At 68.5% G+C, this 57,671-nt stretch carries 38 protein-coding genes and 7 pseudogenes (2 of these 45 running past the window's edge); 28 read left to right on the forward strand and 17 right to left on the reverse strand.

Translation table 11 applies throughout. The annotated features are described in order from the left end of the window. The 7 genes and pseudogenes from ACSMXV_RS33390 to ACSMXV_RS33420 all read left to right on the forward strand — a co-directional run. Positions 1–3,062 carry the 3' portion of a glycoside hydrolase family 32 protein gene (locus ACSMXV_RS33390; RefSeq protein ID WP_473174856.1) on the forward strand. Its footprint begins 511 nt before the window's first position, so only the last 3,062 of its 3,573 coding nucleotides appear in the window; its start codon lies beyond the left edge, outside the window; its stop codon occupies positions 3,060–3,062. Between the two features lie 531 nt (positions 3,063–3,593). Then, complete coding sequence (locus ACSMXV_RS33395; protein WP_473174857.1) at positions 3,594–4,928, forward strand: extracellular solute-binding protein; 1,335 nt, start codon at positions 3,594–3,596, stop codon at positions 4,926–4,928. Between the two features lie 5 nt (positions 4,929–4,933). Further along, entirely contained in the window at positions 4,934–5,923 is a 990-nt protein-coding gene (locus tag ACSMXV_RS33400; RefSeq protein WP_473174858.1) for a carbohydrate ABC transporter permease, read from the forward strand. Continuing rightward, on the forward strand, positions 5,920–6,756 hold the full coding sequence (locus ACSMXV_RS33405) for a carbohydrate ABC transporter permease (RefSeq protein WP_473174859.1): 837 nt from the start codon (positions 5,920–5,922) through the stop codon (positions 6,754–6,756). Before ACSMXV_RS33400 ends, ACSMXV_RS33405 begins: the two co-directional genes overlap by 4 nt. 47 nt (positions 6,757–6,803) lie before the next feature. Continuing rightward, positions 6,804–9,026, forward strand: coding sequence for a beta-xylosidase/alpha-l-arabinosidase (locus ACSMXV_RS33410; protein WP_473174860.1), 2,223 nt, complete (start codon positions 6,804–6,806; stop codon positions 9,024–9,026). A 73-nt stretch (positions 9,027–9,099) separates the two neighbouring features. Beyond that, on the forward strand, positions 9,100–10,179 hold the full coding sequence (locus tag ACSMXV_RS33415) for an endo-1,4-beta-xylanase (protein WP_473174861.1): 1,080 nt from the start codon (positions 9,100–9,102) through the stop codon (positions 10,177–10,179). Between the two features lie 123 nt (positions 10,180–10,302). After that, a pseudogene (locus tag ACSMXV_RS33420) lies at positions 10,303–10,664 on the forward strand (endo-1,4-beta-xylanase); the annotation flags it as partial. Positions 10,665–11,273: 609 nt separating this feature from the next. Here ACSMXV_RS33420 and ACSMXV_RS33425 read toward each other — a convergent pair. Continuing rightward, entirely contained in the window at positions 11,274–12,740 is a 1,467-nt protein-coding gene (locus tag ACSMXV_RS33425; protein WP_473174862.1) for a non-reducing end alpha-L-arabinofuranosidase family hydrolase, read from the reverse strand. 1,659 nt (positions 12,741–14,399) lie between these two features. Between ACSMXV_RS33425 and ACSMXV_RS33430 the strand changes: the two genes are divergently transcribed. Next, on the forward strand, positions 14,400–15,830 hold the full coding sequence (locus ACSMXV_RS33430) for an endo-1,4-beta-xylanase (RefSeq protein WP_473174863.1): 1,431 nt from the start codon (positions 14,400–14,402) through the stop codon (positions 15,828–15,830). 100 nt (positions 15,831–15,930) lie between these two features. Continuing rightward, positions 15,931–17,232, forward strand: a complete 1,302-nt coding sequence (locus ACSMXV_RS33435; RefSeq protein ID WP_473179141.1) for an RICIN domain-containing protein — start codon at positions 15,931–15,933, stop codon at positions 17,230–17,232. Positions 17,233–17,804: 572 nt separating this feature from the next. On the opposite strand, the gene ACSMXV_RS33440 is transcribed toward ACSMXV_RS33435, so the two are convergent. The 3 genes from ACSMXV_RS33440 to ACSMXV_RS33450 all read right to left on the reverse strand — a co-directional run bounded on the left by ACSMXV_RS33440 (position 17,805) and on the right by ACSMXV_RS33450 (position 20,988). After that, positions 17,805–17,945, reverse strand: a complete 141-nt coding sequence (locus tag ACSMXV_RS33440) for a hypothetical protein (protein ID WP_473174864.1) — start codon at positions 17,943–17,945, stop codon at positions 17,805–17,807. A gap of 389 nt (positions 17,946–18,334) precedes the next feature. Next, on the reverse strand, positions 18,335–19,753 hold the full coding sequence (locus tag ACSMXV_RS33445; RefSeq protein WP_473174865.1) for an MFS transporter: 1,419 nt from the start codon (positions 19,751–19,753) through the stop codon (positions 18,335–18,337). Further along, positions 19,750–20,988 (reverse strand): M20 metallopeptidase family protein, encoded by a 1,239-nt coding sequence (locus tag ACSMXV_RS33450; RefSeq protein WP_473174866.1) that lies wholly within the window; start codon positions 20,986–20,988, stop codon positions 19,750–19,752. The genes ACSMXV_RS33445 and ACSMXV_RS33450 overlap by 4 nt, the downstream gene beginning before the upstream one ends. A gap of 122 nt (positions 20,989–21,110) precedes the next feature. Between ACSMXV_RS33450 and ACSMXV_RS33455 the strand changes: the two genes are divergently transcribed. Next, on the forward strand, positions 21,111–22,169 hold the full coding sequence (locus tag ACSMXV_RS33455) for an Lrp/AsnC family transcriptional regulator (RefSeq protein ID WP_473174867.1): 1,059 nt from the start codon (positions 21,111–21,113) through the stop codon (positions 22,167–22,169). Between the two features lie 278 nt (positions 22,170–22,447). Here the strand turns inward: ACSMXV_RS33455 and ACSMXV_RS33460 are convergent, their stop codons facing one another. The 3 genes from ACSMXV_RS33460 to ACSMXV_RS33470 all read right to left on the reverse strand — a co-directional run bounded on the left by ACSMXV_RS33460 (position 22,448) and on the right by ACSMXV_RS33470 (position 27,123). Next, a complete protein-coding gene (locus ACSMXV_RS33460; RefSeq protein ID WP_473174868.1) occupies positions 22,448–24,109 on the reverse strand; it encodes an N-acyl-D-amino-acid deacylase family protein in 1,662 nt (553 codons plus the stop codon). A gap of 63 nt (positions 24,110–24,172) precedes the next feature. After that, on the reverse strand, positions 24,173–25,609 hold the full coding sequence (locus ACSMXV_RS33465; protein ID WP_473174869.1) for a Na+/H+ antiporter NhaC family protein: 1,437 nt from the start codon (positions 25,607–25,609) through the stop codon (positions 24,173–24,175). A gap of 83 nt (positions 25,610–25,692) precedes the next feature. Beyond that, the gene (locus ACSMXV_RS33470) at positions 25,693–27,123 is read right to left on the reverse strand and encodes a type III PLP-dependent enzyme domain-containing protein (RefSeq protein WP_473174870.1); all 1,431 of its coding nucleotides are present in this window, start codon (positions 27,121–27,123) and stop codon (positions 25,693–25,695) included. A 141-nt stretch (positions 27,124–27,264) separates the two neighbouring features. Between ACSMXV_RS33470 and ACSMXV_RS33475 the strand changes: the two genes are divergently transcribed. Beyond that, on the forward strand, positions 27,265–28,314 hold the full coding sequence (locus tag ACSMXV_RS33475) for an Lrp/AsnC family transcriptional regulator (RefSeq protein ID WP_473174871.1): 1,050 nt from the start codon (positions 27,265–27,267) through the stop codon (positions 28,312–28,314). Positions 28,315–28,480: 166 nt separating this feature from the next. On the opposite strand, the gene ACSMXV_RS33480 is transcribed toward ACSMXV_RS33475, so the two are convergent. Then, a complete protein-coding gene (locus tag ACSMXV_RS33480; RefSeq protein WP_473174872.1) occupies positions 28,481–29,242 on the reverse strand; it encodes a Scr1 family TA system antitoxin-like transcriptional regulator in 762 nt (253 codons plus the stop codon). A gap of 127 nt (positions 29,243–29,369) precedes the next feature. On the opposite strand from ACSMXV_RS33480, the pseudogene ACSMXV_RS33485 reads away from it, so the two are divergent. Further along, positions 29,370–30,013: pseudogene (locus tag ACSMXV_RS33485) on the forward strand (transposase); the annotation flags it as partial. Positions 30,014–30,736: 723 nt separating this feature from the next. Here ACSMXV_RS33485 and ACSMXV_RS33490 read toward each other — a convergent pair. From ACSMXV_RS33490 to ACSMXV_RS33500, 3 genes and pseudogenes are all read right to left on the reverse strand, one after another. Beyond that, positions 30,737–31,471 (reverse strand): dienelactone hydrolase family protein, encoded by a 735-nt coding sequence (locus ACSMXV_RS33490; protein WP_473174873.1) that lies wholly within the window; start codon positions 31,469–31,471, stop codon positions 30,737–30,739. Between the two features lie 457 nt (positions 31,472–31,928). Then, positions 31,929–32,306 carry a nuclear transport factor 2 family protein gene (locus tag ACSMXV_RS33495; RefSeq protein ID WP_473179142.1) on the reverse strand — a complete coding sequence of 126 codons (378 nt, stop codon included), beginning with the start codon at positions 32,304–32,306 and terminating at the stop codon, positions 31,929–31,931. 87 nt (positions 32,307–32,393) lie between these two features. Next, positions 32,394–32,612: pseudogene (locus ACSMXV_RS33500) on the reverse strand (ATP-binding protein); the annotation flags it as partial. Here ACSMXV_RS33500 and ACSMXV_RS33505 point away from each other — a divergent pair. From ACSMXV_RS33505 to ACSMXV_RS33515, 3 genes and pseudogenes are all read left to right on the forward strand, one after another. Then, positions 32,611–32,843, forward strand: a pseudogene (locus ACSMXV_RS33505) (ATP-binding protein); the annotation flags it as partial. The pseudogenes ACSMXV_RS33500 and ACSMXV_RS33505 sit on opposite strands and share 2 nt — an antisense overlap. Positions 32,844–32,957: 114 nt before the next feature. Then, positions 32,958–33,119 carry a hypothetical protein gene (locus ACSMXV_RS33510; RefSeq protein WP_473179143.1) on the forward strand — a complete coding sequence of 54 codons (162 nt, stop codon included), beginning with the start codon at positions 32,958–32,960 and terminating at the stop codon, positions 33,117–33,119. Next, a pseudogene (locus ACSMXV_RS33515) lies at positions 33,073–33,402 on the forward strand (AIPR family protein); the annotation flags it as partial. The gene ACSMXV_RS33510 and the pseudogene ACSMXV_RS33515, both read left to right, overlap by 47 nt. 258 nt (positions 33,403–33,660) lie before the next feature. Here the strand turns inward: ACSMXV_RS33515 and ACSMXV_RS33520 are convergent. Together ACSMXV_RS33520 and ACSMXV_RS33525 are read right to left on the reverse strand one after the other, a co-directional pair. Then, a complete protein-coding gene (locus tag ACSMXV_RS33520; protein WP_473174874.1) occupies positions 33,661–34,134 on the reverse strand; it encodes a hypothetical protein in 474 nt (157 codons plus the stop codon). Positions 34,135–34,335: 201 nt separating this feature from the next. Then, positions 34,336–36,897 carry a GH32 C-terminal domain-containing protein gene (locus ACSMXV_RS33525; protein WP_473174875.1) on the reverse strand — a complete coding sequence of 854 codons (2,562 nt, stop codon included), beginning with the start codon at positions 36,895–36,897 and terminating at the stop codon, positions 34,336–34,338. A 558-nt stretch (positions 36,898–37,455) separates the two neighbouring features. Here ACSMXV_RS33525 and ACSMXV_RS33530 point away from each other — a divergent pair. From ACSMXV_RS33530 to ACSMXV_RS33565, 8 genes and pseudogenes are all read left to right on the forward strand, one after another. Further along, a complete protein-coding gene (locus ACSMXV_RS33530; protein ID WP_473174876.1) occupies positions 37,456–38,463 on the forward strand; it encodes a LacI family DNA-binding transcriptional regulator in 1,008 nt (335 codons plus the stop codon). 561 nt (positions 38,464–39,024) lie between these two features. Further along, positions 39,025–40,160: pseudogene (locus tag ACSMXV_RS33535) on the forward strand (extracellular solute-binding protein). A 34-nt stretch (positions 40,161–40,194) separates the two neighbouring features. Continuing rightward, the gene (locus ACSMXV_RS33540) at positions 40,195–41,181 is read left to right on the forward strand and encodes a carbohydrate ABC transporter permease (protein WP_473174877.1); all 987 of its coding nucleotides are present in this window, start codon (positions 40,195–40,197) and stop codon (positions 41,179–41,181) included. A 6-nt stretch (positions 41,182–41,187) separates the two neighbouring features. Beyond that, the gene (locus ACSMXV_RS33545; RefSeq protein ID WP_473174878.1) at positions 41,188–42,075 is read left to right on the forward strand and encodes a carbohydrate ABC transporter permease; all 888 of its coding nucleotides are present in this window, start codon (positions 41,188–41,190) and stop codon (positions 42,073–42,075) included. A 65-nt stretch (positions 42,076–42,140) separates the two neighbouring features. Next, positions 42,141–44,438: a glycoside hydrolase family 3 N-terminal domain-containing protein gene (locus ACSMXV_RS33550; RefSeq protein ID WP_473179144.1), complete on the forward strand. Its 2,298-nt coding sequence runs from the start codon at positions 42,141–42,143 to the stop codon at positions 44,436–44,438. 125 nt (positions 44,439–44,563) lie between these two features. After that, entirely contained in the window at positions 44,564–46,033 is a 1,470-nt protein-coding gene (locus tag ACSMXV_RS33555; RefSeq protein ID WP_473174879.1) for a glycoside hydrolase family 32 protein, read from the forward strand. A gap of 92 nt (positions 46,034–46,125) precedes the next feature. Continuing rightward, positions 46,126–49,062 (forward strand): discoidin domain-containing protein, encoded by a 2,937-nt coding sequence (locus tag ACSMXV_RS33560; RefSeq protein WP_473174880.1) that lies wholly within the window; start codon positions 46,126–46,128, stop codon positions 49,060–49,062. Positions 49,063–49,130: 68 nt separating this feature from the next. Continuing rightward, complete coding sequence (locus tag ACSMXV_RS33565) at positions 49,131–50,033, forward strand: IS3 family transposase (RefSeq protein ID WP_473174881.1); 903 nt, start codon at positions 49,131–49,133, stop codon at positions 50,031–50,033. Between the two features lie 178 nt (positions 50,034–50,211). On the opposite strand, the gene ACSMXV_RS33570 is transcribed toward ACSMXV_RS33565, so the two are convergent. Further along, the gene (locus ACSMXV_RS33570; RefSeq protein WP_181865526.1) at positions 50,212–50,577 is read right to left on the reverse strand and encodes a VOC family protein; all 366 of its coding nucleotides are present in this window, start codon (positions 50,575–50,577) and stop codon (positions 50,212–50,214) included. A 210-nt stretch (positions 50,578–50,787) separates the two neighbouring features. On the opposite strand from ACSMXV_RS33570, the gene ACSMXV_RS33575 reads away from it, so the two are divergent. Both ACSMXV_RS33575 and ACSMXV_RS33580 read left to right on the forward strand, forming a co-directional pair. Further along, entirely contained in the window at positions 50,788–51,993 is a 1,206-nt protein-coding gene (locus ACSMXV_RS33575; RefSeq protein ID WP_473174882.1) for an IS110 family RNA-guided transposase, read from the forward strand. Positions 51,994–52,094: 101 nt separating this feature from the next. Then, entirely contained in the window at positions 52,095–53,060 is a 966-nt protein-coding gene (locus ACSMXV_RS33580) for a helix-turn-helix transcriptional regulator (RefSeq protein WP_473174883.1), read from the forward strand. 29 nt (positions 53,061–53,089) lie between these two features. On the opposite strand, the gene ACSMXV_RS33585 is transcribed toward ACSMXV_RS33580, so the two are convergent. After that, the gene (locus tag ACSMXV_RS33585; protein ID WP_473174884.1) at positions 53,090–53,626 is read right to left on the reverse strand and encodes a dihydrofolate reductase family protein; all 537 of its coding nucleotides are present in this window, start codon (positions 53,624–53,626) and stop codon (positions 53,090–53,092) included. A gap of 46 nt (positions 53,627–53,672) precedes the next feature. On the opposite strand from ACSMXV_RS33585, the gene ACSMXV_RS33590 reads away from it, so the two are divergent. Both ACSMXV_RS33590 and ACSMXV_RS33595 read left to right on the forward strand, forming a co-directional pair. Further along, positions 53,673–54,170 (forward strand): hypothetical protein, encoded by a 498-nt coding sequence (locus ACSMXV_RS33590; RefSeq protein ID WP_473174885.1) that lies wholly within the window; start codon positions 53,673–53,675, stop codon positions 54,168–54,170. Between the two features lie 176 nt (positions 54,171–54,346). After that, positions 54,347–54,865: a transposase gene (locus tag ACSMXV_RS33595; RefSeq protein ID WP_473174886.1), complete on the forward strand. Its 519-nt coding sequence runs from the start codon at positions 54,347–54,349 to the stop codon at positions 54,863–54,865. On the opposite strand, the gene ACSMXV_RS33600 is transcribed toward ACSMXV_RS33595, so the two are convergent. Together ACSMXV_RS33600 and ACSMXV_RS33605 are read right to left on the reverse strand one after the other, a co-directional pair. Then, a complete protein-coding gene (locus tag ACSMXV_RS33600; protein ID WP_473174887.1) occupies positions 54,840–55,334 on the reverse strand; it encodes a hypothetical protein in 495 nt (164 codons plus the stop codon). The two genes, ACSMXV_RS33595 and ACSMXV_RS33600, sit on opposite strands and share 26 nt — an antisense overlap. Positions 55,335–55,452: 118 nt before the next feature. After that, entirely contained in the window at positions 55,453–56,643 is a 1,191-nt protein-coding gene (locus tag ACSMXV_RS33605; RefSeq protein ID WP_473174888.1) for a competence protein CoiA family protein, read from the reverse strand. A gap of 634 nt (positions 56,644–57,277) precedes the next feature. Here ACSMXV_RS33605 and ACSMXV_RS33610 point away from each other — a divergent pair. Then, a pseudogene (locus tag ACSMXV_RS33610) lies at positions 57,278–57,671 on the forward strand (IS110 family RNA-guided transposase) (it continues 706 nt past the right edge of the window).

A 57,671-nucleotide genomic window follows, 5' to 3' on the forward strand; every position in this document is an offset into this window, starting at 1 on the left:
TCCACGCCGAGGACCATCGCCACGACACCGGCTCGGTGGGTCTGCTCGCCCAGGGCGGCACGGTCACCTTCGGCCCGCCCTCCCTCTCCGCGGTCACCACCAACCTCACCGGCTGGACCACGAGCGGCGGCACTTGGACGGCGACCCCGCTCGGCTGGCACGCGGACCCGTCCCAGGGCGCCACCGCGCGCGCCGTCACCACGACCCGGGCGTACGACACCGCGTTGCAGGCCGACCTTCTCCTGCACAACGCCTCCGCGGTCGCCTCACTGCTGGTGCGTACCGACGCCAAGGCCACGCGCGGCTACAGCGTCCAAGTCGACCCGGGCCAGGGCAGGCTGCGGCTCTACCGCATCGACGGGAACGTCACCCTCGGCACGTACGCGACCACCATCACGGCCGACACGGTCTACCGTCTGCGCGTCGAAGCCGAGCACGACGAACTGCGCGTGCACTGGCAGACCGACTTCCTCTCACCCGACGGCTACAGCCCCGTCATCACCGCCCAGGACTCGACCCACACGACGGGCCGACTCGCTGTCACGGCATCGTCCGGCGCGGTGTCCTTCGAGAACATCGCCGCCGCCGACCTCGTCAACGGCGTCCAGGGCTGGACGGCCCGCTCCGGCACCTGGACCCCCGACCTGCGCGGCATCCGCGGCGAGAACGGCCTGCGGACGGTTCCCTTCACCGACGGTGACCTGGTGGCGAGGGCCGACATCACACCCGGCGGCGCCTCGTCCTCGGCGGGCCTCGTCCTGCGCGCGTCCGCGAACGGCTCCGGCGGCTACGAGGCGAGCCTGGAAGCCGGCCGCAACGCCGTCGTCCTGCTGGACCGCTCCTCCGGCACCCGCCTCGCATCCGCCTCCGGCCCGGCCCGGCGCATCGCGTCCGGCGGCACGTACCGCGTCGAGGCCCGCGCGACCGGCAGGACGATCGAGGTCTACGTGGACGGCATACGGGCGCTCAAAACCCGCGTGTCCCGCACAACGGGCGGGGCGGTCGGCACCACGGCCGCGCACGGGACGTCGTACTTCCAGAACGTCGAGGTCCACAGCACCACCGACTACTTCACCGAGCCCTACCGCCCCACGTACCACTACTCCCAGCTCAGCGGCTCCACCAGCGACCCCTGCGGCCTGCTCTACTACGACGGCGAATACCACCTCTTCCACCAGGACGAGGGCCGCTGGGCGCACGCGGTCAGCACCGACCTCGTCCACTGGCAGGCACTGCCGATCGCCCTGCCCTGGAACGCGTACGGCCACTGCTGGACCGGTTGCGCGGTCGTGGACGCAGACGACACCTCCGGTCTCTTCGACGGCGGCTCGGGCCTGATCGCGTACTACACGAGCTACCACCCGGACAAGCCGGGCGGGAACGCGAGCGTGCGCATCGCATGCAGCAAGGACAAGGGCCGCTCATGGCAGCTGCAGGGCGGTTCGACCCCGGCGGTGCAGAACCCGGGCGGCCCCGACGCGGGCTGGACCTTCCGGGATCCGAAGGTGATCCGCGACGAGGCCCACGACCAATGGCTGATGGTGGTCTCCGGCGGCGACAACGTCCGCTTCTTCACCTCCACCGACCTGCTCACCTGGACCCACGTCAGCTCCTTCGGCTACGGCGACTGGGTCACGCCGGGCGTCTGGGAGTGCCCCGACTTCTTCCCGCTCCCGGTCGACGGCGACAAGGACCGCGTCAAGTGGGTCCTCACCCTGAGCACGGGCGCCGTACGCGCCACCGACGGCTCGGCCGCCCAGTACTTCACCGGCGACTGGAACGGCACCGACTTCGTCCCTGACCAGACAGCCGGCACGGTCCTGCGCGCCGACTCCGGCCGCGACTACTACGCCGCCATGTCCTTCTACGGCCTGCCCGACGACCGCCGCGTCTGGCTCGGCTGGATGAGCAACTGGGACTACCCGTTCAGCGCCCCGACCGGCGCCTGGAAGGGGCAGCTGAGCACACCCCGCGAACTGACCCTCACGGACACCGCCGACGGCGTACGCCTGATGCAGCGCCCGGTCCCGGAGCTGACCGCCCTGCGCACGTCCACCACGACCCGCAAGGACCTCTCCGTCGGCCCCACCTCCGCTAACCCGCTCAGGGGCGTCACGGGCATCGCCTACGAGATCGAGGCCGAGGTCACCCTCGGCACCGCCACGGAGATCGGCTTCCGCCTCCGGACCGGCAACGACCAGCACACGACGGCCGGATACGACGCTGAGGCGAACCAGCTGTTCGTGGACCGGTCGTCCTCGGGCCTGAGCGACTTCACCCAGTACTTCGCGGGCCGCACGACCGCACCGATGAAGGCGACCGACGGCCGCGTGACCCTGCGCGTGTACGTCGACTCGTCGTCGGTCGAGGCCTTCGGCGCGGACGGCCGGGCCGCCGTGACAAGCCTGATCTTCCCCGACCCGGACGCCGACGGCATGGCCTTCTACGCCGAGGGCGGCACCGCACACATCGAGTCGCTCAAGGTGCACCGGCTGGACAGCGCCTACCGCCTGGTGGACCGGGTGAAGCCGCCGGTGGCCGCTCCGACCGGCGGTGAATTCCGCTCGGACCTCGGCAAGTTGACGATCCTCCCCGCCGGCCACTGGTCGACGGACAGCGCGGGCCGCGCCGGAACCTTCGACAAGGACTCCAACGCGATCTCGGCCCGCACGGCGACGGACCTGGACCTCACCACCCTGGTGCGGCTCGGCGGCCCCGACCCGGACCAGGGCGGGGCCCTCTCCCTCCTCTGGCGCGCCTCCTCCGACGGCACCGACGCCTACTGCCTCAACATCGACCCCGACCTGCGGGTGATCCGCCTGGTCGCCAAGGCCAACGGCCACTTCGACGACGGCGCCGCCCTCGCCCGCGTCCCGGCCCTGCTCCGCCGCGGCACGACATACCCCGTCCGCATCCTCACCGTGGGCGACCGCATCCAGGTCTTCCTCAACAGCACGCGGATCATCGACGTGACGGACACGACGTACACGAGCGGACACGTCGGCCTCAACGTGTTCGGAGGGAGGGCGGCGTACCAGGACACGTACGCGAAGGAGCTGTGACCGCCGGTCGGGGCCGACCCGCGCCATTGACCGCAGAGGTTCCGCCCCGATTCGCAGGGCGGAGCCTCTGAGAGCGGGAAGGGCAATCCGCTGCGGGTGAGTTCGGGACCCCTTCCCGACGGCCGCCCCCGACCTGGTCAGGTGGTACGTCACGGTGCGGCAGCGCAGGGCGGGTGTGCCCACGGTGGGGCGAGCCGTCAGCTCTGCATGAGTGCCGCCTGCTGACACGACGCGGTCCTCACCGAAGGTGGTCACGGCGAGGTCCACCACGCGGCATCGTGAGTGAGACGGTCGACGTAGGAGCGGCGCTCCGGTTCGCGCGGAACGTCGAGCCGACCTCACCGCGAGTGGAACTGGCGACCGAGCTGGTGGTCCGCGCGAGCACGGCGCCGCCGCGCCACGCATAACGGAACGTAACGCTCCGGGGTGTCAACGGCCTTTTCTGTCAAGGTCGTTGACACCCCCCTTTCATGCCCGTAACTTCCATGGCCGTCTCCTCGTAATTATCGGAAATTTTCCGGAAGGTACGCCATGTCAGCCTTCGCTCGAGCCGTCACCCCCGCATCCGGCGCCGCGTCCTCCTCTGTTTCCCGCCGCCGGTTCCTGGGGACCGCGTCGGCGGTGGGCCTAGGGGCGGCCGGCCTGTCCGCCTGCTCGGACTCAGGGTCCACCACCACCGACAGCCAGGGCCGGACCGTCGTGGAATGGTGGAACATCCAGACCACGGAGCCGTCGAAGAGCGTCTGGCCCGAGCGGGCCAAGGCGTTCGAGGCCGCGCACCCCGATGTGCACATCAAGCTCGTCACGATGGAGAACGATGCCTACAAGTCGAAGATGACAGCGCTGACCAGTTCCGGAAAGCTGCCGGACATCTACCACACGTGGGGCGGCGGCGTTCTCAAGCAGCAGATCGACGCAGGTCTGGTGGAGGACCTCACGTCCTCCACCAGCTCCTTGACCGACACCCTCGTGCCGGCGTCGGTCAAGGCGTACCAGTTCGACGGGAAGACGTACGCCGTGCCCTTCGACATCGGCGCCGTCGGGTTCTGGTACAACAAGGCGCTGTTCGCCAAGGCCGGTATCGAGGCACCGCCCGCCACCTGGGTCGACTACCTCGACGCGGTCAGGAAGCTGAAGAGCGCCGGGATCACCCCCATCGCCCTCGCCGGCAAGGAGAAATGGCCCGGCATGTACTACTGGGCGTACCTGGCCATGCGGATCGCCGGGATCGACGGCATGCAGGCGGCCGCCGACGCCAAGGACTTCACCGGCGACGACTTCGTCAAGGCGGGTGAGCTCCTCAAGGAACTCGTCGCGCTCCAGCCGTTCCAGAAGGGCTTCCTCGGCGCCGCGTACTCCACGCCCACCGGCGAGGCGGCCGCGATGGGCAACGGCAAGGCGGCGATGGAGCTGATGGGCCAGTGGGCGCCCGTCGTCCAGGCCGACGCGGGCAAGGGCATCGGCAAGGACCTCGGATTCTTCCCGTTCCCCGCCGTCGCCGGCGGCAAGGGCGCGCAGACCGACGTGTTCGGCGGAGGCGGCGGCTACGCCGTGCGCAAGGGCGCGCCGAAGGCTGCCGTGGACTTCCTGAAGTTCTTCATGTCGGCCGAGTCCGACCGCATTCTTGTGTCGAAGGCCTCGACGATCCCCGTCGTCGAGGACGCCGCTAGCGCCCTGACCGATCCCAACCTCAAGCTCGTCTCCGACGCCCTCGGTAAGGCGACCGGCTTCCAGCTCTACCTCGACCAGGCGTACCCGCCCGCCGTCGGACAGGAGATCAACGACTCGGTGGCCGCTCTGATCGCCGGATCCAAGTCGCCTGAGCAGGTGTGCCGTTCGGTCACCCAGGTCGCGAAGAGCCAGTGACCGCCATGGCTTCCACGTACGTGAAGGACCCCGCGGCCGCCGCTGCTCCACCGAAGCAGCCGGACTCCGGCGCGGGCCGGTCGCGGGCCCGTCGGATCGTCGACTGGCTGACCGCCTTCAGCTTCACCCTGCCCGCCCTGCTCCTGTTCGGCGTGCTCGTGCTCGCCCCGATCCTGTACGCCCTGTACGTCAGCCTGTTCAACTGGGGCGGCTTCGGCTCCCCTTCGGACTATGCCGGCCTCGACAACTACAGCCGGCTCCTGCGCGATCCGGTCTTCCTGGGCGACCTGTGGCGCGGGCTGCTGCTCGTGCTGTTCTCGGTGTGCGTGCAGCTGCCGTTCGCGCTCGGCATGGCCGTGCTGCTCAACCAGAAGCTGCGCGGCCGGGCCCTGTACCGGACCTTGTTCTTCGCCCCGTACGTCCTGTCCGAGGTCATCACCGGCGTCCTGTTCTCCATGATCTTCGCGCCGGAGGACGGGCTCGCCGACAACGTCCTCGGCGCGGTCGGTCTCGACGGCCTCGGCGGCCTCTGGTTCGCCGACCAGGACTATGTGCTGCCGACCCTGTTCCTCGTCATGACGTGGAAGTACTTCGGCTTCCACATGATGCTGTACCTGGCCGGACTGCAGGGCATTCCCGCCGAACTGCACGAGGCGGCCCGCATCGACGGGGCGGGCCCCTGGCAGCGCTTCCGCCACATCACGCTGCCGCTGCTCGGGCCGACGGTCCGCATCAGCGTGTTCCTCTCCGTGATCGGCGCCATCCAGCTCTTCGACCTGGTGTGGGTGATCACGCAGGGCGGCCCCGACCACCACTCCGAGACCATGGCCGTGACCATGTTCCAGTTCGGCTTCAAGCGCTTCGAGATCGGCTACGCCAGCGCGATCAGCATCGGCATGTTCCTCATCAGCCTCGTCTTCGCCCTCATCTACCAGCGCTCCGTGCTGCGTCGCGACACCGAAGGAGCCCTCACCGCCATGCGAGCCTCCCGATGAGCGCGGGCACGCGCAGAAGGCTGCGCTCCGCACCGCTGTACGTGATCGTGTGGCTGGTCGGCGTCGTCATGGTCACGCCGCTGCTGTACGCGTTCGTGTCCGGGTTCAAGTCCACCGATCAGCTCTCCCGCAACACCTTCGGCCTGCCCTCGCCGTGGGTGACGTCCAACTACACCGATGTGTTCGCCTCCGGCTCGTTCTGGCGCATGCTGGGTTCGTCCACACTGATCGCGGTCGGAACGACCGTACTGACCGTGGGCACCGCGGCCCTCGCCGCCTTCGCACTGGCCCGATTCGCCTTCCGTGGCCGGGAGTTGCTCTTCACCCTCTTCACCGCGGGGCTGATGTTCCCGTTCGCCGTGGCGATCCTGCCGCTGTTCGTCCTGTTGCGCACCTTCGGGCTGCTCGACAACCCATGGGGCGTGATCCTGCCGCAGGCGGCGTTCGGCCTGCCCATGACCATCGTCATCCTGCGCGGCTTCTTCCGGGAGATCCCCGGAGAGCTCGAGGAGGCGGCCACCCTCGACGGCTGCTCGGCGTTCGGCTTCTTCTGGCGGATCCTGCTGCCCATGGCGCGGCCCGCCCTCGGCACCGTGTCGATCCTCGCCATCGTCGGAAGCTGGAACAACTTCCTTCTCCCGCTGCTGGTGTTCAGTGAGCAGACCTGGTGGACGATCCCCATCGGCGTCCAGCAGTTCCAGGGCCAGTACGCCACCGACATCGCCCGCGTCTTCGCCTATCTCGTCCTCGCCATGGTGCCCGCCCTCGCCTTCTACGCCGTCGCCGAACGGCAGTTGATCGGCGGCATCACGATGGGCGCCACCAAGGGCTGAGGGCCGCGCAGGCCAACCCCTTACCAGCACCGCACCTGAGGAGTTCCATGGTCGAGCCATGGCAGGACACCACGCTGCCCGCCCACGTCCGGGCGGCGGACCTGCTCGCCCGGATGACCACCGAGGAGAAGACCGCCCAGCTGTCCAGCGTCTGGATCGGCGCCGACACCGAGGGCGCCGACGTCGCACCCGGCCAGCACACCTACGCGGCCCGCAGCGCCGCCCTCGATGCCCTCCTTCCCTACGGCCTGGGCCAGCTCACCCGGCCCTTCGGCACCGTCCCCGTCGACCCCGCCGAGGGCGCCGCCCGCCTCGCCGAACTGCAGCGCCTGATCCGCTCCGGCAACCGGTTCGCGCTGCCCGCGATCGCCCACGAGGAGTGCCTGACCGGGTTCACCGCCTGGCAGGCCACCGTCTTCCCCACGCCGCTCGCCTGGGGCGCCACCTTCGACCCCGACCTGATCACCGAGATGGCCCGGGCGATCGGTACGTCGATGCGCGTGGTCGGCGTCCACCAGGGCCTCGCCCCGGTCCTGGACGTCGTACGGGATCCGCGGTGGGGCCGCACCGAGGAGTGCATCGGCGAGGACCCGTACCTCGTCGGCACCATCGGCACCGCCTACGTGCGGGGCCTCGAGACCGCCGGGATCGTCGCCACGCTCAAGCACTTCGCCGGGTACTCGGCCTCGCGCGCCGCCCGTAACCACGCCCCCGCCTCGCTCGGCCCGCGCGAACTAGCCGACGTGATCCTGCCGCCGTTCGAGATGGCGGTGCGCGACGGTGGTGCCCGGTCCGTGATGCCCGCCTACAACGACATCGACGGCCTTCCCGCCCACGCCCACACCCAGCTGCTCACCCGGCTCCTGCGCGAACAGTGGGGGTTCACCGGCACCGTGGTCTCGGACTACTACGGCGTCTCGCTCCTGGAGGAAGCGCACCGGGTCGCCGACGGAGAGGACCAGGCCGCACGGATCGCTCTCGCGGCGGGGGTCGACGTGGAACTGCCGGCGGCCCGCTGCTTCAGCCCTGCGGACCCGCTCCCCGAGGACCTGCTCGACCGGGCCGCGCTGCGCGTCCTCACACAGAAGTGCGAACTGGGGCTGCTCGACCCCGACTGGGAGCCCGCCACGGGCGGCGCGCCCGTCGACCTCAACCCCCCGCACATGCGGGATCTGGCACAGAAGGTCGCCGAGGAGTCGGTCGTCCTGCTGGCCAACGACTCCGGCGTGCTGCCGCTGCGCGACGGCCTACGCATCGCGCTGCTCGGTCCGCTCGCCGACGAGCAGGCCGCGATGCTGGGCTGCTACACGTTCCCCCGGCACGTGGGCGTGCACCATCCCGAACTGCCGACCGGGGTCGAGGTGCCGACACTGGCCGAGGCGCTGCGTGCCGAGCTGCCGGGCGCGGTGTTCACCGACGATCCGGCGGCGGCCGACGTCTGCCTGGCCGTGGTCGGGGACCGGTCGGGTCTGTTCGGGCGCGGCTCGTCGGGCGAGGGATGCGACGCAGGGGACTTGCAACTGCCCTACGGTCAGGCGGAGTTGCTGGACGAGGCGCTGGCCTCCGGCGTGCCGGTCGTCATCGTCGTCCTCAGCGGAAGGCCCTACGCGCTCGGTCGCTGGGCCGACCGGGCCGCCGCCGTGGTCCAGGCGTTCTTCCCCGGGCAGGAAGGCGGCGGCGCCGTCGCGGGCGTCCTGTCCGGGCGCGTCGAGCCGTCCGGACGGCTGCCGCTCGGCGTGCCGCGCACCCCCGGAGGCCAGCCCGCGCCCTACCTCGCCCCGCCGCTCGGCCGGCACGGCTTCCCCAGCACCGTGGACCCGACGCCCCTCTACCCGTTCGGGCACGGCCTGTCCTACACGACGTTCGCCTGGGACACCCCCCAGTGCGACGCCCCCGAACTGCCCACCGACGGCGAGACCACGCTGCGCCTCACCGTCCGCAACACCGGAGAGCGGCCCGGCACCGAGGTCGTCCAGCTCTACCTCCACGACCCTGTCGGCACCATCGCCCGCCCCGAGGTCCGGCTCGTCGGCTACGTCCGCGTCACGCTCGAGGCCGGCGCGTCCGCCGAGGTCCACGCCACGTTCCCGGCCGACCTCGCCGCGTACACCGGCGCCGACGGCCGCCGCGTCGTCGAACCAGGCGCCCTCGAACTGCGCGTCGCCGCATCCAGCGAACACGTCCACCACACCGTGCCGCTCACCCTGACCGGCCCCCTGCGCAAGGTCGGCCACGAGCGCCGGATGCGCTGCGAGCTCCGCGTGAAGTGACCCCACTGACCCCACAGACCAGCTCCACGCACAGCTATCGCACCGCCCCATCCCACAGTTGAGGAGATGCACCATGCGCACACCCGCACGCCGTATCCGCGTCGGATCAGCCGCGCTCGCCGCGTCCGCGGCCCTGCTGCTCGGCCTCGCCGTGGCGCCCGCCGCCCAGGCCGGCACCGACGGCGCGAAGACGACGAAGACGCTGCACGAACTGGCCCGCGAGTCCGGCCGCTACTTCGGCTCCGCCGTCGACAACCCGGAGCTCGCCGACACCGAGTTCGCCGAACTGCTCGGCACCGAGTTCGGCCAGACCACCCCCGGCAACGGCATGAAGTGGTACGCCACCGAACCCCAGCGCGGTGTCTTCGACTTCACCGCGGGCGACGAGATCGTGAACTACGCCCGCGCCAACGGCATGAAGGTCCGCGGGCACACCCTGCTGTGGCACTCCCAGCTCCCGGACTGGCTCACCTCCGGCACCTGGACCGCCGACGAACTGCGCTCCATCCTGAAGAACCACATCACGAAGGTGGTGAAGCACTACAGAGGCAAGGTCTTCGCGTGGGACGTCGCCAACGAGATCATGAACGAGGACGGCACCTACCGCGAGAACATCTTCTACAAGACCCTCGGACCCGGCTACATCGCCGACTCCCTGCGCTGGGCCCGCGCCGCCGACCCCAACGTCAAGCTGTACCTCAACGACTACAACGTCGAGGCCCTCGGCCCGAAGTCAGATGCGTACTACACCCTGATCAAGCAGCTCAAGAAGGAGCGCGTCCCGATCGACGGGTTCGGACTGCAGGGCCATCTCGCCCTCCAGTACGGCTTCCCCGGCGGCCTGAAGGAGAACCTGCAGCGCTTCGCCGACCTCGGCGTCGACGTCGCCATCACCGAACTCGACATCCGCATGATCCTGCCCGCCGACGAGACCAAGCTCGCAGAACAGGCCGACTGGTACGGGCAGGTGACCGACGCCTGCCTGGCCGTACGGCGCTGTGTGGGCATCACACTGTGGGGCTACACCGACCGGCACTCGTGGATCCCCGCGGTCTTTCCCGGTGAGGGAGCGGCCCTGCCCTGGGACGAGAACCTGACGCACAAGCCCGCCTACGACGCGATCCACAACGCGCTCACGGCGGCCGGGTCGTAGGCGTCAGGGCTGCTTCGCCCGGCCCGCCCGAACGGCACACGGGGCCCGCACCGAGTCCGCGGCGACGCCTGACTGAACGCCTGCAGGCGTCGCCGCCGGAGGTCCACCCCTACGAAGAGAACCATGAACCCGCTGAAACGGCTAGGCAGGCGCCGGGCCTCCGTCTTAGGCCTGCTGACAGCGACCGTCCTGGTGACCCCGGGAACTGCGACCGGCTCACCCGACGCCGTCGTCCAGGCCTCCACCCTGGGCGCCCAAGCCGCCCAGTCGGGGCGGTACTTCGGAACCACTGTGGCCGCCGGGCGGCTCGGCGACGGCACGTACACCAGCATCTTGGCCGGGAGTTCAACTCGGTCACACCCGAGAACGAGATGAGGTGGGACACGACCAAGCCGTCCTGCGGCTCGTTCAACTTCGGCCCCGCCGACCAGATCGTCAACCGCGCGCAGGCCCACGGTCAGCGCCTGCGCGGCCACACTCCGGTCTCCATTCCTGCCTGCCGGCTGCAGTACCTGTACCAGGGCATGACCCCCGACGCTGGCGGCGACTACAACCTCCTCCCGTGGCGGCTCGGCCTGCTCACCCAGACCAACCCGACCTGGGGGCGGTGATCGACATCGAGGTGTTCCCGGCCACCGCGGCTGGGTACAGCGAACTGCTGGAATGGGCCAGGGGCTGGGCACGGTTCGACGGGCCGCAGTGGAGGGGACCGGTACGTTCGGGGCGGCCCTGTCGCGCTAGCTGCTGGATCAGGGCGTGGAAGTGTTCGACGTGAACCGGCCCGACCCGACCGACCCTCGCCGGCGCGGCAAGTCGGACCCGCTCGATGCCCAGAACGCGGCCCGGGCGGTGCTGAGCGGGAGGGCGCGCGCGCAGGCCAAGTCAGGCGATGGACCGGTGTAGATCCGCGGTACTGAAGGCCACCCGCATCACCCTGAGTCTGCTGGCCGCTTAGGCTGACCACCAGCGCAGGTGCATCAACGCGACGTTGCGCGGCCGCCGCGTCCCGACGTTGTCGCGTGGCCCGGCGGGCTCGGCCTTCCGCCGAGCCCGCCACGCCGGCTCCATGCCGGAGCCGGACCCGTCTCACGCCGTCAGCGCTGCAGTGTCAGCAGGCCCGGACGGTAGGGGAGGAGGCCGTAGTCACCCCCGGAGTCGGGGCTGCGTCCCTGGTAGAGCAACTGCAGATTGCAGGGATCGACGGTCATGGTCTGATCGGGGCTGGTGCGGATCAGTTCGCCGTGGCTGATGTCGTTGGTCCAGGTGGCGCCGCTGTTGGCCTTGCCGGCGAAGGGATTGCTCTCGGTCGCGGCCTGGGGTGTCCATGAGCCGTTCAGACTGGTGGCTGTGAACGAGCGGAAGTAGCGGCCCTGCGAGCCGATCGCCTCGACGATCATGAGGTAGCGGTTCTGGCCCTGGAGCTTGTAGACCTGCGGGGCTTCGAACAGGTTGTTCGTCGTATCGCTCATGACCACTGTCGAGTTCGTGCCGAAGCTGCCCGGGAAGTTCCCGATCGGCATACTGGCCCGGTAGATCTTGCCGTTGTCACCGGCGAAGAACAGGTACATGTTCGTCTCGTCAGCGATGAGCGTCTGGTCGATGGGCCCGGTTCCGGAGCCGGAGATGCTTCCGGAGAAGAGCACCTGCTCGGATGACCAGCCATTCGGGTTGGTGGGGTCGCTCGACGTCCGGTAGGAGAAGGAAGTCCCACCCCATTGGTAGGCGAGCACCCAGATGTTCTTCGGTGCGAAGTAGAAGAGCGTGGGCGCGACGGTGGAAGTTGACATCGTGTTCTGGCTGGCCGAGCCCATCTCCGACCAGTTGGTGAACAGGCCGAAGTTCATCGAACCCCACCGCGTCCCTGTGTCGTGCGTCGTCGCATAGACGAGTTGCCTGCCGTTGTAGGGGACGACGGTGAAGTCCTTGAGCGAGACCCACCCTGGCTTGGGCTGCGCCAGCGCGCCCGTTGATGTCCAGCGGTATGACGATGGAAGATCGCACGCGCCGGAGTTGCCGCCGCCGACCTTGACGAGCTGCCACTGCTGATTGGCGCCGCCCCAGTCGTCGTACTGGACGACGTTCGCGTTGTCCGCGGTGGAGGCACCTTGTACTTCGAGGGCCTTGTTGCTGTGGCGCGAAATCAACCTCACGTAGCCATCCGAGCTGTCGGCCAGACGCCACTGCTGGTTGGTGGCATTCAGGTCGGTCCACTGGACGATCGCACCGCCGTTCGCGGTGGACCAGTTGTGGACGTCCAGGACCTTGCCGGAGTGGCGGGACTTGATGCGGTAGTAGCCGCCTCCGGAGTCGACGAACTGCCACTGCTGCTGGTTCTGATCGTTCCTGGTCCACTGGGTGATGCGGGCGCCGTCGTCGGTCGCCAGGTTGTAGACGTCCAGGGCCTTGCCGCTGTTGCGGTTGACCAGCACATACGAGGCATTGGGGTCGACGGTCGCCGCGGCGGCGGGCTGGGCACCGAGGAAGGTAGCCACGAGCAGCAAGGGCGCAAGGACGGCGAGTAAGCGTCTCAGGCGGAGCGGGGACGGACGGCGAAACCACATCAGAGGGCCTCCCTTTCTGGGGGACGGGGGTGAGGTGACCCCGATGAACCGCAAAGCGGCCGCGCCGGGGGCAGGGACAGGAGAGGTGCGAAGGCGGCCACATGTGCCGCAGAGTTGGTGCTCTGGGCTCAAGCCGGAGCACTTCGCCGTGGACCGAGATGAGAGAGGTCTCCGGCCTTCACCGCCCCAGCTGACGGCCGGTTGTCACCGCCAGGGGGCCGTCACGCCAGCGGATCCACCGGGCGTCCGGGGGGTGCTGACCATGGAGACCTCCGGGTGGGGAATGTCGGTCCAGTCTCGGAAAACTTACGGAAACCTCTCGGACTCTTTGACGCCACAAGCTAGGAATGTGGGGCCTCCCGGTCAAGACCTGTCGCCGATCTGTCCATAAACAGCGCCTCCCCTCTGGGCTTGACGATCTGTCCTCCCGACCGGAAACCATCCGGAGGTTCGCAATACAGCTGGCCAGTCCAAGTGTCCGCGGGGAGTAGGGGAGTTGAGCAAGCAGCGTCCGACCCTGGCCGGTAATCCGCCTCGCGCGGCGGCCGGAACATGGCCCCCGTCACCTCGGGCCCGCGCGAGGCCGCTGGTCGAGCCTTTCGTCCGGGCCCCGGCCCTACGGCAACCGCCGACGGCGGTGGCTGGGAGGCCCGCGGTTCCCTGTCCGACTCGCCGGGAATCCGGAAAATTTTCGAGCGAGGAACGGAAACTTCTTCTGCGGGAGTATTGACGATCCACCGTCAATCCTTCAATCATCCCTGTCTGAGACAGCGGTCATAGTTCGAGATCTCGAACAATGTTGGCCCTGAGCAATCTGTGCTGCACGACAGATCCGCGCACCACAGCACCCGCGCCACCCCGTTTCCGTTCCGGTGAGGTTCGCGCCAGCGCATCGTGGCTCTTCGCGCAGTTGGAGAGGTACGCGACGCCGCGTGGCGGTCCCCCGGCTGAGCCGCGATGGAGTACCCCCATGCCTCTGTCGAAACACCGCCGCCGCCCGCGTCCGGTACCCGCGGCCGTGGTCGTCCTCCATGGCCTGGCGCCGGCGTCGCTCGCCGTCCCCGCCGAGTCCGCTCCCCTCCGCACGTCCATGGCCGACCCCGCTGTCCCCCTTCGGGCACGAGCTCAGCTGGACCAGCTTCACCTACCCGGAGTTCTCGGTGGATCAAGTCGCCGCGACGGACGGGCCCGTCGCCGTTTCGGTCACCGTCCGCAACGTCGGCGAGGTGGGCTGTGCGGAGGTCGTCCAGCCGTATGTCCCGGATCCCGGGGCGTTCGTCGTCCGGCCGCAGCGGTGGCCGGACGGGGCCGGCAGGGGCGCGCTGCAGCCGGGCGCGGCCGTCCGCCGGCCGGACCCCTGTCACCGGGCTCGACCTGCGCAGGGGGGTAGAACCCGGGGATACCGGCGTGGTCGTCGGACGGTCCAGCGGCGACCTGCCGCTCCAGGGCCCCTTCACTCTGGAGCGCCCCGTACCCCACCCGGAGGCCGACCGGGTGCTGTCCGTGCCGGTCGAGAGCGTCCCGGTTGCACGACCGCGATGTCCGGCGATCCCGTAATGCCCGGCTTCCGGCCCGCCTCGTCCGCCTGCCGAGTGGGAGCGGACGACGCATTCCGATGCACTTCAGTCCTTCCGTGATTTCTACCTTGGAGGCACAGTCATGGGCTCATATGCCATTCCCCCACCCGCCGTCCGCCGGAAGCTCCGCGGTCTGCTGATAGCGCTGTTCGTCGGCGTCCTCGGTGTGGTCGGTGCACTGGTCGCGCCGCAGAGAGCACACGCCGCCGAGAGCACGCTCGGCGCTGCGGCGGCGCAGAGCGGTCGTTACTTCGGCACCGCCATCGCCTCGGGCAGGCTGGGCGACTCGGCGTACACGACGATCGCGGCCCGCGAGTTCAACTCGGTGACGGCCGAGAACGAGATGAAGATCGACGCCACCGAACCCCAGCGAGGCCAGTTCAACTTCACCGCCGGTGACCGCGTCTACAACTGGGCGGTGCAGAACGGCAAGCAGGTGCGCGGCCACACCCTGGCCTGGCACTCCCAGCAGCCCGGCTGGATGCAGAGCCTCAGCGGCGGCGCGCTGCGCCAGGCGATGATCGACCACATCAACGGCGTGATGGGCCACTACAAGGGCAAGATCGTCCAGTGGGACGTCGTGAACGAGGCCTTCGAAGACGGCAGTTCGGGAGCCCGGCGCGACTCCAACCTGCAGCGCACCGGCAACGACTGGATCGAGGTCGCCTTCCGCACTGCGCGCGCCGCCGACCCGGCCGCCAAGCTCTGCTACAACGACTACAACATCGAGAACTGGACCTGGGCCAAAACACAGGCCGTGTACGCCATGGTCCGAGACTTCAAGCAGCGCGGCGTGCCGATCGACTGCGTCGGCTTCCAGTCGCACTTCAACAGCGGCAGCCCCTACAACAGCAACTTCCGCACCACCCTGCAGAGCTTCGCCGCCCTCGGTGTCGACGTGGCCATCACCGAACTCGACATCCAGGGCGCCTCGGCCACGACCTACGCCAACGTGACCAACGACTGCCTGGCCGTCCCGCGCTGCCTCGGCATCACCGTCTGGGGTGTGCGCGACACCGACTCCTGGCGATCGCAGGACACGCCGCTCCTGTTCAACGGCGACGGCAGCAAGAAGCCCGCCTACACCGCCGTCCTCAACGCACTCAACGGCGGCTCCACTACGCCCCCTGGGGATTCCGGACAGATCAAGGGCGTCGGATCGGGCCGCTGCCTGGACGTGCCGAACGCCGGCACCACCGACGGCACCCAGGTCCAGCTGTGGGACTGCAACAGCGGCACCAATCAGCAGTGGACGTACACCGCCGCGGGCGAGCTCAGGGTCTACGGCAACAAGTGCCTGGACGCCGCCGGCACCGGCAACGGCACCAAAGTCCAGATCTACAGCTGCTGGGGCGGCGACAACCAGAAATGGCGCCTCAACTCCGACGGATCCATCGTCGGCGTCCAATCCGGCCTCTGCCTCGACGCCGTCGGAGCCGGCACCGCCAACGGCACCCTGATCCAGCTCTACTCCTGCTCGAACGGCAGCAACCAACGCTGGACCCGCACCTGATGGGACCTGCCACAGACGAGAGGGTGAATCGATGAAGACCTACGGTGCGGTTTCTCCCGCTCCTCCATTAAGGCATCGCTGGTGGTCCCGGGTCGCCGCCGTGGTGGCGGCGACCCTCGCGATCGGCATGCTCGCCGCGGTGAATCCGGCGCCCGCCGAGGCGGCGACGGTGGACACCAATGCCTGGTACGTCCTGGTCAATCGCAACAGCGGCAAGGCGCTGGACGTCTCCGGCGCGTCCGCCGCCGACGGCGCGCGGGTCAGCCAGTGGACGCGCAGCGACGGAGCCAACCAGCAGTGGCAGTTCGTGGACTCCGGCGGCGGCTTCTACCGTCTCAAGGCCCGGCATTCGGGCAAGGTTCTCGACGTGGCCGGCGCCTCGACCGCAGACGGTGCCGCGATCCAGCAGTGGGCCGACGGTAACGGGGCCAACCAGCAGTTCCGCCTGGCCGACTCCGACGCGGGCCACGTCCGGCTGATCAACCGCAACAGCGGCAAGGCGGTGGAGGTGCAGGGCGGCTCCACCGCCGACGGCGGCAACGTCGTCCAGTACTCCGACTGGGGCGGCGCCAACCAGCAATGGCAGATGATCAAGCTGTCGTCCGGTGGCGGCGGCGGATGCGGCAGCGCCCCGACTCTGGCGAGCGGTACGCACACGATTCAAAGCGGCGGTAAGAGCCGCAGCTTCATCCTCAGGGTTCCCGCCAACTACGACAACAGCCGCCCCTACCGGCTGATCTTCGCGTTCCACTGGCGGGGCGGAACCGCCGGCGACGTCGCCTCGGGCGGCACGAGCGGGACCGCCTGGTCCTACTACGGCCAACAGGAACAATCGAACAACACCGCGATCCTCGTCGCCCCCCAGGGCCTCGGCAACGGCTGGGCCAATGCCGGCGGTGAAGACGTCACCTTCGTCGACGACATGATCCGGCGAATCGAGAGCGGCCTCTGCGTCAACACGGCACAGCGTTTCGCCACGGGCTTCAGCTGGGGCGGCGGCATGAGCTACGCACTCGCATGCTCCCGGGCGAACGTCTTCAGGGCCGTCGCGGTCATCTCCGGCGCCGAGATCAGCGGGTGCAGCGGCGGCACCCAGCCCATCGCCTACTTCGGAATCCACGGCATCAGCGACTCCGTCCTCAACATCACGCAAGGACGGTCCCTGCGCGACAGATTCGTCAGCAACAACGGCTGCACTCCGCAGAGCCCGCGCGAGCCCGCGCCCGGCAGCCGAACGCACATCACCACCACCTACTCGGGCTGCCGTGCCGGGTACCCGGTCCAATGGGCCGCGTTCGACGGAGACCACATACCCGGTCCGGTCGACGGCTCCCCCAACGAAAGCGGCGTCGCCACCTGGACCAAGGCAGAGATCTGGAAGTTCTTCGCACAGTTCCAGTGACACGCCCGCACCATGGAGTGGAGCCAGGAGGATCCTGGCTCCACTCCATGGACGTCTACCGCAGGTTGAAGGACGGAGCCGCCTTCATGTGAGGAACCCCGGTCGGCTTGCTCCGACGGGGGTACTGCGTAGACGGGGACCTGATACGACGACGGAACTCGGCTAAGGCGGCCGACGGGGCTCATTCCCGCAAGGGCTGCCATAGTGATCGACGTCGGGCGGGGCCTTCACTCCACCCTCGCATGCTCTGCGTTCGGTCCCGTGGCACTCTGAGGCAGTGACGACTGAAGGCGCAGCGCGCGGCGCGGCAGTGCACCGTTCGTGCAGTTCGGATCCGTTCGCGTGCGTGAATCCCAGTGTCGCGGGCCTGCTGCCATGGCTGCGACGCGGGGACCAACCCGGGCGGATCTACACGCCGCCGATCACCTCTGCCTGGGAGGGGACCACCGCACGCTGCTGGGCGAGGGTGGCGGGGAGGATCGCGGGCGCCGGCCAGCGTGGCGCGCTACAGCTTGGCGTACGCGACGTAGATCCGGGCCATCGCGGCGGTGCGTGACGCCCGGGTGCCGAGTTCAGACCTCGCTTGTCTTCTTACCCTTGGCGGGGCCTTGGCGTTTCTTCTTCTCCTGACGGTCCTGTTCGCGTGCTGCGGTCTTTCCGGCGAGCTCCTTGAAGTGCCCGATGGTGCGCAGTATCTGGGCGCGGCCGGGCACGGTGAGAGCGGCGAGGTGGGCGTCGGTGTTGGAATAGTGGGGGGTGCGGCGACATGGGTGCCGCGGCTGATCGCGGCCGGTGTGAGGTGGGCGAACGCCCGCCAACTCGGCTGCACAGAGCGGCATCGGCCACTGGAGATGATGTCCGGCCCCCCTGGCTCGAACCAAACTCGATGATCCTGGCCCCGCGATTGATCCGCATCGCCTCCCGCCACGACGGCGACCGCACCCCCACCTGCTTGAACCCGTCCGGCAGCGGCGACGACCCTCGCCGGGTGCTCGGTTCCCACTCCATGGTGCTTGGACCGATCTCGGCGAGGTGCCGTGCCGGACGGCGTGGGGGCGTGCCTCACTTCCCCGAGGCCGATCAGGGACCTCCTCGAGGCCGATCAGCGACTGCAGCCGGGGGTCTCCCGTCCGCCGCCCGTCTGGAGCGCCGCCGCCACGATGCAGGCGGCCAGGGCAAGCCCCCACAGGGTGAGGTAGGCAGTGAGCGAAGGGATGTCCGAGGCGCCGACGACCAGGGCGCCGAGGACGACGGAGGCGCCCGCGCCCGCCATGCCGCCGCCCAGCGTCTTGAGGGTGCTGAGGGCGGCGGTGGCGCTCGCGGCGCGGTCGTGGGCGCTGCCCTCGGCGATCACCGTGGGCAGTCCGCCCTGGGACAGGCCGATCCCGAAACCGGCCACGGAGTAGGCCGCGACGAACAGGCCCAGGTTGGCGTGAGCGAGAATGAGGCCCGCGTGGCCGATCGCCATGAGCGCAAAGGCCCACACCAGCATCCGGCGGTAGCCGGTGCGAGCACCGATCGCCGGGGCCAGCACGGAGGCGACCAGGCCGAGCAGACTGGGGATCAGGCTCCACAGGCCGATCTGCCAGACGGCCAGTCCGAAGCCGTAGCCGCCCTCGGTCGGCTCCGCGGCCAGGAACATCACGGCGACGGACTGCCCGGCCAGCAGGACCGCGCCCAGCACGAACCCGGCGGCGTAGTGCGGGGCGAGCGCGCGCCGGGCCATCGCGCGGACATCGACCAGGGCGTCGGGGCGGGCGAGCTGCACGCGCAGCCAGGCCCAGCCGAGCACGGCCGCCAGCAGCAGGGCGCCCGCCAGACGCGGCGACGCAACCCCCCAGGCATCGGCGCGGGACATGGCCCCGAGCAGCACCACGAGGGCGAGTCCCAGCAGGACCGCGCCCGCCCAGTCCATGCGCCCCGCGCCGCGGGGTCCGGACTCCGGTACGCACCACCAGGCCAGGGCTGTGCAGACCAGACCCAGCACCGCGAGGGCGGCGAACGCGCCCCGTACGCCACCGAAGATCCCCAGCAGCGCGCCCGAGAGGGCGTACCCGAGCAGAGAGCCAAGGGTGAGGGCCGCAACCAGCAGGCCGATTGCGCGGCGGGCGCCGGAAGCATCCAGCCGGCCGCGCACCAGGCCGATCTCCAGCGCGAGCAGGGAGCCGATCGCCCCCATCAGGGCGCGCCCGACGAGCGCCACCGTGTACGTGGGGGCGAGGAAGACCAGGAGCGTGCCCGCCGTGACGCACCCCAGCGCGATGCGCAGCAGACGCCGGTGCCCGTACAGGTCGCCGAGCCGCCCCAGGACCGGCACACTGACCGCCGCCGCGAGGAGGTGCACCGTCATGAACCACTGGGCGTCGGCCGCACTCACGCCCCACTCGTCCCGCACTGCGGGGAGCAGCGGCGCGTCCGTGCCCTGCACGAAACCGCTGAACAGGTCGAAGGCGACCAGGACCCCCACGACGGCGCGGACGCGGGTGGAGGGAGCCGCCCCCGCGTCCGGCGCCGTCGTCACGCGACCGCTCCGGCGGACGCGGAGGCCGATTCGGTCGACGCGCCCGTGGAGGCCAGGCGGCGCTCGGCCAGCTCGGCGAGCAGCGCCGCCTGCCGGTACAGCACCCGGTCGTCGAAGACGGCGCGCGGTGAGTGGTTCATCGGCGCGTTCTGCCAGTCGGCGTCCTCGGGGGCGGCGCCCACCATCAGCATCGCGCCGGGGACGCGCTGGAGGATGTACGAGAAGTCCTCGGAGCCGTTGCTCGGCTGCGGGGCCTCAAACACCTCGTGCGCCGCGAACAGCTCGCGGGCGGTGGTCAGGGCGAAGGCGGTCTCGTCGGCGTCGTTGACGGTGACCGGATAGCCCGTGATGTACTCCGCGTCCGCCTCCAGGCCGTGGGCGGCGGCGATCGATCGCACCAGCCGGGGCAGGCCCTCGGCGAGCCGCTGCTGGGCGTGGACCGAGTAACTGCGCACCGTCGCCTCGAACTCGGCCGTGTCGGGGATGACGTTGGCCTTGGTACCGGCATGGAAACGGCCGACGGTCACGACGACCGGGTCGAAGATGTCGAAGGCGCGGGTCACCCAGGTCTGCAGCGCGGTGACGATCTCGCAGGCCACCGCGATCGGGTCCTTGGCGTGGGCCGGGTTCGAGGCGTGGCCGCCCTTGCCCCGCACCGTCACGAACAGCTCGTCGGAGGCGGAGGTGATGGTGCCGGAGCGGGTGGCGACGAGGCCGCCGGGCACCCGGTTGGCCGCCACGTGCAGTGCGTACGCCGCGTCGAGCGGCTTGCCCGCCGCCTCCAGCACGCCCTCCTCGATCATGATGCCGGCGCCGTTGTGCCCCTCCTCGCCGGGCTGGAACATGAACACCACGTCGCCGTGCAGGTGCTCGCGGCGCTCGGCCAGCAGGGTGGCGGCGCCGACCAGGCCGGCGGTGTGCAGGTCGTGCCCGCAGGCGTGCATCCGACCGGGGACGACGGAGGCGTACTCCACCCCGCTCTCCTCGGTGATGGGCAGGGCGTCCATGTCGCCGCGCAGCAGGACCGCGCCGCCGTGCTGCCCGCCGCGCAGCACGGCCGTCACCGAGGTGAGGCTCTTGCCCGTGGTGATCTCCAGTGGCAGCCCCTCGAGTGCGGCGAGCACCTTCTCCTGGGTGCGGGGCAGGTCGAGACCCAGTTCCGGCTGCCTGTGCAGCTCCCGGCGCAGGCGCGCCATCTCGGGCTGGAGTTCCTTCGCGCGTTCCACTGCCGACATGCTCCGCCGACCTCCTCTTCCTCGCGGCCGCTGCTGGTACGGTTCCGGCCGTGCTGGGGCCAGACTGAGGCTCCCGCCGATCAGCGGCCCGAATCCGCCGGAAAAACGCAAGGAGGCAGTCCGTGGCACAGGATTCCGCGCGCCCCGAGGGGCTGGACGATGTGGACCAGGCCCTTGTGCACGCCCTGCAGATCGCTCCGCGCGCGAGCTGGACGAGGATCGGCGCCACGCTCGGGCTGGACGCGGTGACGGTGACGAGGCGCTGGCACCGCCTGACCGAGAGCGGTGCCGCCTGGATCAGCTGCCACCCCGCGCCGGCACTGGCCGAGTCCGGGCAGGGCTGCCTGGCCTTCGTCGAGGTCGGCTGCGCCCCGGGGCGGCTCCATCAGGTCGCCCGCGCCCTGGCCGCCGTACCGCGCGTCGCGGAGCTCGCCCACGTCAGCGGCGACCGCGACCTGTACCTGAACGTCATGGCCCGCAACCTGGCGGACCTGTCCCGGTGGGTGACCCGCGACCTCGCGGCCCTCGACGGCGTCGTGTCCACCCGCACCCATCCGGCGGGCCCCGTCCACACCGAGGGCAGCCGGTGGCGGCTGAGGGCACTGGACCACCGGCAGACCGCCCAGCTCGCCGCCGCCGCGCCCCGCCGTACGGACCTGCCCGCCTTCGACCTCACCGACCTCGACCAGCGCCTGATCACGGCCCTGTCGGTGGACGGCCGGGCCACCTACCGGGCGCTGGCCGAACAGTGTGGCGCGAGCCCCGACACCGTGCGCCGCCGCGTACGTCGCCTCTTCGATGCGAACATGCTGCACGCCCGCTGTGAAGTGGCGCGCGCCCTGTCGGAATGGCCGGTCTCGGTGATCCTCTGGGGCCGGGTCCCGGCCGCCCGGCTGCGCGAGGCCACCCGCCGGATCACCGGTATGCGCGAGGTCCGCCTGTGCGCCAGTGTCCTCAGCCGCCACAACCTGCACCTCGTCGCCTGGGTGCGCTCCGTCGACGACGCCCAGCGCTTCGAGGTCCGCCTCGCCGAAAGCGCCCCCGACCTCACCGTCACCGACCGCGCGATCACCCTCCTGCCCATGAAGCACAGCGGCCATCTCCTCGACGAGGCCGGCTACCGGGTGGGCGCGATACCGCTGGCGCTGTGGGAGGAGGCGGGCGCGTCGGACGGCGGTTGACCTGGCCCGCAGCCCGGCCCCCAGGCGGGACTGAAACGGCGCGGGTACTCCACCCGGCGCGCACTCCGGCTCGCACTGGTGCACAGCACTCAGTCGTGTCCCTCCGAGGGCACCGCCATGACTGGGGAGGACACCGGCCGGACGACCGGCGTCCCGCCTCGTCCGTGGTGGCTCGGGATCCGCCCGGGCAGGCCTTCCGCGAGCAGTTGCCCGGGGGCTGGAACGCCACCGGCGACGCACGCCCCGCCTGGCCCCGGATCGGCGCGGTGCTCCGCGAGTCAGCCGACCGCGACGACGCGCGAGCCCCCTCCACCCTGGCCTGCACCTGCGGAGGAGACTGCGGCTGGTGCCGGGTCCGTTCTGCGGAGCACTTTCCCCGGTCGGTTCGCCGTGAATGCTCCGTCGCGCAGCACGCAGCGGCCATTGACGACAACGTGGCGGGTGCCCACGGCATAGGAGAGTGGTGCCTCGTAGCGGGCGGTGTCGGCGATCGTCGCGGGGTCGAAGACGGTGATGTCGGCGACCCGGCGTTCGGCCAGTATGCCGCGGTCGGCGAGACCGAGGCGCCCGGCTGGGAGCGCGCTCATCTTGCGGACTGCCTCGGGCAGCGTGAGGAGTTGACGGGTGCGGGTGTACTCGGCGAGGACTCGGGCGAAGGAGCCGAAGTGGCGCGGGTGAGGGTGCCCGCCGCCGGCCGTGTCCAGTTCCCAGCCGTCGCTGACGACGGCACTGCCGGGATGGCGCAGCACGGCGTCGACGTCCGCCTCGGCCATGGCATGGTTGATGATCCAGACCTGTGCCTCGTGCGCGTGCAGCATGTCGAGGGCCGCTTCGGCCGGGTCGAGGCCGGTGGCGGTGGCGATGTCCTGGAGGGATGAGCCCACCCGGTCCGAATACTTGCCCGGCGGCAACGCGGCGATGACGGTCCCTTCTGGGAGGAAGGTGCGTCCGGTCTTGGCGCGGAGTTCCGCGGCGATCGCCGCGCGGGTCTCGGCATCCTCCAGCCGCGTCAGGAGCGCGTCGGGACCGCCGTCCATCGCCCAGTCGGGCAGGCGGGATGTGAGCCGGGTGGAGGAGGCGGCGTAGGGGTAGACGTCGCAGGCCACGTCCAGCCCCTCGGCGACTGCGGAGTCGATGGCGGCCAGTGCCTCGCGCACCTTGCCGTGGTTGGCCGGTCCCATCGCCTTGAGGTGCGAGATCTGGAGGCGTACGCCGCTGCGGCGGGCGGTTTCGATGGCCTCGGTCACCGCATCGATGAGGCGGTCGCCCTCGTCGCGCATGTGGGTGCTGTAGAGCAGCCCGGCCTGTCGGGCCTCGGTGGCGAGCGCCACGACCTCGTCGGTGTCGGCGAAGGAGCCGGGGGCGTAGATCAGTCCGGTGGACAGACCGAACACGCCCTGCTCGGCGGCCTTGGCGAGCAGGCGGCGCATGGTGGCGGTCTCTTCGGCCGTCGCGGGACGCAGTTCGTTGCCGATCGCGGCGGCGCGCAGGGCCCCGTGGCCGACGAGGGCCGCGAGATTGACGCACGGTTCGGCCTTCTCGATCGCGCGGGCGAAGGCGTCGAAGTCCGCCCAGGGCATCTCGCCGTTTCCGCCCTCTTCTTGGGCAAGCGTGCTGTCGTCCTGGCGCCCGCTGGGGTTGGTTGGGAAGGGCGAGGTTCCGCAGTTGCCCGTGACGACTGTGGTCACGCCCTGCCGTACACACGCATCGGCGGTCGGTGTGTCGCGCAGCGTGAAGTCGGCATGCGAGTGCAGGTCGATGAAGCCGGGCGTGACGACCTGGCCGGTGCAGTCGAGTACGTCCTGGGCGGTGGCGCTGGGCGGAGCCTCACCTAGGAACACGATCCGGTCGCCGCGGATGCCGACATCGGCGCGCCGGGCGGGGCCGCCGGTGCCGTCGACGACGGTTCCGCCGGTGATGAGCAGGTCAAAAGAGGTCACGGTGTCGGCTCCTGGTTCGTGCGGGGCGGGGCGGGGCGTGTGCGGCGGACGGGCCGGTGCGTCTCACAGCAGTACGGCGAGCAGCACGGCGTAGAGGGCGCATGCGGGGATGAGCACCGCCCATCCGGCGCCCAGCAAGTAAGGCAGCCGGGTGGCGCGCGCAAGCCCCATGGGACCGACCATGTTGGCGTTCGGCAGCGGTCCGTAGGTGTCGGCCTTCGAGGCCCACAGCAGAATGACCACCCAGGCGGCCGAACCGATCCCGAGGCTGTTCCCCAGTGGTCCGAAGACCTCGCTGAGCAGGACGACCTGGGCGGCGGTGGCGCCGGGGACACCGACCCAGCCGAGCGAGGCGACGGCGAGCGCGAACGGCAGCGGGGACATCTCCCGCAGCCCCGGGCCGAACTGATCCATCACCACGTCGTACGGGTGCAGTGAGTCGATGAAGGCGAAGAGCGCCGCGAGCATCCAGAACAGCAGCAGCATGGGCAGCAGTCGGCGCGCCCCCGTCGCCACGGCCCGCAGAGTGCGCCACGGGTTCGGTCCGCCGACCAGGCCGGTGACGACCGCGAGCAGCGGCAGGGCGATCAGCGGGAACGTGGCGCCGGCCTGCGTGACGGTGGCGTACACCACGGCCGCGGCGAGCGTGACGGCGAAGGCGAGGGTGGCGTGGCGGCTGCGGGGGGTCGCCGCAGGCGCTCCGGCGGCCTCCTCGGCGCCCTCCTGCGGCGTGTAGAAGTCGCCGAGGGCGGCGCTGCGGCGCTGCACCCAGGGCACGATGACCGCGGCGAGCAGCAGGGAGAGCACCGCCAACGGGCCCGCGCCGACAGTGAGATAGGTGAGGTAGCCCGTGTCGGCGGCCTCGAGGATGGCGATGTTGGATCCGGCGAAGGGCGCGAGCGCCAGACCGGTGCAGCCGCCGAGGAACATGACCACTGCGGTCGCGGAGCGGGTGAAGCCGGAACGTGCGGCGACCGGTACGAGCAGAGGCGCGGCGATCGCGAGGGCTCCGGCAAGGGTGCCGAGGCTGGCGACGAGGACGAGGCAGGCGGCCATCATGCCGTACATGACGGCGATGCGGCCGCGGTCGCCGACGGCGCGCAGGATGCCTCGGACGATGGCGTCCGCGACACCGGTGACCCGCAGGACCTCGCCGACGCCGGAGCCGAGGACGATGATCAGGCCGATCAGGGTGACGGGGTCGACGGTCGCCGTGCCGAGCAAGCGCAGACCGGTGCCGGGGGATGGCAAGGCGACCAGGACAGCGGAGAACAGGGCGACGCCGGTGGCCAAGACCAGGTTCATGCCGGTCAGCGCGAGCAGTGCGTACAGGACGATGGGCAGGAGGCCCCAGATGCTGGGGGCGGTGACACTCAAGCCGACGACGAGGCTGAGGACGAGAGCGGCGAGTGAGGCGGCGAGGTGGAGCCGGCCTCGCAGGTGCGGGCGGCGGGCCAGGGGGGCGGTCCCGGCGTCCGCGGTGGTGGGTGTCTGTGTCATGGATGACCTCTGCTGCGGGGGCGGGGAACGTGCAGGGGTACGGCAAGGCGTGAGGGCGTCGTTCGGAGAAGAGAACCAGAGGGTCAGTGCAGGGCCCGGGCGGGGACTGCGGGCGCGGGCAGGCCGAGCAGCGCGTCCCGGTGAGCCAGGCCGCTCTCCGCGACGACCTCGTCCAGGGACTGGGCGCCCCGTACCGTCGCGAAGTGCACCGTGCCGTCGTCGGTGACGGTGAAGCCGTGCACGGCAGGCCGGGGCAGACTGTTGTACGCCCAGGGCGTGGAGAAGTAGTACGCACCCGTGTCGTGCAGCACCACGAGGTCGTCCGGGCGCAGTTCGGGCAGTTCGCGGGCGTGGGCCACAACGTCCCCCGCGAAGCAGCACGGCCCCGCGATGTCCTGCACGAGCGGCCGGCCGTGCTTGGGACGGCCGTCGGCGTCGAACGCGCTCACCCGCAGCGGCCAGGCGTCCGGCATGAAGACGGTGCGGGTGGCGATCTGCGCACCGGCGTGGGTGATGGCGATGCGGCGGCCGCCCGCGTCCTTGACGTACTCCACGCGTGCGGCGATGAAACCGTTCTTGGCCAGCAGGGACCGGCCGAACTCGGTGACCAGCGCGTACCGCCCGTCGAACAGACCGGGCACGGCAGCGCGCAGGGCCCCGACGTAGTCGGCGTAGGTGGGACGGACGGTGTCGTCGGCGAAGTTGACCGGCAGTCCGCCGCCGATGTCGAGACTGGTGATCTGCTGGACCCCGAGGGTGCGGTTGATCTCCTCGGCGAGGTCGTATGTCTCCTTGATGCCCCCGGCGATGAGGTCGAGCGGGCAGCCCTGGGAGCCGACATGGGCATGCAACCGGGTCAGCCACGGGCGCTCGGCGAAGGCCCGTACCACGCTCTCGCGGGCGCCATGGTCGCGCAGTGCGACCCCGAACTTGGAAGTGGCGGTGGCGGTACTCATCGCACCGATGGAGCCGGTGCCGACCTGCGGGTTGACGCGCAGACCGACGACGGACGCGGAGTCTGCGGGACGCAGGGCGTGGATACGCCGCAGTTCATCGAGGTTGTCGGCGTTGAGTGCGACACCGAGGGCGAGCGCCTGATGGATCTCCTCACGGGTCTTGGCAGGCGAGTCCAGGACGATCACGGATGGCGCGAATCCGGCGGCGAGCGCGAGGCGCAGTTCGCCGGGGCTGGCGACCTCGCAGCCCATGCCGCAGTCGGCGAGCAGCCGCAGGACGGGGACGAGGGAGGCGGCCTTGGCGGCGAAGGTGTGCAGCACCGGGGCGTGGCCGAATGTTTCGCGCAGGTCGCGCACGGATGCCCGGACACCGTCGGTGTCGACGAAACCGGCCACCAGGTGTTCGGAGCCGACCAGTCCGGACCGGACCGCCTCGCGGACGACCCGGTCCCGAGGCCCAAGGCCGGCAGTGCCGTGCCGTCCGGGCGCGTACCTGCTGCTGACGCGTCCCTCCCCTCGCTTCCTGCTCTCCCTGTTCTCCTCGGCGTTCGCATCCATGGGCGATCCGCGACCTCCTTCGAAGTGTGTGGCCACCAGAATTGGCGAGCCTCGCGGATACGCCGCCGATACGCAGCAAACCGTCATGTCTGCCAGCTGAGCTGGGTTCATCTGTCGAGCAAGCACGTGGTAGAGAGAGGCATGCCGCAGGATTCCGTCGATGAAAAGGACCTGGCGCTGATCAACGCGCTCCAGGTCACCCCGCGCGCATCCTGGGCCCAACTCGGACGCGCCCTCGAACTCGACCCGGTGACGGTCTCGCGCCGCTGGGAGCGGCTGAGCGATACCGGACTGGCGTGGGTGACCTGCGTGGTCGGCCCGGCGCTGCACAACGAGTTCTGCATGGCCTACGCCGAGATCGAGTGCGCACCAGCCCAACTGGATGACGTCGCCAAGGCGCTGAGCGCCGAACACCCGGTCCGCTACGTCCACCACATCACCGGGCCGTACGGGCTGCTGGTCACGATCGCGCTGCGGACACCCGCGGAGATGTCCGCCTACCTGCGCCACACCGTCGGCCGGCTGCCCGGCGTCCGGGCGTACCGTGCGGAAATGCGGACCGTCGGCTACAGCGAGCCGAGTCGGTGGCGGCTGCGCAGCCTCGAACCCTCACAGCAGCGTGCGCTGGAGTCGGCCGACACCCGGCCCGCAACCGCGGGCGCCGTGCGAGTGGACGGCACCGACCAGGAGCTGTACCAGCTGCTGCACGAGGACGGCCGCATGCCGTACTCCTTGCTCGCCGACCGCGCCGGGATCAGCGAGCCCACTGCGCGCCGCCGCGTGAAGCGCCTGCTGGCGAACCGGCTGCTGCGACTGCGCTGCGAGATGGCGCAGTCCATCTCAGGGTGGCCGTACACCGCCGTGCTCTGGGCGAGCGTGCCGCCGGAGCACCTGGATCCCACGGCACGTGCACTGGCCGCACTGCCGGACGTCCGACTGTGCTGCGGTCTGGCGGGACAGCGGAATCTGATGCTCATGGCCTGGCTGCGGTCGCTCGGCGACCTGCCGCGGCTGGAGGCGGCGATCAGCGAACGCTCCCGCCATCTCACCGTCGTGGACCGGGCCGCCTGCCTGCACACCATCAAACAGATGGGGCGGCTGCTGGGCAGCGAGGGACGCAGCGTCGGGCATGTGGCACCGAACATGGAGGTCTTGGGGCACGTTGGACCACCCCCGCCACCGACGTCGTGACCAACGTCCTTCCGGCAGGGGCACCCGCTGGTGGGATCGATGCAGTGGGTCTCTCGGAGCCACTGCGTGACCGCCTCCCACACGCTGGTTGTCGCGAGCCGGAAGCGGGTCGAATCGGGAGCCCGGCCACGGTCGATGAAGTAGGTCAGCAGGCCGACGCGGCCGCTCAAGCGGCCCTGCCAGTACCCCTCCATCTGCAGGGCAGAGTACAGCGGTCAACCTCCATGCGTTCGTCTTCTTCGCCAGCTCGACGAAGTGGGTCCACGCGGTGGGGGGAGAGGGCGAGCTTGGGGCCCTGCTTGTTCTTGGAGTCGCGGACGTGGATGGTGGTGGGGGAGGGGGCGGCTTCTACGCAGTCGCCGTCGCCGCTGCTGCTGTAGCTGCTCTTGAACCAGGACAGTTCGTCGGTGCTCATAGCGCTCCTCGCATCCGCTGCAACAGGCTCACGGAGTCGTCGAGGGGAAGAGCCTGTGAGCGCATCCTGGCATACCGCAATCTGGAGCACGCTTAGCTCTTTCGCGTCGGAGATGAACAGGCCGCCGCGCTGTGCCTCGTTGTAGGCGAAACCATTGGTGCCCAGCGGTTTCCAGCAACTGCATTGGGCCTGCCAGTCCGGCATGTGTCTCCCTGACCAGCGGCATGACCTGAATCTCGACGTTCCGCTGCTGTGCGACTTCGAGAACATGGTCGATGAGCCCCCTGTGACCTCCACCCCACCCGTGCGGCGCAGGAACAGGTGCTCCTCCAAGATGAAGCTGTACGCGGTGTTCGGCCGATCCCATAGCAACCGCTGCCGTTCGGCGCGCGCTGTCCACTGGGCCTCGACCAGATCATCGCCCAGCGGCGGCAGTTGGTTCTCGAAAAGCGTCCGCGCATACGCCTCCGTCTGCAACAGCCCCGGCACCAACCGGCACTCGTACGTGTACAAGCTGATCGCCGGGACGCGAGAGGGGAGCGGCTGCCTGCGATGCACCCTGTGGGCGGCGATACCGATCGCCCGTACCCCCGACTTCACCACCAAGATCCGCCAAGCCGTCGTGTCCCAGAGCCGTTAACTCGATGCCCAGAGCGCGGCCCGGTCGGTGCTGAGCGGGCGGGCGCGTGCCCAGGCCAAGTCGGGCGATGGACCGGTGGAGATCGCTCGGATGTACAAGCTCGCCAAGGGGTCGGCGGTCAAGGCGCGCACCCAGGCGATCTACCAGCTCAAGGCTGTCCTCGTCAGTGCCGACCCGAACCTGCGGGAAGAACTGGCCCAGCGCGTCGGACAGCTCACCGAGCAGATCCGGGACTTGGAAGGCCGCCTGGCACGGCTCGTGGAACGCCACGCGCCACAGCTACTCGCTGTGGTGGGTATCGGTCCGGACACGGCCGTCGCTCTGCTGATCACGGTGGGGGACAACCCGGAACGTCTGGACACTGAGGCGTCGTTCGCCGCGCTGTGCGGGGCCAGTCCTGTCGAGCGTTCCTCGGGACGCCGGCAGTACCGTCGTCTCAACCGTGGTGGCGATCGTCAGGCCAATGCCGCGCTCCATCGCATCGTGTTCACCCGTCTACGGGTCGACCGCGCACTCAGGACTACTACGAGCGCCGGATCAAAGAGGGCAAGACCCGGCGCGAAATCGTCCGTTGCCTCAAGCGCTACGCTGCTCGGGAGGTCTTCCACCTGGTCAAACAGCTGCAGCCAGGACCCCGCTTATAGGGGCTGTCGTGACAGATGAGAGGCTCAGGCGGGTGAGTGAGACACCAGCGAACACCCTGCAATACCGCTTTGACGGGCCAGAAGACGCTCCTGTCCTGATATTGGGTCCCTCACTGGGTACCACATGGCACACGTAGGCAAAACCGTCTTAGGGCGTCCAGCCAGTCCAATACGGACGCGTATGTCCAGTTCGGGACCGTTGGGTGGGAGGGCGTCTATGGGGTTGGTGACTCGCCGGTGACACGAAGAGGTCCCGCCGGTGATCCGGCCCGTCCGCCGCGTTGCCGAACCTGTGCGCGAGACAGTCACACGACGGAGACGGCGCGTTGGACTCCACGGACGCGAGCACGAAAGACTGCGACACAGGGCCTCCTGGTGCTGCTCGGTGGGGATCGCAACCCCGAGCTACCAGGAGGCCCTGCTGTTATGCCCCGACCACCGCCAGATCACCCGAACAGGAACCTTGTTCTACTGATCAAGCCTGCCGAGCTGTAAGCGGAAGGCTTCTCAGCGAAGTTAGGTGCCGCAGATGCCACTGACCTGGGTGGACTGAATTGGCTGAGACAGCCGTCACGGCCTGGGATGCCCCGGTCGCCGGGGACGCCCCGGCGACGACGGCGAGCAATTCCGCCGCGCCAGCCGAAATCTCTGGACGAAGTCGGCCTGCCGAGCCGTCTGCTGGTCGCAGCCGGGTACTTCAGGTTTGGTTTCCGAGCCGGAGCCTCAGCTGTTGGCCAGGGTGCGGTCGAGGAGGGGGAGCAGGCGGTCCCAGTGGCGCTGCAGTCCGGCGGGGTCGAAGGCGTCGGTGTCGGACATGGTGAACCCGTGGATGGTGCCGGGGTAGATCTCGGAGGTGTAGCCGACACCGGCGGCGTCCAGGGCCCGGTTGAGCTCGCCGAGGGCCTCGGGCGTCAGGTCGCTTTCGGCGTGGCTGAAGTGGACCTGGGCGGTGATCTTGGCGAGAGCGTCGGGCCCGTCCGCGCCCACGGGGCCGTGGAATGCGGCGACGGCGGCCACTTGGCCGGGGTGGGCCGCGGCGGTGCGCATCGCCAGGAGGCCGCCTATGCAGTAGCCGGTCACCGCGACCGGTCCGGCGCCGACCTCGGGCTGGGCGGTGAGGAACCTGAGGTAGGCGTCGGCGTCGCTCAGGACACGTTCGGCGGTGTGCGCCTCGATCAACGGCATCAGCTGGGCCATGAGCGCGGGCCGGACCTCTTCTCCGATGTGCTCGGGAAGTTCGATCACCGGTGCCGGGCCGTGCCGGTAGAAGAGGTTGGGGACGAGCACGTAGTACCCGTGCCCGGCTAGTTCGCGGGCCATCTTCCGCAGCACGGGCCGGATGCCGAAGCCGTCCGCGTACATCAGCACCCCTGGGTGCCGCTCGCCGTGGTCGGGGAAGGCGGCGAAGGCGTCGGCCTGGCCGTCCGTGGTGGGAATCTGCAGCGTCTTGGTGGGCATGAATTCTCCCGTCGTGGTTGATGTGTCGAGCCTGTGATCAACACGACGGAGGCGGAGCCCGCGCAGAAGCGCAAGGTCCTCGATCAAACAGCGGGCCCGCACCGGCCCGTACGGCGCTCAGAAGAGCACCGGGTCACCAATCCGTGTGTGGCGCAATGCCGTCCCGGTATTCATGGCCGCACAGCGTAGCCCACCGGGCAAAAACCGACGCCAGCACCCCAGCCCACAGTGCGGTTCACGAGAACGATGTCGGCCAACCCTCGGATCCTGAACCCGGGGCTGTCAAGGGGAGGCGGGTTCGCTGAGTGAACGCCTCGATTGGATGAGAACGGACAGGTTCTGTCAGCAGTTGCCGATCTTGGGGTGGCTGAGTGTTCACGGAAAATGAAGGCACTCCGACATGCGGATGCAGGCGGCCCGCCGCCCGTGAGGGCAGCGGGCCACGAGTTGAAGGGCCTTAGATGCGCTCGACGTATGGAGCCCGCCATGCCGGAGAGGGGTCCGCTCCTAGCTCCGTCCAGTATTCGCGGCCGCTGGTGACCAGGCCGTTGTGGACAGTCCAGAAGGACGCCACACGGTGGATGCCCATCGTGTCGTGAGGAACCTCAACCTCGGAAACGACTTCATTCCCGGACGGCAGGATGCGGAGGACCTTGATCGACCATCCCTCCGGATACTCCGCATTGATGCGTACGTAGTTCTCCCGGCCGCAGATGCGTTCACCGCTGACCGGCCATTCCACAACTACATCGTCCGCCAACAGCTCGCCGACGCCTGCCCAGTTCCGGGCCTGCATACGGTCCCAGAGCATCTGAATAGTCTTTGAAGGTTCCATGACCACATCCTGCACGGCACCACTGACGGTGGCTCCGGTGTTTGCAACGGCAACGTCATCGGGTTCCGGGAGGCCAGCCTGTGGCGGTCAGCCGGCCTTGGCCGGTTCCTCGGTTCGTGCGCGGGTGCTGGCAAGGCGGTAGGAGTCGGTGCCGGTCTCGATGATCGTGCTGTTGAAGGTGAGGCGGTCGACGATGGCAGCGCATAGCCGAGGATCGGTGAACGTCTTCGTCCAGCCGAAGGACTCGTTGGAGGCGATGGCGACGCTGTTCTTCTCCTCGCGCTCGGTCAGGACCTGGAAGAGGATCGGCCTGCTGCCGGTGTCCGTGGATGCCGCCGAGGGTTTCTTCCGCCTGGTCGATCCGCCTACGAACGGCGCGCGATGGCGGTGAGCTCGAACCTTCATCCGTCCGGCTTCGACGAGATCATGCCCAAGACTCTGGCCACCGCGACCGTCGACCGGCTCCTCCACCATGCCCATGTCGTCGTCACGCAGGGTGATTCGTTCCGGCTCACCGAGGCCACCTCCGGAAAGGGGTACGTGTGTTTGGCGCGGCTGGACGAGTACTACCGCTTCATCACGTCCGACAACGAGGCTTTGCGGTTGGAGCTGTTCGAGTCCAATGTGCGCGACTATGCGGGATCCACGGTCGTGGACAATGCCATCGGTGAGACCCTGAGGTCCGGGACTGGCGAGGACTTCTGGTGGTTCAACAACGGTGTCACCGTAGTCGCGGACGCTGCCCCAGATCGCCGGCAAGAAGATCGTGGTCAGGGAGCCTCAGATCGTCAACGGGCTACAGACCAGCCATGAGATTTATAGCTACTTTCAGAGCGGTGGTCAGCACCGCGACCGGTCCCTCCTCGTTAAGACTGTGGTCGCGCCTGAGTCCGGCACGGCTCGCGACCGCATTATCCGGGCGACCAACAGCCAGACGCAGTTGCCTGCCGGCGCGTTGCGAGCCGCCGAGTCCATCCAGAAGGACATTGAGGAGAGCCTCGGTCACGCGGGCGGCTACTACTACGAGCGCCGAGCCAGCTACTACCGCAATCTGGGGTTTCCCCTCGATCGGGTCGTCAGCACGGCTAGGCTTGCCCGCGAGTTCACCGCCTTCGTGCTGCGCGAACCGCATACCGCACTGCGGCACTCCGACGCGCTGCTGCTCGACGATCAGCACTATGCCCAGATCTTCTCCCCACGGCACGATCTGGACATCTACCGTCTGTGTCTGGATGTGCACACCAGGCTGCGCGCATTCCTCACCCACTATGCCGAAGACCGGCCTTTGCTGGGTTATTCGCTTGAGAACTGGCTCTACCCGCTGGCGGCAATGTCTGCCTACGCCCTCACACGGCTACGGCAGCCTTCGCCGCGGGACCTTCTCAACATCGACCTCGGCCATCTCACAGAGCTTCAAGAGCGTCCTGCGCCGCAACAAGGCCGGCGGTGTGGACCGGATCGCCCGGACCTCCGACTTCACCACCAAGATCCGCCAAGCCGTCGTGTCCCAGAGCCGTTTCCACATCGAAGGCTGAGCGTTCCGGCGATGCCACCGGTCGTGCCGACGGCTGATGAGGGGCGGCAGCAGATCCGCCGCGGTGGCCTCCTTCTCCGCCGGGGGGATGACCTGCACAAGGCTGTCCACCGCACTCTGGACGTCTTCGCCGAGGCCGCGGAAGCCGATCGCGAACGCGCCCAGCGTTGGGCCCAGTTCCATGCCGCCCAGGCTGAGTTCTGGGGCCGCAGCCGAGCCCTTGGCGATGCGGGCCAGGACTTCTTCCTCGTCAGCATGCGTCACAGTGGAACGCTCCCTCACGGCAATGCGCATCGGCGACTGGTCCCCCCTCGGCCGTCCTGCAGAGGGGGAAGACACACAGGCCGGTACTACCAGTGCGGGCCAGGTCTGGTGGTGGCAGGGGGCACCGGCTCCGCGGGGATTACTTTCACGCCGCTTCCTTGGCACCTGCCTCGCCGAGAGCCGCGCGCCGGCAGCCGCTCCGGGCCGACCGGCGCACGGATCCGGGACTCGTCACTGCCAGATGGACCTCAGCTGCCACGCCTGCAGGTGGCTGAGGGTGGCGGTGCCGCCTTCGGCGAAGACCTCGACGCCGGTGCTGGAGGGGTCGGGGAAGATCTGGTCTGTGATCACTGCCTCGCCGTTGCCTCCGAAGACCTCGACGGACGACCAGTCGACCAGGATCCGCAGCTTGACCTTGCCGTTCCTGGCCTTCAGTGGTGCCGTCTGGACGCCGGTGGAGAAGGCGTTGTGGAAGTCCACGGCTCCGGAGCGGGTGCGGTCGACGTACAGCTCCTTTGTCGTGGTGTCGTAGCCGATGACCGTCCCCTCGCCTCCGGGCCCCGTGCGCACCTTCAGGCCGAAGCGGTCGGCGTCCCTGAGGGAGAAGGTCGCCTCGATGTCGAGCGCCTTGCCCTTGGCCGCGGGACCGATCAGAGGCTTGGAGGTGCTCTTGACGGTGACGTCGGACGCCGTCGCCGGGCGCTTCTCCCGGAGGGACTCCAGGCTGCCCACCGGCTTGCTGGTCAGCCGGATTCGGCCGTCGACGGTGCGCAGGGCCATCTCCCTCGGAACGCTCTGCGCGCTGCGCCAGGGGGAGGTGGGGACGGACTGGCCGTAGTCCCAGTTGTTCATCCAGCCGATCATGTACCGCTTGCCGCCGGGGGCGTTCTCCCAGGACACCGCCGCGTAGTAGTCCTTGCCGTAGTCGGTCCAGTCGGCGCGCTGCACGACGGACTTGGCGGGTTTGTCGGCGGCGGTGAACTCGTCGGCGAGGACGTGGCCCCAGCCGGCGGTGTTCATGTCGACGACCTGGATCTGCGCCTTCCTGCCGACGTACGGGCGCAGGTCGAAGGAGGCCCAGTCCAGGGTCTCGCTGTCGGCGCCGGTCGCGCTGCGGACGACCTTGCCGTCGACGATCAGGTTGACGGACGTCTCCTGGGAGACGGGCGTGGCCTTGGTATCGGACATCACGATGTGGTCGACGTTGAGGTGGCCCCAGCCGCCGCTGTTGTTGTCGACGATCTTGATCTGCGCCTTCTTGCCGGCGAGGTCGCTGACGTCCCAGGAGGCCCAGTTGAGCGCTTCGGCGTCCCTTCCGGTGGCGCTGCGGACGACTTGGCCGTCCACGAGGAGGTCGACGGCGGTGGGGTTGTCGGAGTCGGCCGGGTGGTTGCCGCCGCCGATGAGGAAGTTGATGTGCTTCTTGTCGATGGTGAATTCGGGTGAGGTGAGGGAGCCGGTGGTGGAGTCGCCGTTCAGGAATGTGTTGGCCAGCCCGTCTCCCAGGAAGCCGGAGACCTGTCCCTGGTCGGGGAGGGTGCCAGCGGCCGGTGCGGTGCCGAAGGCGTCCCCGGTCGCCGTCCAGTCGCCGTAGGTTCCGCCTTCGAAGTCGGCGAGGACCGTGCCCTCGGGCGGAGTCCTGTCCATGACGGTTCCGGCCTCGTGCGGATGCCGCCCGCCACCGATCTTGAAGTTCAGGTAGGGGCTGTCGACGGTGAAGGAGGGGGAGGTGAGGGTGCCGGTGGTGCCGTCACCGCCGTGGAAGCTGTTGGCGAGGCCCTTGCCTTCGAAGCCGGTGACGGCTCCCTGCCAGTCCACCGCCCCGGTTGCCGGTCCCTGGCCGAACGCGGTGCCGGTGGTTTTCCACGTACCGAAGTCGGTGCCCTCGAAGTCCTGCATCACCGTGCCGGTGGGCGGGGTGTAGGTGCCCTTGTCCTCGGCGGTGAACTGCTTGCCGTCGAAGTCGCCGATGAAGTACTGCGAGCCCGAACCGCCCGCGATGCCTCCGGGGTTGATGTTGACGACCAGGACCCACTTGATGTTGTTCTTGTCCCCGTCGACCGCGAGGGGGAACAGGTCGGGGCACTCCCACACGCCGCCCGTCGCGCCCTCCGGTCCGAACTCGCTTTGCAGCTTCCAGTCCTTGAGGTTCTTGGACGAGTAGAACTGCACCTTGTGCTCGGCGGACAGCGAGACCGTCATCAGCCAGCTCTTGGTCGGCTCGTACCACTGGACCTTGGGATCGCGGAAGTTGTTGGACCCGATGTCGATGACGGGATTGCCCTGGTACTTGGCCCAGGTGCGGCCGCGGTCGGTGCTGTAGGCGAGCGACTGGGCCTGCTTGCCGCCGTTCTTGTAGGCGCTGGTGTAGATCGCCACCATGGGCGGGTTCTTCTTCGTGCCGAACCCGGTGGTGTTGTTCCAGTCGACGACCGCGCTGCCGGAGAACACCATCTCCTCGTCGTCGTGCGACAAGGCGAGCGGCAACTCCTCCCAGTGCACGAGGTCCTTGCTCACCGCGTGCCCCCAGGACATGTCGCCCCAGGAGTTGCCGTTCGGGTTGTACTGGTAGAAGAGGTGGTACTCGCCCTGGTAGTACACGAGGCCGTTGGGGTCGTTCATCCAGTTCTTCTCCGGCGTGAAGTGGAACTGGGGTCTGTAGGTCTCGGTGTACGGCGGGGTGTCGGCGGCGACGGCCTGGGGGGCGAGCGGGGCCCCGGAGAGGGCGCAGACGGTCGCCACCGCCGCGATCACCCGCATGCGGGCATGACGGGATACGCGTACAGAGCTCATGGTGTCTCCTTGTCCCGCGGCCATCCGCGCAGCGGTGACTGCGGCAGGGCGGCGGACGGACCGAAAAGTGACGCCCGGGCCGGCGCCGACGTCCACGCGGCCGACCAGGGGTGTCATCGTTGACTTATGTCAGCGATGACATCGAGTGCCCGATTATGAAGCGCAATCCGGCCGGTGCGTCAACGGTTTGGGCGCGATTGCTCTGGTGCGGACCGACAGGCCGCCAGGTGTCGCCGGCGGTCGCGAACTGCGCCGCCCGGTCCTGCCGTGGCGGGTTGGGGCCGGCAACCGAGCAGGTCAGGGCGCGACCCGGGTGGCGATCCGGCAGGCTTCCGGGACATCGTCGAGACCGCGGGACGGTCGCAGGCCGGAAATTTCTGTGAACGAGTTGTTTCCGGTGTGTTGACCGGTCGGGTCTCTCGGTGCTTCACTTCCGGAACCGGTACCGAAACCGGTTCCGGGACCGCTTCCGGTACCGGTTCTACGGGTCTCTGTACGATCAGCCCTTCGGTGCGGGAGGACGTCTTCCGCCTCTAACAGGGAGGGAGGGGAGGTGACATGGGAGTCACTATCGCCGACGTGGCCGCGCGAGCCGGGGTCAGCAAGACGACGGTCTCGCGGGTGCTGAACGGCAAAGGCGAGATCAACGAGAACACCCTCTCGAAGGTCCGCAAGGCGATCTCGGAGCTCGGCTATGTGCCGAGCGCCGGAGCAGTGGGGCTCGCACGCGGAACGACACAGATGATCGGCATGCTGGTCCCTGATATGGCCTGGGCCTGGGCCGGCATAGTGCAGGCGGTCGTCGAAACGCTGGAGACCGAGGGCTTCGGACTGCGCATGCTGACCTGGAACCGCGGTGAGGAGTCACTGCGCAGGCTGGGCCTGCAGGTCGCTGCCAAGTCGTTCGACGGTCTGCTGGTGATAGAGCCCGAGGGGGCCCTGGGAACCATCACGGAACTGCACGAAGCCGGACTGCCAGTGGTGCTGATCGACGACCGCTTCCAGCGGCCGGGATTCCCCTACGTGGCCACCACCAACCGGGAGGGCGGTGAGCAGGCGGCGCGCCACCTGCTGGACATCGGCCGCCGTCGCCCACTGGTGGTGACCGGTCCCGAGGAGTACGGCTGTACTCAGGAACGGCTGGGCGGCTTCGTCGACGTCTATGCGAAGGCCGGGATCGAGCTCGACCAACGCAGCATCATCCGCGGCGACTTCCTTTTCGACAGCAGCCGGAGCGCGGTCGCGAAAGCTCTCGCGGACGGCGTGGAATTCGACGCCGTCTTCGGACACAACGACCCCTCAGCGGCCGGCGCGCTCGCGGCCTTGCATGTGGCCGGCCTCGAGATTCCGCGGGATGTCGCCGTGGTGGGGTTCGATGACATCGAACTGGCGTCGTACACCTATCCGGCACTGACCACCATCCGCCAACCGATGCGGGAAATGGGTGAGGCAGCGGCGCGTCTGCTGCTCGACCACGTGCGGAGATCGCCGGAGGCCGCCCCCTCGCGCATCATTCCCACCAGCCTCGTGACCCGTGGCTCGACGTTAGAGCCGAGCTCGAACTGACGCGACTCATCGCGATGCGCAAGTGATGGCGCCTCGCAGTCGGGCGGTGTGTTGCCGGTGAGTGACGCACCGCCCCTGTCTCCTTGAAACCTCGGCGAACCTCTTCGGCCTCGCCTTCCTCGCAACTCCTGGCGGCTGCACCCGCGTTGACGCGGCACCGCCCACATGCACCTTTCCGCTCGCGCGTTCCCGATCCGGGACACCGAACGGTGCGCCTGGCACACCCCGCCCGGCCGCTACCCACTCCGGGGCGGACGCTCCAGCCCCGCCCCGCGCCTGACCGTCGATGCCGCACCGCAGACGGTCTCCACTCGTGGGCCGACCCATCCGGGCGCCCGCCCCTTTCCCCCTTCGCCGCCCCCCGCGCCCCTGTTTCGCTCAACGGCAAGGAGCCGCAGCATGCGTATCACCACCCGTCACACTGTCAGAACCGTCCAGACCCTGTGCGTCACCGTCACGGCAGCCCTGGTGGCCACCGGCTGTGGCCGGAGCGAGGATTCCGGCCCCGGCAACGACGCGCCCGCCGAGATCGGCGCGGGCAAGGCCAAGGGGACGGTGGTCATGTGGAACCTGGGCGACATCGAACCCGCCCTGAAGGACCTGGCCAAGAAGTTCGAGCAGGAGAACCCGGACGCCGACGTCAAGATCACCGCGGTTCCGTGGGACGCCGCCCACGACAAGCTGACCACCGCGGTCGCCGGCGGAAACAACCGGACATGTCCATGGTCGGAACCACCTGGATGGCCGAGATGGCCGCCATGAACGCCTTCCAGGCCACCCCGACGTCGGTCAAGTCGTCGGACTTCTACCCCGGCCAGTGGGACACCACCAAGTACAAGGACACCTCCTACGGCGTCCCGTTCACCGCCGACACCACGGTGGTCTACTACCGGACCGACCTCACCAAGAAGGCCGGTATCAAGGGCGCACCGGCCGGCGACCGGGAGGGATACCTGAAGGACCTCAAGGCCATCCAGGCCACCGCCGGGAAGCAGAACCCCAAGCTGCGCCATGCCACCGGGCTGGTGATGGGCTTCAACTCCTGGATTTTCTGGGTGCCGATGGTCTGGCAGCAGGGCGGTGACATCTACGACGCCAAGACCGGGAAGTTCACCTTCGACACGCCCGAGGTAGCCAAGGCGCTGGAGTACTGGGCAAGCGTCCCCAAGGGGGGAATGGCGCCGACCGACAGGTCGGACAACGTGCAGGGCTTCCGGGACGGGCTGATCGCCACCTACCAGGAGGCCGCGTGGGCCGGTGCCAGCTTCCATAAGGACGCCCCGGAGCTGGACGGCAAGTGGAAGACCATGCCGGTGCCGTACTCCGAGCAGCCCGCCGGGTTCGCCGGCGGCACCGACCTGGCGGTGTTCAAGGAGGCCGAGAACCCCGACGCGGCATGGAAGTTCGCCCGGTTCCTGACCGAGCCCGCCAACCTCGCGGCCTATGTCAAGGCCACCGGCGGCCTGCCCTCTTCGCCCCAGGCGTGGTCGGAGGCGAATCTGAGCGCGGACGAGAACATGAAGCCGTTCGACGAGCAGCTCAAGGTCAGCAAGGCGCCGCCCGCCATCACCACCTGGCAGCAGATCGCCGACGCCATCGACTCCGAACTGGAGAAGCTGGCCCTCGGCAAGGCCACCGTCGCCGAGGTGCAGAAGACGCTGCAGTCCAAGGCCACCAGCATCGGCACCGGCCGCTGAGCGCCACCGCCATGAGCACCCCTCGTACGGACGGATGACATCCATGTCCACGAAAACGCTCCCCGGGCGGGGCGACACCCGCAAGCAGAGCACCGCGGGGCCGGAGCGGAGTGCCGATCGTCGGCACTTCGCGCCCCGGGGCATGGCGCGCGGCAGGCAGGCCCGGGCCGCCTGGATCCTCGCCGCGCCCTTCCTCGCGCTGTTCGCGACCTTCATGCTGCTGCCGTTGGTCTGGTCGCTGCTGATGAGCCTGACCGACACCAGTAGCGCCGACCTGCGCACACCCCTGAACGTGTCGTTCATCGGCCTCGACAACTACGTGCGGCTCTTCCAGGACGATCAGTTCTTCACGGCCCTGCGCAACACGGCCGTGTTCGTCCTGGTGGCCCTGCCCCTGACGCTGGCCGCCGGGCTCGCCGTGGCGGTCGCCCTCGACCGCGGTATCCGGCGCTTCCGGGCCGTCTTCCGGGTCGGCTTCTACCTGCCGGTGATCACCAGCATCGTGGCCGTCGCCGTGGTGTGGAAGACGCTCCTCGAACCTCGCGCGGGACTGGTGAACCTCGTCCTGGGCTGGTTCGGGATCGACGGCCCGGCCTGGCTGGCGGACACCCGCTTCGCTCTTCCCGTCATGATCGTGATGGCCGTGTGGCGCAACCTCGGCACCGTCATGATCATCATGCTGGCGGGTCTGCAGTCCGTCCCCCAGTCCCTGATGGAGGCGGCCGAACTCGACGGGGCCGGGCCCTGGCAGCGCTTCTGGAGCGTCACGTTCCCGCTCCTGCGTCCCGCCCTGCTGCTGACCGCCGTCACCACCGGCATCGGCTACCTGCAGTTCTTCGACGAACCGTTCGTGATGACCGGTGGCGGTCCGCTGGACTCCACCCTGTCGGCCACGTTGTACGCCTACAACCAGTTCGGCAACGGCAATTACGAGATGGCGTCGGCCGCCAGCTACGTCATCTTCGTCCTCATCGTGGCGCTGACCGTGCTGCAGTTCCGGATGCTGCGAGACAAGGACTGACGACCCATGAGCACCCTCTCCACTCTCCCAACGGCACGGCCGGGCACGGATCGCGTCCTGCGGCGCCGCCGCATCCGCCAGACCTGGGGCCAGCCCTGGCTGTATCTGCCGCTCGCCGGCGCCCTGCTGCTGATGATCGCGCCGTTTCTGTGGATGCTGTCCGGCTCCTTCAAACCCGAGGCCGATATCCGCAGGGTCCCGCCCGTCCTGATACCCACGGCGCCCACGACCGCCAACTACGGTGAGCTGTTCAGCACGCTCGACTTCACGAGCATGTTCGCCAACTCCGTGATCGTGGCCCTGGCCGTCACCGCGGGCAACCTGATCTTCTGCTCGATGCTCGGATACGCCCTGGCCAAGCTGGAGTTCCGCGGACAGCGCGCCGTCTTCCTGTTGGTCATGGGGACGCTCATGATCCCCGGCCTTGTCACCTTCGTCCCCCTGTACGTGCTGGTGTCCAACATGCAGCTGACCGGCTCCATGCTCGGGCTGATCCTGCCGTTCCTGGCCGGCCCCTTCGGGGTGTTCCTGATGCGGCAGTTCATCTCCACCCTGCCCGACGAACTCATCGACGCCGCCCGCGTCGACGGCTGCCGCGAACTGGCCATCTTCGCGAAGATCATCCTGCCGCTGACCAAGCCGGCCCTCGCCACCCTGGGGATCATCACCTTCCTCGGCTCCTGGAACAACTTCCTGTGGCCCCTGGTCGTGGCCCAGAACGAGAGCCAGTACACCCTCCCCGTCGGCCTCGCCCTGGCCAGCAGCGGACAGTCCTTCACCCGCTTCGGCATCCTGCTCGCCGGTGCCGTGGTCGTCCTGCTGCCGGTGATGATCGTCTTCCTCCTCTTCCAGCGCCAGTTCGTGGCCGGAATCGCCACGACCGGCCTGAAGTGACACTCCGACGCCCGCCGTCGGCAATCAACTCTCTGACCCGTACGACTCATCACTTGGAGAACACAGTGGGACAGCCGGTCCGCTCTGCGGCGTACCTGGATCCGGAAGCTTCCGTGGAGGCGAGGATCGAGGACTTGCTGTCACGGATGACCCTGCCGGAGAAGGTCGGGCAGTTGCTGATGCTCGACGCACAACACGGGGACCTGGCGGACATCGTGTCGGCCAAGCTGGCCGGATCGGTCCTGCATGTGTCTCCCGACCTGATGCCGGAGGCCATGGAACTGGCCCGGCGGACACGGCTCGGCATTCCGCTGCTGACAGCCGACGACGGCATCCACGGTCACTCGTTCTGGCCGGGCGCGACCATCTTCCCGACCCAGTTGGCCATGGCCTGCACCTGGGATCCCTCCATGCTCCGGCGGGTGGCCCGTGCGGCCGCGACCGAAATCGCGGCGACCGGAATCCACGGGACGTTCTCCCCGGTGCTGTGCATCACCCGGGACCTGCGCTGGGGCCGGATCAACGAGACGTTCGGCGAGGACCCGTTCCTGATCGGTGAACTCGGGGCGGCGATGGTGCGCGGCTATCAGGGTGAGGGACTCAGCGACCCGACAGCCGTACTGGCGTACGCCAAGCACTTCGCGGGCTACTCCGAAACCCTGGGCGGGCGCGACGCGAGCGAAGCCGATCTCAGCCCACGCAAGCTGCGCTCGTGGTTCCTGCCTCCGTTCGAGCAGGCGGTGCGGGCCGGCTGCCGTGCCTTCATGCTCGGGTATCAGTCGATCGACGGTGTGCCCATCACCGCGAACGAGTGGCTGCTCAACGATGTGCTCAAGGGCGAGTGGGGCTTCACCGGGACGCTGGTGACCGACTGGGACAACGTCGGCCGGATGGTCTACGACCAGCGGACCTGCGCCGACTACGCCGAGGCGGCGGCGATCGCCGTCAACGCGGGCAACGACCTCATCATGGCCACGCCGCAGTTCTTCGAGGGCGCCCAGGAGGCGGTCGCCCGCGGCCTGGTCGAGGACAAACAAATTGATGACGCGGTACGGCGGGTACTGCGCCTGAAGTTCGAGCTCGGGCTCTTCGAGGACCCGCGTACTCCCGACCCCGACCGGCAGGCGCAGGTGATCGGCTGCCGCGCACACGCCGACCTCAACCTCGAGACCGCCCGTCGTTCCCTGGTGCTGCTGCGCAACGACGGCACCCTGCCGCTCGAAGGCGGCCTGACCTCGGACGGAACCGGCCGCGCCGCGAGCCGGGGCACGCCGCGGACGATCGCTGTCATCGGCCCCAACGCCGACAGTCCGGAAGCCATGCTCGGCGACTGGGCGGGCGCCACCGGCCAGGTCCCCTGGATGCCCGAAGGACATCCACGCGAGTCGGTGGAGACGGTGCTCGACGGTCTTCGCGCCGTCGCACCAGCCGACTGGACCATCACGTACGCCCGCGGAGCCGACATCGAAAGCCCCGCCTCCGACCCAGGGTGGTCCCTCGGGCCCGACGGCCAACCCCAGCCGCCTGTTTTCACCCCCGCCCCGGTCGACCAGGCACAGCTTCGGGAGGCCACCGCCGCCGCAGAGGCCGCCGACTACGCCGTCGTTGTCGTCGGTGACACCATCGCGCTCACGGGTGAAGTGCGCTCGACGGCGACGCTCGACCTCCAAGGGGGCCAGATCGCGCTGCTGGACGCGGTTGCCGCCACCGGCACACCGATGATCGTCGTACTGGCCCAGTCCAAGCCGAGCACCCTCCCGGACTCGGCACTCAACGCCGCAGCACTCATCGAGGCGTTCAACCCGGGCATGCGCGGCGGCCGTGCCGTCGCCGAACTCCTCCTCGGACTCATCGCACCCAGCGGCCGACTCCCGGTCTCCTTCGCCCGCCACGTCGGACAGCAACCGGTCTTCTACAACCAGGTGCGAGGCCAGCACGGGAACCGCTACGCGGACCTCACCCAGGACCCCCTGTTCGCGTTCGGCGAGGGCCTCACCTACACCACCGTCACCTACTCCGACCTCGTCGTGCACGACCCGGACGTCCCCGCCGACGGCACCGTCAACGCCACGCTACGACTCACCAACAGCGGAAGCCGTCCTGCCCTGGAAACGGTCCAGGCATACATCAGCGACCTGACCACCAGCGTCACCTGGGCCGAGCAGGAGCTGAAGGCGTTCACCCAGGTCGAACTCCCTCCCGGCGAAAGCCTGGACGTCCGCCTCAGCATCCCTGCCTCGCAGTGCTCACTCGTCACAGCCGACAACCGCCGAGTCGTCGAACCAGGTGAGTTCGCACTCCGCGTCGGCCCCAGCTCACGACGAGAGCAGCAGCTGAGCGCGGGATTCCATATCCGGACCTGAACCCCGTAGCCGGACCTGTAGCCCGCATACGGGCTTGAAGACCCCCGCCCCGCCGGCCCGCCGCCCCGCTAACCCGAAGGCCGGCGGGGCGGGGCCACCACTCTGAAACACCGAAAGGCACGCGTGTGTCCACCACACCCCGCGATCCGCACCGCCCCGTGGCGCACCTGCGCCCGCCCCGCAACTGGATCAACGACCCCAACGGGCTGGTCTTCCACGACGGCTACTACCACGTGTGCTACCAGTACAACCCGTACGGAGCGACCCACGCGAACCTCAACTGGGGCCACTTCCGCAGCCCCGACCTGTTGACCTGGGAGCCGCTGCCGATCGCCCTGTCCCCGACCCCGGGTGGCCTGGACGCCGACGGCTGCTTCTCCGGCAACGCCGTCTCCGACGGCGAACGGCTGGTCGCCTTCTACTCCGCGCACCGCGAGGACCGCTCGTTCCAGCACCAGCCGGTCACCTCCGCCGTCTCCGACGACGGCGGCAGAAGCTTCCACCCGCGGGGCGAACTGCTCATCGCCGAGCTGCCCGAGGGCTGCACCATGTACCGCGACCCGTACGTCTGGCAGGACGGCGACGGCTGGCGGATGCTGGTCGGCGCCGCCCTCGCGGACGGCCGCGCCGCCGCCCTTCTCTACGACTCACCCGACCTTGAGACCTGGACCTACCGGGGGCCCTTCGCGGCCCGCGAGAAGGAGCCGATCAGCGGCACCGACCTGCACACCGGCGAGGGCTGGGAATGCCCCCAATACCTCCCGGCAGCCGACGGACGAAACGCCCTCATCCTCAGCGCATGGAACAAACCCACCGGCCCGCAGAGCGTCGCAGCCCTGATCGGCGAAGAGCACGAGGGCCACTTCAGGGCCGGCCCAGCGGTACCCGCCGACCACGGCCCCGACTGCTACGCACCGGCCCTGCTGCGCGCGCCGGGCGGTCGGTGGCTGTTGTGGGGCTGGTCGTGGGAAGCCCGCGACGAAGCGTGGGCCGTCGCGGACGGATGGGCCGGCGTCCTCACGCTGCCCCGCGAGATCCATGTCGACGACGGCAGGCTGCGCCAGCAGCCTGCCACCGAACTGCTCGCCCTGCGCGGGGAACACACCATCCACGCCGCGGGCGCGACGCACGGCCCGCAGCCGGTGGACCTCGGCGGCGTGGGCCGCGCCTTCGACCTGACGGCCCGTCTGGAGCCGACCGGAAACGCTGGTCTACGGCTGGTCACCACCCCGGACAGCTCCGAGTACCTGGACATCCGTCTCGACGTAGACGCGGGTGAACTGGTCGTCGACCGTGACCACGCCTCACTGGACCCCCGGGCCCGCGGCGGTTCCCACCGGATGCCCTGCCCGGCAGACCGGCCCGTCGACCTGCGCGTCGTCGTCGACCACTCCATCGCCGAAATCTTCCTGATCACCACCGGCCAGGTCCTCACCCTGCGCTTCTACCCCACAGGGCAGAGCCCGTGGCGACTGCAGGCCCGCACCGCACCGGGCACGCGCCTCGGCTTCGCGGTCGACGCATGGGAACTGCACCCGCTCGTGATCAAGGAGCCGAGTACCAGCGCCGCAGAGCCGGCGCCGACGTCGCCGTAGAACCGACTCCAACCGGTCGATCCCCCACCTCGGCACTGTGTCCCACCCGCTCTACCAAGTACTGAACAAGCAGGTCCGAAGGAGGATCTTCCATGAGCTCATACGGTCTCGGACGACGCCAGTTCCTGGCCACCGCCGTCGGTGTCGCCGCCGCCTGGACCCAGGTTTCCGGGAACGCCATCGCCGCCCCCCAGCCGAAGCAAGCCTCACGTGACAACTCCGTCCGTGTGTGGCTGACGGACGTATCGGCCGACAAGTGGGTCGCCGGCCAGGACGATGTGCAGTTCAAGGCGAGGAGCACGGCCAACCCGCTGACGATCAAGATCGACGACAGCATCAAGTACCAGAAGGTCCAAGGCTTCGGCGCGGCCATGACCGACTCCTCCGCCTGGCTCATCGACGAACTGTCCACCGCCGAGCGGACCAAGCTGATGAAGAAGCTGTTCGATCCCTCGAAGGGAATCGGCCTCAGCCTGCTCCGCTCTCCGATGGGCGCCACGGATTTCAACGCGTCCGGGAACTATTCCTACAACGACATGCCCGCGGGCCAAACGGACCCGACGCTGTCCAACTTCTCCATCCAGCATGACGTGCCGTACATCATTCCGGCCTTGCGGCAGGCCCTCTCGCTCAACCCGTCCATCAAGATCATGGCCAACCCGTGGAGCCCACCAGGCTGGATGAAGACCTCCGACTCCATGATCGGAGGCACCCTCAAGAGCGAGTACACCTCCGCGCTGGCCAACTATTTCGTCAAGTTCATACAAGCCTATGGCGAAGCCGGCGTGCCCATCTCCTACATTTCCCCGCAGAACGAACCCATGGGTACTCCCACCTGGCCCGGAATGGTCCTGTCCGCGTACCAGGAAGCCGAGTTGATTCAGGAGATCGGCAAGGCGTTCGAAGCCAACGGAATCTCCACGAAGATCCTGGCTTGGGACCACAACTGGGACGTGCCCTCGTATCCGGAGACGATCTTCAGTGACCCCGCAGCCTCCAAGTACACCGCGGGAACCGGGTGGCACATCTACAGCGGCAACCCGAACTACCAGACGCTGGTCCACAACGACTACCCCAGCAAGGAAACGTTCATCACGGAAGCCACCGGAGGCGTTTGGCAGGACAGCGACCAGACGGCGTTCAGTGAAGCACTGGGTACGTGGATCATCAACGGCACGCGCAATTGGGCGAATGGGGTGATGCTGTGGAACATCGCACTCGACCCCGATAGGGGCCCGCTCAACAGCGACACCGCCGGCATACCCATGCTTCGGGGCTTGCTCACGATCGACCCGGCCAACGGGCGGGTGACCTACAACGTGGACTACCACGCCCTCGCTCACGTCAGCAGGTTCGTCAAGCCCGGAGCACGCCGGATCTACTCGAACACCTTCGGCGAAGGCAGCATAGAGAACGTCGCGTTCCAGAACCCGGACGGATCGAAGGTCCTGATCGCGCACAACTCGGGAAGCGCAGCGAATACCTTCAGCGTCGCGGACGGGAGCCACTCGTTCGACTACACCCTGAACGCCGGCGACGCCGTCACCTTCACGTACTCCGGGCCTACGCAGAGCGGTCGTACCCCCGCAGCGACCAAGGTCTCGGACCCGACACACGACTTCACCTTCAAGTCGGCATACGGCCCGGTCACCGTCACGTACGACCCGGCACTGCTGCCCTACCAGAACTCCATCCGTACCGGAAACAAGCTCGTCACGTACTCCCTTCCGATCGGAGCTTCCGTCCAGACGACAGGAAGGGCGCTGAGCCGTAGCGAATGGACCGCCACGGCTTCCGCGCAGCCGGATTGGGGTGTGGCCGCGAACGCGATCGACGGCGACATCAACACCAGGTGGAGTCTCGGGCACGGGACGACGAGCGGCGACTGGTTCCAGATCGACCTGGGGAGCCCCACGAGCTTCAATAAGATCGTCTTCGACACGGGCGTAAACAATTCGTTCGACTACGTCACGAAGTACCAGATATACGTGTCGAATGACGGAGTCGATTGGGGCAGCGCGATTGCGAGCGGCAGCGGGGGCATTGGAAAGATAGCCGTCACGTTGCCGACCCGTACGGCACAGTACATTCGCATCGTCAGTACTGCGCCATCCGGTTTCTGGTGGGCCATCGGCGACATCGAGGTGTACGGGTCCTCGCGCGGAACCGGCTCGATCACAGCTCCGACAGCGGTATCGAACGGACTTCAGCTGAAGAGCTGGACCAGCAAGGAAGGGGAACAGGTCACCGTAGTATTCAACGGGACCACCGACAGCAAGAGTTTCAAGATATCCACCGACGGCTCGTACACCTATACGCTGCCGAGCGGCACCTCGGCGATGTTCACCACCAAGAAGCTGTCGAGCTTCCCATCGCCGACCTTCAGCGATCTGAAGCCGGAACGAGGAATGCCGCGCTCCAAGTTCACGATTCGCGGTTCTGATTTCGGCGATGCACAGGGGCTGGGTACGGTGTATTTCGGATCGAGCTATGCCGAAATAGACACCTGGTCGGACACGAGCATCAGCGCCTACGTTCCGAAGGGGCTTCCAGCGGGGAAGGTCACGGTTTCCGTGAAGGGAGCCAGCGGAGCAGACGCAGGTGGATCATCGTTCGACGTCATAGATCTTGGTCCTGCGCTGCCGCGGACAGGCTGGACCGCAAAGGCTTCGGACGCAAGCCAGTGGGATGCGCCCGGAAACATGCTCGACGGCAATTCTGACACTCGGTACAGCTCCGGAACAGGGCAGTACGACGGCCTCTGGATCCAAGTGGACATGGGACAAACGCAGACCTTCAGCAAGATTGTGTTGGATGTCGGCGGCAGTGTCAGCGACTATGCGCGAAGCGCAGACGTATACGTATCCACGGATGGAACCGACTGGACCAAGGTTTCTTCCGTAGCGGACGGCCAACGAGTCCACCTGATTTCCTTCCCGGCACAGACAGCTCGCTACATCAAGGTCGTCAATACCGGCAACCTTGCGCGTAGCTGGTGGTCAGTCGCAGAATTCAACGTCTACAACTGACCTCGGGATTTCAGGGCCGGAGTGACACGCCTCGCCAAGGGCGCCGCTCCGGCCATAGGCTGACGTTCGTGACGTGGGACGCTGGCATCGGGGCTCGTGCGGGAGTCACCGGCCCCTTCGCCGTCAGTCCTTGCGCTCCACTTGTCTCGCCTCAGCCACAGGAGAATCCCTCCGCCCGCCAACTGCGGGACACGGATCTCAAGGCCCTGATCAAGGAGGTCTTCGACGCCAACTACCGTGTCTACGGGGCCCGGAAGATCTGGCGGGAGCTGAACCGGCAGGGTCACGCCGTGGCCCGCTGCACTGTCGAACGCCTCATGCGTGAACTCGGCATCACCGGAGCCGTCCGCGGCCGGAAAGTCATCACCACCATCGCCGACCCGGCCGCCGAGCGGGCCCCGGACCGTCTCGACCGCGACTTCGTCGCCGACGCGCCCAACCGCACCTGGGTCGCGGACTTCACGCACGTCGCGGCCTGGGCCGGCACCGTCTACGTCGCGTTCGTCGTGGACACCTTCTCCCGCCGCATCGTCGGCTGGTCCGTCGCGATGAACAAAGAGACCCAACTGGTCCTGGACGCACTGGAGATAGGTATCTGGCAGCGCGACCGCGACGGCCACCCGCACACGCCCGGCAAGCTGATACACCACTCGGATAGTGAGTCGCAGTACACCTCGTTCAAGCTCGCCGAGCACCTGGACCGCGACGGCATCGCAGCCTCCATCGGCTCGGTCGGCGATGCATACGACAACGCCCTGATGGAATCCACGATCGGCCTCTACAAGACCGAACTGATCAAGCCCCGGCGGCCCTGGAAGACCCTGGCCGAGGTCGAGTTGGCCACCGCCGAATGGATCGACTGGTACAACTTCCGCTGCCTGCACGGTGAGATAGGCCACGTCCCGCCAGCCGAGTACGAGGCCAGCCACTACCAGACAACCCAGAAACCCCAGGTCACAACCACAATCTAGAGTCTCCGACAAACCCGGAACGGTTCAAGGGCCAGCCGGAGTTGGGATGTCGCTGAGCCGTTCCGCTAGGGCGGCGACCGCCTCACGGTGGCCTTCGCGTGGGGCACTCGTCGTCCTCTCGAAGTCAGACGACGGCAGGCGCGACACCTATCGTGCGCGCCTGCCGCATTGCGGCCTTTCAGTCCTGCGGTGCGACGCGGATACGGTTCCCGTCAGGATCGGCTGCGAGGAAGGTCAGCCCGAACCCCGCATCATGAGGCTCGCGCAGGATCGTGACCCCGTTGGACTTCCACTGCTCAAAGGTCGCGTTGAGCTCGTCGGGTCCACCGTCGATGGCCAGGCAAACCTCACTGGTGCGCGGGACGTCCGGTGACAGATGCTCGAACTGGCCAGACCACAGACCGAGGTCAGCGCCTGGCCCGAGGTCGAAGGTGATGTATCCCGGAGTCTCGAACGAGGGGCTCATGCCGAGGAGGTCGCCGTAGAAACGAGCTGCGGTGGGAGCGTCGTTCACGTAGACGATGGACACGACGGATGTGGTCATGGTTGTTCCCTAAGAATGTTGGCCGGTCCGGGAGGACCGGGTATGGCTGATGGCTGTTTGCCGTTGATGGCTCGGAAGGAATGGCCGCCCGGTCCTCCGGGACGCTCCGACCACTGATTGAGAACTGCGGTCATCGCTGGTTAGGGACCTGTCGGCGGAGTGTTCCTCGGGCCACTGAAGTGCTGGTCACGGAGGAACGGAGCCACGGGCTTGAGCACGTCTCACGCGCGGATATGGGTCGGCATCGATGCCGGCAAGGGGCATCACTGGGCAGTTGCGATCGACGCCGACGGCGAGACGCTGTTCTCGACGAAGGTGATCAACGACGAGGCCCAGATCCTCACGCTTATCGAGACCGCCCGCGGACGGGCCGGTGACGTGCGGTGGGCGGTGGACATCTCCGGCCGGGCCTCCACCCTGCTGCTGGCCCTGCTGATCGCACACGACCAGCAGGTCGTCTACGTGCCCGGCCGCACAGTCAACCGCATGTCCGGCGCCTACAAGGGCGAAGGCAAGACCGACGCCAAGGACGCCCGGGTCATCGCCGACCAGGCCCGCATGCGCCCACGGGACTTCGCCCCGCTGGACACGCCTGCGGAACTGGTCTCCACGCTCCAGGTGCTGACCAACTACCGGGCCGACCTGATCGCCGACCGGGTGAGGCTGATCAACCGGCTCCGCGACCTGCTGGTCGGTATCTGCCCCGCGTTGGAGAGGGCTTTCGACTACTCCGCGGCCAAGGGCCCGGTCGTCATGCTGACCGAGTACCAGACCCCGGCCGCCCTGCGCCGGCTCGGTGCCAAACGGTTGACGACCTGGCTGGAACGCCGCAAGGTCCGCGGCGCCAACACCGTTGCCACCAAGGCGGTGGACGCGGCCCAGTCCCAGATGACCTCGCTGCCTGGCGAGAAGCGGGCCGCCAAACTGGTCTGCGACCTCGCCCACCAGCTTCTGGCCCTGGACGAGCGGATCAAGGACAACGACCGGGAGATTCGCGAGACGTTCCACACCGACGAGCGCGCCGAGATCATCGAATCGATGCCCGGCATGGGCCCCATCCTGGGCGCCGAGTTCGTCGCCATCGTGGGCGACCTGTCCGGTTACCGTGACGCGGGCCGTCTCGCCTCGCACGCTGGCCTGGCCCCGGTCGCCCGGGACTCCGGCCGACGCAGCGGCAACTACCACCGGCCCAAGCGCTACAACCGGCGCCTGCGGCACATCTTCTACCTGGCCGCCCAGACCGCAATGATGCGCCCCGGCCCCTCCAGGGACTACTACCTCAAGAAACGGTCCGAGGGGCTGCTGCACACCCAGGCCCTGCTCGCGCTCGCCCGCCGCCGCGTCGACGTGCTGTGGGCGATGCTGCGTGACAAGAGGCTGTTCACCTCCGTCCCGCCGGTCACGCAGGCGGCTTGACACGATCATTGAGATTCCTTCTCACAGGTGGTAGGTACGCATCCACCAGCCTGACCGGGATATGCGCCGCATCGTGTCGCAATTCCTGAAAAAATTGGTGTGTGACCCCAGACCGCTTCTTCACCCTGATGCTGCTCCTCGAATCGAGGGATGCCGTGACCACACAGGAACTCGCCTCAGCGCTCGGGGTGTCCCTTCGAACCATCACCCGAGATCTGAACTGGCTCCGCGACGCCGGTCTGCCGGTGACCGCACACCGGGGCCGCCTCGGAGGCGTGACCATGCTGCCCGGATCCGGACTCGACCTCACGCGACTCACACCGGGCGAACGTGATCATCTGTCGCTCACTGGGCTGGATGAGAAGCAACGTGCGGAGCTCAACGCATCGGTCGAAAGCCAGCGCGCGCTCTCCAAGATCGCCGCTACACAGCCACGTCGAGTTCATGAGCTCCTGCCGCTCACCGACGTAGTGCACGTGGACAGCCGTCCCTGGCGTCAGGCACGAGCTTTCGGCACGACTCCGGCTTCGCTGATCGGCGCAGTGCGGCGAGGTCGCCGGCTACGGATCGAGTACGACAGCCCACGCGAGTCATGCCCACGCGACCTGGTCGTGGATCCCTACGGGCTGTTCGCCAAGGCTGGCATCTGGTACCTCGTCGCCGATTGTGCCCGAGTGCCACGGATGTACCGACTCGAACGGATCACGACGTGGAAAGAAGTCGACCAGCCACGACGGATCCGCGAGAGCCAGACCCTGGCCACCGTCGCTGCAGCGCTCATTGCTCAGTGGGAACACAACCACGCGATAGAGGTCAGCGCCACCATCGACCAGACCCAGATCGAGCGAGCGCAACGGATCTTTGGCCTACGACTCGTCTGGGACGACCATGAAGAATCCGCCACCGGCCGCAAGGTAACAATCCGCTTCCTGCATCTAGAGGACGTGCGAGCACTACTGCCGTTCGGGAGCGCCATCACTGTGCACGGCCCCACCGAAGCCAGGGCTCACCTTCGCGACCTCGCCACCAATCTTGCCCACCACTATGCGCCGTCACCAACGTCCTGACCCGCAACAGCTAGTAGTTGCGACCGTGGCTACTTGCGCACGTGGAAGCGCAGCATGGTGACCCCGCCCGACTGGACGTTGCTGAACGGTTCCAGGTCGATCCGGTCGAGGCCCGGCGGCGCGAAGCGGACGCCGTCGCCGAGCAGCACCGGCAGCACGTACACCAGGATCTCGTCGACGAGGCCGCGCTGCAGGCACTGGGCGGCCACGTCGGCGCCGAGGATCTCCAGGTTCTTGTCGCCGGCGGCGCGGCGTGCCGTGGCCACGGCTTCCTCGATGTCGCAGGTGAGGAAGGTGACGTTGGGGTCCAGCTCGTCGGGCGGGCGGTGGGTGAGGACGAACTGCGCCCCGCCGTCGTAGTCGGTGTTCTCGTCGGACATGCGCTTGCCGACCTCGTACGTGCCCCGGCCGATGAGCATGGCGCCCGTGGCCGCCATGACCTCCGGGAACGTCGCCGACGTCATGTGCTCGAAGATCCAGTCCATCGTGTGGCCGGGACCGGCGATGAACCCATCCAGGGACATCACCCTGTTCACGACCACTTTGCCGGTGCTCGCATCCGTCATGCGTCTTCTCCAAGCAGGTGGAGGGCCGGGATCGCATCATAGGTCGGTGAGCAACATCTTCTCCGGCGGTAGCCACGACCTGGACCTGTCCAATGGCGCCACCGCGGTGTTCATCGACGTGCTGATGCTGGCCGTGTCCGATCTCGCCTCCGAGGACTGGGACTTCCGCTTCGCGGCGCTGCTGACCCTGCAGGACCAGAACGTCATGGGGCGCGGTGCCGTCGGGTTCGACCTGGCGGAGTTCGACTGGGGTGCGACGGAGCGGGAACGCGCCCGCGCGAAGGACTTCGTGCTGCGTGCCACAGCACTCGCGGCGAGCGGACATCGCTGGAGCGAGCTGGGCTACCACCCGCCCCGCGTGCATGACTACCTGCACCGCTTCACGACCATGGTGGAGTCCTGCACCCCGCCCGCCGACAGCAGCGCCGCACGCGGCTTCCCCGGCCCGGACGAGGCCGCGATGGCCTCGTGCGTGCGCCACCGCGTCCTCAGCGCGCTCCCGCTCAGGGACGGCTGCTTCCTCTGCAATCGGCCGCACTACTAGCCCGGCTCGATTCCACATAAGGCGGAATCTACCGGCGGACTTTCCGCCGTTTCGGCGGGTGCATGCCTTCGCCCGCCGCTTGCAGGTCTGCGGGCTGCTGACCGAACTGCACGACCGGCTGCGCGATGCGGTCCGGGTCAAGGAGGGCCCGCAAGATCGATCCGACGGCGGCGATCGTGGACTCGCAGTCGCTGCGGGCGGCGGCAAGCGTGCCGCGCACCACGTCGGGCTGGGACGCCGGGAAGAAGGTGGGCGGCCGTAAGCGGCACCTGGCTGTGGACGCGCTGGGGTTGCTGCTGCTGGTGGTGCTGGTGACGGCGGCGAGCTTGCAGGACCGTGATGCGGGCGTGCCGCCGCTGTCCCGGCTGCGAGAGGGGTACTTCTCGATCCGGCTGGTGTGGGCGGACGGCGGTTACGCAGGGCGGCTGGTCGACTGGGCGAGGGAGAAGCTCCAGCTCACCTTGGAGATCGTCAAACGTTCGGACGACGCTGCGGGGTTCGTGGTGCTGCCGAGACGATGGGTGGTGGAACGCACGCTGAGCTGGCTGATGCGTTCGCGTCGTCTGGTGCGCGACTACGAGGTGCTGCCCGCCATGCATGAGGCGATGGTGCAGTGGTCGATGACCATGCTGATGAGCAGCCGGCTGGCCGGACGCCGCCGCGACGCCTTCACCCCGCGGCCGACACCGCACTGACCGCACCGAACACCCCTGGCTCGACCTCGGTGGCCCATCCCCGGGCGACCAGCCGCTTCACCCGGCCCCGCACCCCCTCCACCCTGGCAGGCGTCGTGTCCCAGCCCAACGCCAGAGCGATCTGCTTCGCCCGCATCCCTCCGGCAGCCCGCGGGGCCGCCAGCACCGCCAGGATCTGCTGATACTCCGCCGCGAGTACCTCCACACCGACACCGGTAGCCCGGTGCGGCACCACCGAGCCCGCCACCACGCTTCGCGCGGACCCCACGTCCCCGGCCGGAGATTCGGCCAGCACCTTCGCCACCGTCACCCGGGCGCCCACCAGCCGCTCCAGGGCATCCTCCGCCGCAGCCAGCGCAGCCAGCGCAGCCAGCGCAGCCTGCACCCGCCCGGCCTCCTCCCGCAGCTGCGCGACCTCTTCGCGAACCTTCTTCTCCCGGGCCTCCAGCAGCCTCAGCACCGACGGCATCAGCCACATCCACGAGCGAGTACGAGCAGACGAACCGTCCCATCTCTCCCGCTCTCAACCGCCGTTCATGCCCGTCCAGCCCCAACCAAACGATCACGTTCGGAAAGCGGAAGCCTTCTTAGGGCTGATGCGTCGCGTTGGCGGGTTCTACGGCTTGAGCCTTGTGCGCGGCGGTGAAGACGGCCCTGCGGGCACTGAACGGGTCGTGGGTGGCGGGCAGCCATGGGTGGGTCGCCAGTACGGCGGCCAGTCGCCTGCACTCTTCCTGGGCTGCGAGCCACCGTTCTCGTTCTGCGTGGGTGATGTCGATTCGCCCCGCCGCGATGTCCGCTCCCGCCGGGAGGGTGTCGGCGAGTGCCTTCAGGCGCTGAAGGGCGGAATCCAACGCCAGCCTCGCCGCCACTACATCGCCGGGAATCTCCCAGCCGTCCACGTTCCACGTGGACCTGTACTCCGGCGGTGGCTCCTTCGACAGCCAGTCGGAGGCATCGATGGGATCACCACTGTCACGGGGCTGCGCGAGTTCCGCGCGAATCCCGCTGTCCTCGCCATAGTGGCAGTGCGGGTCGGGCGAGAGCGGCTCGGCGGGGAGGAGCGCGGCGGTCGAGCCGGCTGCCGACGCCGGCAGATAGGGATCCGGTTCCAGACGGACCTGGAGGAACTCCGCCTTGTCCGACGGCTTCACCCACATGTGCCATCCACGCCGCCGCCCTGCGCGCGCTCGCATGAACAGCGTCACGAGCTCACCTGTGGCCGTCATGCGCACCATGTCGTCGTAGTGCGCCTGCGTCGATTCCCACGTGGCGTGCCAACCGCCACAGCGGGTACCAGACTTGGGGCATTCGCGCTGGGTGCTCCAGTCGCAGCGGACCATGCGCAACGCCTTCACGCCTCCTCGTACGCGCAAGGCGTCCCGACTGCCCACGTCCTGCCATCGCTGGACGTTCAGCCTGGCCCAAGGCGCCCGATCGATGGCGAGCGAGTTCTCGTTCGTCACGAGCCACAGCGGTGTCAGGCCGTCGCCCACCGCAGTGCGCGTCCTGTTGTCCACTGAACCACTCGCGATCGGCGAGATCTGGATCTCGTAGCCGATCTTCTTTCCGCTGGTCCCGGCGACCGTTACATCCGTACGACGGCGACCATGTACGGCTCGGTCTTCGACGGAGACGTTGAAGCCCTCCCGGCTGGCTGCTTCGGCGGTGTGGTTCTTGAGCGCCTTGTGCAGCTCGCTCTCGCCCGCTGTCTCGGACACCTCGCCCCTGGTCACGTGCCGGGCGTGGTAGCGGCCGTTCTTCTCGACGATGGTCATGAACCCGGGGCAGACGGTCCCGTATTCGTGGGCCCTGAGGCAGTAGAGAAGGTCGGGCTTGTAGTTGCGGTGAATCTCCTGCAGGAGCCCCGGGCGGTCGGGGTTACCCAGTCTGATGCACTCAAGTCGATAGTGATCCCGTAACCGCGATGCAGCACGTTGTGGGTCATGTCTTGAGAGTAAGTCCTGCCTCTGACAACAGAGTTGGTTGCCGTGGCGGGGCTGGTCGGTGACGGTGCCTCTGCCGACGAGCAACCCCGTCCCCCTGAACGCGCCGCTTGCCTTCGTGCGCTGTTGTGGTCGGCCGGGATCAGGTTCTGGGTGTTGCGTGAAAGGGATTGAGCATGTTCTGCGGCCCTTGAGCGGAGGTGAGATGGGGGCGGGAGGCTGGGTGGGTGCTGTCCCGGGCCTGGGGTCTGACTCATGACATGTTTGACCGAAGTGTCCCGATCACACGGTGTCGGCTGTTGGCCGGGGATGGTGCGTTGTCGGTGCCGGGCTGGCGGGGCGTGTCCCGATAGGGGCTTGCCGATTGTTGTGGCGTCCTCACGATTCTGACCGCCCGACGCGGCCCGGTACCGGCAACGCGACGCGCCATCGGACCGGAAGGGGAACGGGCATGTCCAGACCGACCATGTCCAGTACGCCGCCTGCTCCGCAGACGCGCCGTCGTCGCCCTGTGGGGGAGGTGGTGCTGGGAGTGGACACGCACCGGGACGCTCATGTGCTGCGGTGCTCTCCGTGATGGGGACGGTGCTTGCCACCGACGAGTTCCCGGCCACCGCGGCGGGATACCGCGATCTGCTGAAGTGGGCCAGGAAGTGGGGAGCCGTGAGGCGGGCCGGGGTGGAGGGGACCGGCTCCTTCGGGGCGTCCCTGTCGCGCTATCTGCTGGCCCAGGGCGTGGACGTGTTTGACGTGAATCGGATGGACCGCGCAGATCGTCGTCGGCGCGGCAAATCGGATCCGCTTGATGCGCAGAACGCGGCGCGAGCCGTATTGAGCGGGCGGGCCCGTGCCCGGGCGAA

The organism is Streptomyces sp. DSM 42067, from assembly GCF_055792885.1.

Bases quoted from the DNA above. Each gene is read 5' to 3' on its own strand.
- ACSMXV_RS33530 (WP_473174876.1), top strand. From the start codon at position 37,456: ATGGGAGTCACTATCGCCGACGTGGCCGCGCGAGCCGGGGTCAGCAAG.
- ACSMXV_RS33585 (WP_473174884.1), bottom strand. From the start codon at position 53,626: ATGACGGATGCGAGCACCGGCAAAGTGGTCGTGAACAGGGTGATGTCC.
- ACSMXV_RS33425 (WP_473174862.1), bottom strand. From the start codon at position 12,740: ATGTGGTTTCGCCGTCCGTCCCCGCTCCGCCTGAGACGCTTACTCGCC.
- ACSMXV_RS33430 (WP_473174863.1), top strand. From the start codon at position 14,400: ATGGGCTCATATGCCATTCCCCCACCCGCCGTCCGCCGGAAGCTCCGC.
- ACSMXV_RS33560 (WP_473174880.1), top strand. From the start codon at position 46,126: ATGAGCTCATACGGTCTCGGACGACGCCAGTTCCTGGCCACCGCCGTC.
- ACSMXV_RS33490 (WP_473174873.1), bottom strand. From the start codon at position 31,471: ATGCCCACCAAGACGCTGCAGATTCCCACCACGGACGGCCAGGCCGAC.
- ACSMXV_RS33400 (WP_473174858.1), top strand. From the start codon at position 4,934: ATGGCTTCCACGTACGTGAAGGACCCCGCGGCCGCCGCTGCTCCACCG.
- ACSMXV_RS33520 (WP_473174874.1), bottom strand. From the start codon at position 34,134: ATGCGCATTGCCGTGAGGGAGCGTTCCACTGTGACGCATGCTGACGAG.
- ACSMXV_RS33410 (WP_473174860.1), top strand. From the start codon at position 6,804: ATGGTCGAGCCATGGCAGGACACCACGCTGCCCGCCCACGTCCGGGCG.
- ACSMXV_RS33475 (WP_473174871.1), top strand. From the start codon at position 27,265: ATGCCGCAGGATTCCGTCGATGAAAAGGACCTGGCGCTGATCAACGCG.
- ACSMXV_RS33495 (WP_473179142.1), bottom strand. From the start codon at position 32,306: ATGGAACCTTCAAAGACTATTCAGATGCTCTGGGACCGTATGCAGGCC.
- ACSMXV_RS33465 (WP_473174869.1), bottom strand. From the start codon at position 25,609: ATGACACAGACACCCACCACCGCGGACGCCGGGACCGCCCCCCTGGCC.
- ACSMXV_RS33405 (WP_473174859.1), top strand. From the start codon at position 5,920: ATGAGCGCGGGCACGCGCAGAAGGCTGCGCTCCGCACCGCTGTACGTG.
- ACSMXV_RS33395 (WP_473174857.1), top strand. From the start codon at position 3,594: ATGTCAGCCTTCGCTCGAGCCGTCACCCCCGCATCCGGCGCCGCGTCC.
- ACSMXV_RS33600 (WP_473174887.1), bottom strand. From the start codon at position 55,334: ATGCCGTCGGTGCTGAGGCTGCTGGAGGCCCGGGAGAAGAAGGTTCGC.
- ACSMXV_RS33545 (WP_473174878.1), top strand. From the start codon at position 41,188: ATGAGCACCCTCTCCACTCTCCCAACGGCACGGCCGGGCACGGATCGC.
- ACSMXV_RS33570 (WP_181865526.1), bottom strand. From the start codon at position 50,577: ATGACCACATCCGTCGTGTCCATCGTCTACGTGAACGACGCTCCCACC.
- ACSMXV_RS33540 (WP_473174877.1), top strand. From the start codon at position 40,195: ATGACATCCATGTCCACGAAAACGCTCCCCGGGCGGGGCGACACCCGC.
- ACSMXV_RS33415 (WP_473174861.1), top strand. From the start codon at position 9,100: ATGCGCACACCCGCACGCCGTATCCGCGTCGGATCAGCCGCGCTCGCC.
- ACSMXV_RS33525 (WP_473174875.1), bottom strand. From the start codon at position 36,897: ATGAGCTCTGTACGCGTATCCCGTCATGCCCGCATGCGGGTGATCGCG.
- ACSMXV_RS33450 (WP_473174866.1), bottom strand. From the start codon at position 20,988: ATGTCGGCAGTGGAACGCGCGAAGGAACTCCAGCCCGAGATGGCGCGC.
- ACSMXV_RS33605 (WP_473174888.1), bottom strand. From the start codon at position 56,643: ATGACCATCGTCGAGAAGAACGGCCGCTACCACGCCCGGCACGTGACC.
- ACSMXV_RS33470 (WP_473174870.1), bottom strand. From the start codon at position 27,123: ATGGATGCGAACGCCGAGGAGAACAGGGAGAGCAGGAAGCGAGGGGAG.